Origin of the sequence: Piscibacillus salipiscarius (genome assembly GCF_042685285.1) — a bacterium.
GTDB classification, from domain to species: Bacteria; Bacillota; Bacilli; order Bacillales; family Alkalibacillaceae; genus Piscibacillus; species Piscibacillus salipiscarius.
Map to the genome: position 1 here is coordinate 1 of NZ_JBHUMZ010000023.1, position 57,671 is coordinate 57,671.

Annotated in this window: 53 protein-coding genes and 1 pseudogene (1 of these 54 running past the window's edge); 13 read left to right on the plus strand and 41 right to left on the minus strand. The window is 35.3% G+C overall.

What is annotated here, in order from left to right:
• Positions 1-204 precede the first annotated feature (204 nt).
• From ACFSW4_RS10370 to ACFSW4_RS10380, 3 genes are all read left to right on the plus strand, one after another.
• The gene (locus ACFSW4_RS10370) at positions 205-732 is read left to right on the plus strand and encodes an HTH-type transcriptional regulator Hpr (protein WP_377329119.1); all 528 of its coding nucleotides are present in this window, start codon (positions 205-207) and stop codon (positions 730-732) included.
• Positions 733-903: 171 nt separating this feature from the next.
• Positions 904-1,446, plus strand: coding sequence for a DUF3267 domain-containing protein (locus tag ACFSW4_RS10375; RefSeq protein WP_054754941.1), 543 nt, complete (start codon positions 904-906; stop codon positions 1,444-1,446).
• 20 nt (positions 1,447-1,466) lie between these two features.
• Entirely contained in the window at positions 1,467-1,649 is a 183-nt protein-coding gene (locus tag ACFSW4_RS10380; RefSeq protein ID WP_054754942.1) for a hypothetical protein, read from the plus strand.
• 77 nt (positions 1,650-1,726) lie between these two features.
• On the opposite strand, the gene ACFSW4_RS10385 is transcribed toward ACFSW4_RS10380, so the two are convergent.
• Positions 1,727-1,813, minus strand: coding sequence for a YjcZ family sporulation protein (locus ACFSW4_RS10385; RefSeq protein ID WP_279402016.1), 87 nt, complete (start codon positions 1,811-1,813; stop codon positions 1,727-1,729).
• 153 nt (positions 1,814-1,966) lie between these two features.
• Between ACFSW4_RS10385 and ACFSW4_RS10390 the strand changes: the two genes are divergently transcribed.
• The gene (locus ACFSW4_RS10390) at positions 1,967-2,845 is read left to right on the plus strand and encodes a peptidylprolyl isomerase (protein WP_377329121.1); all 879 of its coding nucleotides are present in this window, start codon (positions 1,967-1,969) and stop codon (positions 2,843-2,845) included.
• A 27-nt stretch (positions 2,846-2,872) separates the two neighbouring features.
• Here the strand turns inward: ACFSW4_RS10390 and ACFSW4_RS10395 are convergent, their stop codons facing one another.
• Genes ACFSW4_RS10395 through ACFSW4_RS10420 form a run of 6 tightly spaced genes read right to left on the minus strand, consistent with a single transcriptional unit; the run spans position 2,873 to position 11,428 of the window.
• A complete protein-coding gene (locus ACFSW4_RS10395; protein WP_377329123.1) occupies positions 2,873-4,117 on the minus strand; it encodes a hypothetical protein in 1,245 nt (414 codons plus the stop codon).
• On the minus strand, positions 4,101-5,315 hold the full coding sequence (locus tag ACFSW4_RS10400) for a DUF58 domain-containing protein (RefSeq protein WP_377329125.1): 1,215 nt from the start codon (positions 5,313-5,315) through the stop codon (positions 4,101-4,103). Before ACFSW4_RS10400 ends, ACFSW4_RS10395 begins: the two co-directional genes overlap by 17 nt.
• Positions 5,315-6,265, minus strand: a complete 951-nt coding sequence (locus ACFSW4_RS10405) for an AAA family ATPase (RefSeq protein ID WP_377329127.1) — start codon at positions 6,263-6,265, stop codon at positions 5,315-5,317. Before ACFSW4_RS10405 ends, ACFSW4_RS10400 begins: the two co-directional genes overlap by 1 nt.
• Before the next feature lie 21 nt (positions 6,266-6,286).
• The gene (yhaM, locus tag ACFSW4_RS10410) at positions 6,287-7,228 is read right to left on the minus strand and encodes a 3'-5' exoribonuclease YhaM (protein ID WP_377329129.1); all 942 of its coding nucleotides are present in this window, start codon (positions 7,226-7,228) and stop codon (positions 6,287-6,289) included.
• 28 nt (positions 7,229-7,256) lie between these two features.
• Entirely contained in the window at positions 7,257-10,205 is a 2,949-nt protein-coding gene (locus ACFSW4_RS10415; protein ID WP_377329131.1) for an ATP-binding protein, read from the minus strand.
• A gap of 8 nt (positions 10,206-10,213) precedes the next feature.
• On the minus strand, positions 10,214-11,428 hold the full coding sequence (locus ACFSW4_RS10420; protein ID WP_377329133.1) for a metallophosphoesterase family protein: 1,215 nt from the start codon (positions 11,426-11,428) through the stop codon (positions 10,214-10,216).
• A 152-nt stretch (positions 11,429-11,580) separates the two neighbouring features.
• Between ACFSW4_RS10420 and ACFSW4_RS10425 the strand changes: the two genes are divergently transcribed.
• Entirely contained in the window at positions 11,581-11,766 is a 186-nt protein-coding gene (locus ACFSW4_RS10425; protein WP_377329135.1) for a YhzD family protein, read from the plus strand.
• Between the two features lie 70 nt (positions 11,767-11,836).
• Here the strand turns inward: ACFSW4_RS10425 and ACFSW4_RS10430 are convergent, their stop codons facing one another.
• Positions 11,837-12,187, minus strand: coding sequence for a YlbF family regulator (locus ACFSW4_RS10430; RefSeq protein ID WP_054754957.1), 351 nt, complete (start codon positions 12,185-12,187; stop codon positions 11,837-11,839).
• A gap of 78 nt (positions 12,188-12,265) precedes the next feature.
• Complete coding sequence (locus ACFSW4_RS10435; protein ID WP_054754958.1) at positions 12,266-13,402, minus strand: DUF445 family protein; 1,137 nt, start codon at positions 13,400-13,402, stop codon at positions 12,266-12,268.
• A 121-nt stretch (positions 13,403-13,523) separates the two neighbouring features.
• Here ACFSW4_RS10435 and ACFSW4_RS10440 point away from each other — a divergent pair, with 121 nt between their 5' ends.
• The gene (locus ACFSW4_RS10440; RefSeq protein WP_054754959.1) at positions 13,524-13,715 is read left to right on the plus strand and encodes a hypothetical protein; all 192 of its coding nucleotides are present in this window, start codon (positions 13,524-13,526) and stop codon (positions 13,713-13,715) included.
• A gap of 183 nt (positions 13,716-13,898) precedes the next feature.
• On the opposite strand, the gene ACFSW4_RS10445 is transcribed toward ACFSW4_RS10440, so the two are convergent.
• The 12 genes from ACFSW4_RS10445 to ACFSW4_RS10500 form a co-directional block, all read right to left on the minus strand.
• Positions 13,899-14,099, minus strand: coding sequence for an alpha/beta-type small acid-soluble spore protein (locus tag ACFSW4_RS10445; protein WP_054754960.1), 201 nt, complete (start codon positions 14,097-14,099; stop codon positions 13,899-13,901).
• Between the two features lie 78 nt (positions 14,100-14,177).
• The gene (fumC, locus tag ACFSW4_RS10450; RefSeq protein ID WP_054754961.1) at positions 14,178-15,572 is read right to left on the minus strand and encodes a class II fumarate hydratase; all 1,395 of its coding nucleotides are present in this window, start codon (positions 15,570-15,572) and stop codon (positions 14,178-14,180) included.
• A gap of 115 nt (positions 15,573-15,687) precedes the next feature.
• Positions 15,688-16,452 carry a M15 family metallopeptidase gene (locus ACFSW4_RS10455; protein WP_377329137.1) on the minus strand — a complete coding sequence of 255 codons (765 nt, stop codon included), beginning with the start codon at positions 16,450-16,452 and terminating at the stop codon, positions 15,688-15,690.
• Between the two features lie 122 nt (positions 16,453-16,574).
• Positions 16,575-16,811, minus strand: coding sequence for an IDEAL domain-containing protein (locus tag ACFSW4_RS10460; protein WP_377329139.1), 237 nt, complete (start codon positions 16,809-16,811; stop codon positions 16,575-16,577).
• Between the two features lie 248 nt (positions 16,812-17,059).
• Entirely contained in the window at positions 17,060-18,085 is a 1,026-nt protein-coding gene (locus tag ACFSW4_RS10465; RefSeq protein WP_054754964.1) for a hypothetical protein, read from the minus strand.
• Between the two features lie 177 nt (positions 18,086-18,262).
• Positions 18,263-18,859 (minus strand): NAD(P)H:quinone oxidoreductase, encoded by a 597-nt coding sequence (wrbA, locus tag ACFSW4_RS10470; protein WP_377329141.1) that lies wholly within the window; start codon positions 18,857-18,859, stop codon positions 18,263-18,265.
• Positions 18,860-19,287: 428 nt separating this feature from the next.
• Positions 19,288-19,833, minus strand: coding sequence for a GNAT family N-acetyltransferase (locus tag ACFSW4_RS10475; protein WP_054754965.1), 546 nt, complete (start codon positions 19,831-19,833; stop codon positions 19,288-19,290).
• Positions 19,834-19,849: 16 nt separating this feature from the next.
• On the minus strand, positions 19,850-20,143 hold the full coding sequence (locus tag ACFSW4_RS10480) for an AzlD domain-containing protein (RefSeq protein WP_054754966.1): 294 nt from the start codon (positions 20,141-20,143) through the stop codon (positions 19,850-19,852).
• A complete protein-coding gene (locus ACFSW4_RS10485; protein WP_377329143.1) occupies positions 20,140-20,871 on the minus strand; it encodes an AzlC family ABC transporter permease in 732 nt (243 codons plus the stop codon). Before ACFSW4_RS10485 ends, ACFSW4_RS10480 begins: the two co-directional genes overlap by 4 nt.
• Positions 20,872-20,891: 20 nt before the next feature.
• On the minus strand, positions 20,892-21,671 hold the full coding sequence (locus ACFSW4_RS10490) for a cobalamin-binding protein (protein WP_054754967.1): 780 nt from the start codon (positions 21,669-21,671) through the stop codon (positions 20,892-20,894).
• A gap of 13 nt (positions 21,672-21,684) precedes the next feature.
• Positions 21,685-22,863, minus strand: a complete 1,179-nt coding sequence (gene chrA, locus ACFSW4_RS10495) for a chromate efflux transporter (RefSeq protein WP_377329145.1) — start codon at positions 22,861-22,863, stop codon at positions 21,685-21,687.
• Between the two features lie 69 nt (positions 22,864-22,932).
• Positions 22,933-24,705 (minus strand): methyl-accepting chemotaxis protein, encoded by a 1,773-nt coding sequence (locus ACFSW4_RS10500; protein ID WP_377329147.1) that lies wholly within the window; start codon positions 24,703-24,705, stop codon positions 22,933-22,935.
• Between the two features lie 233 nt (positions 24,706-24,938).
• Here ACFSW4_RS10500 and ACFSW4_RS10505 point away from each other — a divergent pair, with 233 nt between their 5' ends.
• Both ACFSW4_RS10505 and ACFSW4_RS10510 read left to right on the plus strand, forming a co-directional pair.
• Positions 24,939-25,121 (plus strand): aspartyl-phosphate phosphatase Spo0E family protein, encoded by a 183-nt coding sequence (locus tag ACFSW4_RS10505; protein WP_054754970.1) that lies wholly within the window; start codon positions 24,939-24,941, stop codon positions 25,119-25,121.
• Between the two features lie 314 nt (positions 25,122-25,435).
• Entirely contained in the window at positions 25,436-25,825 is a 390-nt protein-coding gene (locus ACFSW4_RS10510) for an LAGLIDADG family homing endonuclease (RefSeq protein WP_377329149.1), read from the plus strand.
• Between the two features lie 37 nt (positions 25,826-25,862).
• Here ACFSW4_RS10510 and ACFSW4_RS10515 read toward each other — a convergent pair whose 3' ends face one another.
• On the minus strand, positions 25,863-26,267 hold the full coding sequence (locus ACFSW4_RS10515; RefSeq protein WP_377329151.1) for an Lrp/AsnC family transcriptional regulator: 405 nt from the start codon (positions 26,265-26,267) through the stop codon (positions 25,863-25,865).
• A 118-nt stretch (positions 26,268-26,385) separates the two neighbouring features.
• Between ACFSW4_RS10515 and ACFSW4_RS10520 the strand changes: the two genes are divergently transcribed.
• Positions 26,386-27,147: an MBL fold metallo-hydrolase gene (locus ACFSW4_RS10520; protein WP_377329153.1), complete on the plus strand. Its 762-nt coding sequence runs from the start codon at positions 26,386-26,388 to the stop codon at positions 27,145-27,147.
• Positions 27,148-27,178: 31 nt separating this feature from the next.
• Here ACFSW4_RS10520 and ACFSW4_RS10525 read toward each other — a convergent pair whose 3' ends face one another.
• The 12 genes from ACFSW4_RS10525 to ACFSW4_RS10580 form a co-directional block, all read right to left on the minus strand.
• Positions 27,179-28,174, minus strand: a complete 996-nt coding sequence (locus ACFSW4_RS10525) for a SpoVR family protein (RefSeq protein ID WP_377329155.1) — start codon at positions 28,172-28,174, stop codon at positions 27,179-27,181.
• Positions 28,175-28,265: 91 nt separating this feature from the next.
• Positions 28,266-28,883 (minus strand): YhcN/YlaJ family sporulation lipoprotein, encoded by a 618-nt coding sequence (locus ACFSW4_RS10530; protein ID WP_377329157.1) that lies wholly within the window; start codon positions 28,881-28,883, stop codon positions 28,266-28,268.
• Between the two features lie 100 nt (positions 28,884-28,983).
• Entirely contained in the window at positions 28,984-29,682 is a 699-nt protein-coding gene (locus ACFSW4_RS10535) for an ABC transporter ATP-binding protein (RefSeq protein WP_377329159.1), read from the minus strand.
• Positions 29,683-29,695: 13 nt separating this feature from the next.
• Positions 29,696-30,700: an ABC transporter permease gene (locus tag ACFSW4_RS10540; protein ID WP_377329161.1), complete on the minus strand. Its 1,005-nt coding sequence runs from the start codon at positions 30,698-30,700 to the stop codon at positions 29,696-29,698.
• The gene (locus ACFSW4_RS10545) at positions 30,697-31,875 is read right to left on the minus strand and encodes an ABC transporter permease (RefSeq protein WP_377329163.1); all 1,179 of its coding nucleotides are present in this window, start codon (positions 31,873-31,875) and stop codon (positions 30,697-30,699) included. The genes ACFSW4_RS10540 and ACFSW4_RS10545 overlap by 4 nt, the downstream gene beginning before the upstream one ends.
• A 21-nt stretch (positions 31,876-31,896) precedes the next feature.
• Positions 31,897-33,297, minus strand: a complete 1,401-nt coding sequence (locus tag ACFSW4_RS10550) for a hypothetical protein (RefSeq protein ID WP_377329165.1) — start codon at positions 33,295-33,297, stop codon at positions 31,897-31,899.
• A 344-nt stretch (positions 33,298-33,641) separates the two neighbouring features.
• Complete coding sequence (locus tag ACFSW4_RS10555) at positions 33,642-34,874, minus strand: anti-sigma factor domain-containing protein (protein ID WP_377329167.1); 1,233 nt, start codon at positions 34,872-34,874, stop codon at positions 33,642-33,644.
• Positions 34,875-34,876: 2 nt separating this feature from the next.
• Positions 34,877-35,608, minus strand: a complete 732-nt coding sequence (sigI, locus tag ACFSW4_RS10560) for an RNA polymerase sigma-I factor (RefSeq protein WP_377329169.1) — start codon at positions 35,606-35,608, stop codon at positions 34,877-34,879.
• Between the two features lie 61 nt (positions 35,609-35,669).
• Complete coding sequence (locus tag ACFSW4_RS10565; RefSeq protein ID WP_377329171.1) at positions 35,670-36,473, minus strand: S1C family serine protease; 804 nt, start codon at positions 36,471-36,473, stop codon at positions 35,670-35,672.
• A 13-nt stretch (positions 36,474-36,486) separates the two neighbouring features.
• Entirely contained in the window at positions 36,487-38,508 is a 2,022-nt protein-coding gene (locus tag ACFSW4_RS10570; RefSeq protein WP_377329173.1) for an ABC transporter ATP-binding protein, read from the minus strand.
• A 1-nt stretch (position 38,509) separates the two neighbouring features.
• Positions 38,510-40,252 carry an ABC transporter ATP-binding protein gene (locus ACFSW4_RS10575; protein WP_377329175.1) on the minus strand — a complete coding sequence of 581 codons (1,743 nt, stop codon included), beginning with the start codon at positions 40,250-40,252 and terminating at the stop codon, positions 38,510-38,512.
• Positions 40,253-41,042: 790 nt separating this feature from the next.
• On the minus strand, positions 41,043-42,086 hold the full coding sequence (locus ACFSW4_RS10580) for a TIGR00341 family protein (RefSeq protein ID WP_279401650.1): 1,044 nt from the start codon (positions 42,084-42,086) through the stop codon (positions 41,043-41,045).
• A gap of 82 nt (positions 42,087-42,168) precedes the next feature.
• Between ACFSW4_RS10580 and ACFSW4_RS10585 the strand changes: the two genes are divergently transcribed.
• The 3 genes from ACFSW4_RS10585 to ACFSW4_RS10595 are packed head-to-tail and all read left to right on the plus strand — an operon-like array spanning position 42,169 to position 45,933.
• On the plus strand, positions 42,169-43,680 hold the full coding sequence (locus tag ACFSW4_RS10585) for a spore germination protein (RefSeq protein WP_377329177.1): 1,512 nt from the start codon (positions 42,169-42,171) through the stop codon (positions 43,678-43,680).
• A gap of 14 nt (positions 43,681-43,694) precedes the next feature.
• Positions 43,695-44,807 carry a GerAB/ArcD/ProY family transporter gene (locus ACFSW4_RS10590; RefSeq protein WP_377329179.1) on the plus strand — a complete coding sequence of 371 codons (1,113 nt, stop codon included), beginning with the start codon at positions 43,695-43,697 and terminating at the stop codon, positions 44,805-44,807.
• Positions 44,791-45,933 (plus strand): Ger(x)C family spore germination protein, encoded by a 1,143-nt coding sequence (locus tag ACFSW4_RS10595; protein ID WP_377329181.1) that lies wholly within the window; start codon positions 44,791-44,793, stop codon positions 45,931-45,933. The genes ACFSW4_RS10590 and ACFSW4_RS10595 overlap by 17 nt, the downstream gene beginning before the upstream one ends.
• A gap of 39 nt (positions 45,934-45,972) precedes the next feature.
• On the opposite strand, the gene ACFSW4_RS10600 is transcribed toward ACFSW4_RS10595, so the two are convergent.
• Positions 45,973-47,043: an undecaprenyldiphospho-muramoylpentapeptide beta-N-acetylglucosaminyltransferase gene (locus ACFSW4_RS10600; RefSeq protein WP_377329183.1), complete on the minus strand. Its 1,071-nt coding sequence runs from the start codon at positions 47,041-47,043 to the stop codon at positions 45,973-45,975.
• A gap of 93 nt (positions 47,044-47,136) precedes the next feature.
• Here ACFSW4_RS10600 and ACFSW4_RS10605 point away from each other — a divergent pair, with 93 nt between their 5' ends.
• Complete coding sequence (locus tag ACFSW4_RS10605) at positions 47,137-48,483, plus strand: MATE family efflux transporter (protein ID WP_377329185.1); 1,347 nt, start codon at positions 47,137-47,139, stop codon at positions 48,481-48,483.
• Positions 48,484-48,780: 297 nt separating this feature from the next.
• Here the strand turns inward: ACFSW4_RS10605 and ACFSW4_RS10610 are convergent, their stop codons facing one another.
• The 6 genes and pseudogenes from ACFSW4_RS10610 to ACFSW4_RS10635 form a co-directional block, all read right to left on the minus strand.
• Positions 48,781-50,202: an aldehyde dehydrogenase family protein gene (locus ACFSW4_RS10610; RefSeq protein WP_054753729.1), complete on the minus strand. Its 1,422-nt coding sequence runs from the start codon at positions 50,200-50,202 to the stop codon at positions 48,781-48,783.
• 101 nt (positions 50,203-50,303) lie between these two features.
• Positions 50,304-51,497, minus strand: a complete 1,194-nt coding sequence (locus tag ACFSW4_RS10615) for a NupC/NupG family nucleoside CNT transporter (RefSeq protein ID WP_279401678.1) — start codon at positions 51,495-51,497, stop codon at positions 50,304-50,306.
• 173 nt (positions 51,498-51,670) lie between these two features.
• The gene (locus tag ACFSW4_RS10620) at positions 51,671-52,276 is read right to left on the minus strand and encodes a hypothetical protein (protein ID WP_377329187.1); all 606 of its coding nucleotides are present in this window, start codon (positions 52,274-52,276) and stop codon (positions 51,671-51,673) included.
• Positions 52,277-52,369: 93 nt separating this feature from the next.
• Positions 52,370-53,641, minus strand: a complete 1,272-nt coding sequence (gene odhB / locus ACFSW4_RS10625) for a 2-oxoglutarate dehydrogenase complex dihydrolipoyllysine-residue succinyltransferase (protein WP_054753733.1) — start codon at positions 53,639-53,641, stop codon at positions 52,370-52,372.
• A pseudogene (locus tag ACFSW4_RS10630) lies at positions 53,619-56,433 on the minus strand (2-oxoglutarate dehydrogenase E1 component). Before ACFSW4_RS10630 ends, odhB begins: the two are co-directional and overlap by 23 nt.
• 277 nt (positions 56,434-56,710) lie before the next feature.
• Positions 56,711-57,671 carry the 3' portion of a hypothetical protein gene (locus tag ACFSW4_RS10635; RefSeq protein ID WP_377329189.1) on the minus strand. It continues 662 nt past the right edge of the window, so the window shows 961 of its 1,623 coding nt (coding positions 663-1,623); the start codon falls outside the window, past its right edge; its stop codon occupies positions 56,711-56,713.

A 57,671-nucleotide genomic window follows, 5' to 3' on the forward strand; every position in this document is an offset into this window, starting at 1 on the left:
GTTTGACGGCCAATGTTCATTATAACCGAGAGGAGATCTTTTTTGTTACCACTCTAAAAGTTTCATTGTCACACACGCAGAGCGTGTGGTTTTTAAAGACGTAATCAATAGAGTTGGCAATAACAATAAATGCCAACTCTATTTTTTTCTGATGTTATGTTAAAATAAAGTAGCGGAGAATGTCATAACCAAGGAGTCGATAAGGTGAATGATCAAGAGTATTCATTACAAGAAGCAATCCTTTATTCACATAAAATGGCTCAATTAACTAAAGGAATTTGGAAAGCCATTGAGAAGGATTGGCAAGACTGGGTCAAGCCGTTTAACCTTAATTTAAATGAACATCATATATTATGGATTGCGTATTATTTACGAGGAGCAACCATTTCAGAGATCTCAAAATTCGGGGTTATGCATGTATCAACAGCTTTTAATTTTTCAAAAAAACTAGAACAAAGAGGATTATTAACCTTTTCAAAAAAAGAAGAAGATAAGCGTAACACTTACGTAAAACTTACTAATGAAGGTATTAGTTTATTTGAAGAAACTATAGATGATCACGATCCTGAACGTAATAGTGTCATGAACGCTTCATTGCCATTAAAAAATCTCTATGGTAAATTTCCTGAATTTCAAGAATTGGAATCCATTGTAAGGCAATTATATGGTGACGAATACATTGAAATACTAGATCGCTCACTAAAAAGTTTAAGCGAAGAAACCAAGCCATAACTCTTGGCTTATAGGCGGTTATCATGGTACTTTGAGCCCTTTTTTTAAAAGGTATAAAAAATTATAAAAAAAGGGTTGAAATTTTCCTCTAATCAGCGTATTATTCCTTGAGAGCTATTAAATTAAAACAGTTAATGAACTGAATATTACAGCTGAGAAGGAGGCCCTATTATGACATGCTGGAAATCTATCAATGTAACTAAAGAGCTTGGTTATAATAGGTTAGTCATTTTGTCTACCTTACTAGGTCTCGTTACCTTTTTAATTATGTATGTACCATTTTCAATTATTTATTCAGGTGTTACAATTAAAGCGCCTAGCATATATATTGTGTTAAGTAGTCTTATATTAATACCAATTTTGCATAAATTAACGCATGCTATACCAATCATGTTTACAGATAAAGAGTTTCATTTTAGATGGATTATTAAGTATAAATATATTCCTTTCTTAAAGATTCAAATGAAATCAAATCTATCTAAGAGAACTTCAATTATTACGATGCTAGCTCCTACATTAATGATTACATTACCATTAATGTTGGCTCTGATAGGGTTTCCTGTATATTTCCCTATTATTATATTATGCCTAGCATTAAACATTGGTATTTCTTTAAGAGACTGGATTGCTTTAGGGTATTTTGCTAAAGCCCCACGTCATAGTGTGATAGAGAAATCTAAAGAAAACTATGATATTCTCATAAAGTCACCGTAATTAACCGAGGAGGAGATACTTTGCTATTTGTTTATGTACCGTTTGCATTGTTTATACTTTATGCATTTAACTCATTAGCGCAGCGTTTCTGCGAAAAATCTGAACTATCATCAGAAAAAAGCAGCAAAGTATTTAGAACAATTAACGTATCAATGCTAATATTACTCATTGCATCTTATTATGAAGTGAATTATCTATATTAAAGATTAAGGTTGTTCCGAATTCGGAACAACCTTTTTTAATCTCTAAATTTAATGTTGGGCACACCAACATACTTATTCTAGTACCAAGACGCACCTACGATGATTAATAGGATGAACAAAACAACAATTAACGCGAAACCTTCACCATAACCTTTGCTTCCCATAATTCTCACCTCCCTAGTCATTTAACTACAGTATCTTATGTTGTGATGTCTACTTTCGTTTAGGCAGTTTTAAAAAAAGATAGTTCAAGTATAACTTTGTATGGTATATTATTAGTTATAAAGACAACACAATTTTTAGGGGTGAATGCAGAAATGAAGAAAGTATTATTACTCGGGTTCGCTGCACTTTTAATGATTCTTGCTGCATGTAGCGATGATGAAGGACAAGACTCTGAAGTTGTTGCCGAAACAACTGCCGGTAACGTTACTCAAGAAGAATTTTACAATGAATTGAATGAACTTTACGGTGAAGAGGTATTAAAAAATATGGTCACGCGTAAAGTCTTAAACGAACAGCTTAAAGAAGAAAATAAAGTAACTATGGAAGATATCGATAAGGAAATCGAAGAAATTAAAGGAAATATGAACGAACAACAATTTAACATGGCTATGCAGCAACAAGGATTTAAGAGTGAGAATGAATTCCGATATGCGTTACTATTAAGTAAGATCCAATATCAAATTGCCGCTCAGGACATTGAAGTTACTGAAGAACAAATTAAACAGCAATATGATCGTATGAAAACGGAACTAAAAGCTAGTCATATTTTAGTTGATGAGGAAAAAACAGCTAAAGAAGTGTTAACAAAATTAGAAAACGGCGAGGAATTCGCTAATCTAGCTAAAGAATATTCGAAAGATGGCAGTGCCCAAAATGGTGGTGATTTAGGTTACTTCTCAGCAGGTAAAATGGTAAAAGAATTTGAAGATGCTGCTTATTCATTAGAAGTTGGAGAAGTTAGTGAACCCGTAAAATCACAATTTGGATGGCATGTTATTAAATTAACGGATAAGCGTGAAAGCGAACAAGAACTAGAACCATACGAAGATATGAAAGATCAGCTTAAAGAACAACTAACGATGAAGCAAGTTGATAATGAAGCTCTAAAAGAAGAAGTTCAAAAACTATTAGATGAAGCTAAAATTGATGTAAAAATTGAGGATTATCAAAATTTATTTAGTGAAGAATAATAAACACCCAATAAGATGAAATTCATCTTATTGGGTGTCTTTTTTGCTTTCGGTAATATATCGATCTTTCAAAACGCTTTTTAATTGGTTTATTTGATCAAAGTAACGCTTTTTATAATCAGGTTTGACTTCTCGCTCACCGTACCTCACATCACGATAAATATTAATGGCTTTCTCATCAATCATTTCTGTTAACTCATATCTTCTAAGCCAGTCTTCAATTGATTCATCGAGATAACGCCCCAACTCATGATCAGTTGCCCACTTTTCCAACTTATAAAAAGCCTTCCGAATATCATTATTCGGCGCTTTAGTAATCGTTTGCCTTCTCCATAACCTTCGATCATCTGTTCTACTCGAATTAGACACTAAGTCACCTTGATCTTTATTAAAGTTTATCTTACTCAGTAGCTGCTCCCTATTTTTAAAAACGACTATTAAAATAATAATCGCTACCAACATAAGGAATACTACCAATATATGTTCACTAGTAATAACAGGCTCGCTGTCTAAAGTAGTATATTCTTGTTTCTCTTGTCCACGATCTTCCCAATCCTGTTGCTCTATTTCGCCATCTTTTTGTTCAGGTTCAATCGTTTCTACCCAGTTAAAAAAAGGGGCTAGAAGAAATGTAAAAAGTGAGATAATACCATTAATAATTAAATAAAACACCTTCCTAATTAGTGGAAATAATACCAATAACAAGCTCGATAAACCGAATGTCAGTGCAATCACGCCAGTCACTGTTATGCCGTTCTTCTTAACGTTTTGGTCGTTGTTAAAGGCGTTTAAATTATGTAATAAATTTCCCACAACCAAAATGAATATTTGAATAATTAACATCCAAATAATCTGATCTCCATTATCTAACTCACCATAATGTGCTGTCATATAGGTTATAAATACAACTAAAACAGAAATGCCTATAAAAAATGTTTCCGTCTCACTATCAGGGTCCTTCTCGTGTTTTACCATACGCCAAGCTATTATGCCGCTTAATGCAGCCGACTGAATAAGCGTGAACCCAAGCAAGACTCCAAAAAACGCTAATGGAAACGCTAAAAATAATAAATAAATATACTTCAGTTGATGCTTGAAGTAAATACGGACCATTGCGTAAATACCTATCGCAATGCCTAGCCAAATAAAGAAACCAACAATATTTGGTTCTGTTCGACTAAATATACTGCTGGCAACCATCACAATCCATACTGTCATGATCTCTACTAAAATTTTTTGCCACTTAAGGATGGCACTATCCTGATTTTTCATTAATAGCCCGCCCTCCTTTCATATGGAGAGGCGCTAACTCAGAAGCACCTTTTTTGGTATCTAAGTAATAAACTGAGTGACCATTTTGCTCCCAACGTTTAAAAAACGGATGATGCTGTTGACTCATTTCACCGATTTGAATGATATAAGGTGGTTTAGGTTGCTGATTTAAATGATTTAGGGTATGAAGTAGTGGTGCGGTTAAACCTAATGGATTCACTCTAGCCAATAATTCTAAAGCATTCATTAAATGATGATGACCTTCTCCTAAAGTTAGATGAACATATGGCGCTCCACCTCTACCACGTACATTCATATAAATCTCAAATGGAATTTGTCGTTCCGTTGCAAAACGACACATATATGCTGTCTGTTCCAATAATTGTTCTGTTTGTTCGACCATAGATGTCCCATATTCTGTCTTAACATTTATGATAAAGCACCATGACAGCTGATTAACCTTCTCAACAATTTTAGTTTGTAATTCATTACGTTTAGCCGTTGCCTTCCAATGAATTCGGTTAAATGGATCACCTCTATCATAGGCTCTTGTTCCATACTGTAATAACGGTTCTTCATATATAGAGTGCTTTGCTTGATGATCTCCATTACTCCTTGGATCAAGTAGATTTAGTCCTTTTACTTCAGATAATGATGGATAGATGACGACTTCTTCTTTATGATAACGATTATATAATAAATCGATTTCACTAAATCCAAGAATATTTGGTACAACTAATCTGATCACCCTTATTCTCCCAACACCTCGGCGTTTTGCTAATACCGGCAGTAACAATTCTTTCTTTTCAAAACTTAATAATGTGATGGGAACTTCAAGAGTATTAGTCATTTTTTCTTCAGAAAATTTATAAGATGATTCTAATACAATATCGTACTTTACAACTAGCTTGGCATTTAATATTGGGAGAATTCCCTTCTGCATGATGGATAATTGAAGATTTTCTTCGTCACCAGGATAGCACCTTATCTTTCGGTTCGGGTAGTCAATCGCCAAATAATCATCTAAATGGTTTTCATAAAAACGACTCCCAAAATATAATACAAAAAATAATAAACCGATAAAAGCCAATATGGGAAATGTTCCTAATCTCGGAAAAAAGCTTAATATGATAAAAATTCCACCTGGAATCGTTAACCAACGGTATAAATTCGAACTGCGAATAGTTTTTCTAAACATTACCTTTCAGCCCCGATTTCAACCGGCACTTCGACTGATTGAAGTATTGCCTCCATTACATCTTGTTGTGATTTCTTTGTTGAACCTTCTAACGTTAAAACGAGGCGGTGTGGTAACACATGTAAAGCCATTTCTTTAATATCTTCAGGTGTTACATACTCTCTGCCTTTTATGGCCGCACGGGCCTGGACTGCACGCATAAGTGCTAGCGTACCACGAGGGCTAACCCCTACTTCAGTCCATGCACTATCTCTTGTGGCTCTAACAACTGATAATAAATATTCTTCAACTTCTTTTGTTAGGTAAACCTCTTTAACTTCTTCCTGATATTGAACTAATTGCTCCTTAGTAATAGATGAAGTAAGGTCTTCTATCGGATCAGAGTAACGATATGTTTTCATAATGTTGTGTTCCTCTTCAAACGAAGGGTAACCCATATTAATTTTCATAAAAAAACGATCCATTTGGGCTTCTGGTAATTCAAATGTACCTTGCTGTGACTCAATTGGATTTTGAGTTGCTAACACAATAAAAGGTTGTTCAATTTTTACTGTAGTTCCATCAATCGTTACCTGTTTTTCTTCCATTACTTCTAATAAAGCAGACTGAGTCCTTGGTGTCGCACGGTTAATTTCATCAGCTAATAATACATTAGTTACAACAGGGCCAACCCTTAACTCAAACGATTGCTCTTTCGGATTAAAAAAGTGGATACCTGTTATATCTGACGGAAGGACATCTGGGGTGAATTGAATACGTTTAAAGTCACCTTCAATAGATTTAGCGATACTTTTAGCTAGCATAGTTTTCCCAGTACCTGGTACGCTTTCTAAGAGCACGTGACCTTTATTTACCATGGCATTTGTTATTAATTCAACAGTTTCTGCTTGTCCTATAATGACTTTTCCAATATGGTTCTTTAGATTGTTCGCAAAATCCTTTAAACTCATCGTCCAAACTCCCCCTATAAGTTAGTCCATAACTGGTTTATAAAAAGCACGGTTCTCTAATGGATATATACGTTCAGTAAACTCTCCTGGTTTCACTTTATCTAATGCTCGGTTCATCATATTCATTTTGGCATCTATTAAATCGATTAGATGTAAAACTTCCGCTTCTCTAATTTGTGGAGGCTTAGGACTCCCCCATTCAGCTTTACCATGATGGGATAAAATCATATGTTGTAATAACATCACTTCTTCACCTTCAATTCCTAGCTCGTTAGCGGCTTGTTGCACTTCATCAACCATAATTGTGATATGTCCTAGTAATTTACCTTCAAGAGTGTAGGAAGGTGACATCGGGCTTGAAAGTTCTTTCACTTTACCGATATCGTGTAAAATAATTCCTGAATATAACAAATCAGGATTAAGATCTGGATAGAGTTCGGTTAGTTGTTTACCAAGTTTCAGCATCGAAACTACATGATGTGCTAGTCCACCAGCATATTCATGATGATTTTTAGTCGCAGCTGGGTATGTGAATAATTCGTGTTCGTACTTCTTAATAAAATAACGAATAATCCTTTGAATATTAGGGTTTCGCATATCAAATATAATTTTTGTCATGTATTCTTGCATCTCTTCCACAGGAATCGGTGCCTTTTCCATGAAGTCCTCTGGGTGTATACCATCTGCCGCTGTCGCAAGCCTAATCTGTCTAACGTTTAATTGAGCTTTACCCCTAAACTGTCTAATATCCCCTTGAACATGCACAACACTCTCAGGTGTAAAAACCTCTTCATCATCCTTTGTGATCTCCCATAACTTTGCATCAATTTCACCTGAACGATCTCTAAAAATAATCGTTAAAAAGGGCTTACCATTACTGGCTACCCCTTTCTCAGCTGATTTAATTAATAAGAAACCTTCAAATTGTTCCCCAACAGACACATTAGCTATACCTTGAGTCATTCTCACTTCTCTCCTTTTCTCTCCCTATTTAGCCAACCTGTAATGGTGATGGCTTAATATTTAATATTTGGCTATCCTGATCTTCACAAGTTAAGTAAATGATTTGTTGATCATTAGATTTTTTACGAATTAGTTTGAGTACTTGTTCTTTTCTACTTTGATCAAAATGTACAAATGCATCATCCAAAATAAATGGAAGATGTACATAGGTACTTAATGAATCATTTAAAGCAAATCTGAGAGCGATATACAGTTGGTCGGCAGTCCCTTCAGAAAGTTGCGAGACATCAAACCATAAACCTGATGTTGACTTAACCATTATAGACTCATCTTTATTAAATTGAATCGTATCATATCGTTCATCTGTGATAGCATAAAAATATTCACTAGTTTTTTCCATGATATCAGGTAAATAGACATTTTGGTACCTGTTTTTAGTTTCTTTTAAAGTACTATAAGCAACTTTCTTAACAGCCCACTCTTTGGCAAGCTTGACTACTTCAGATTCAATCATTGCTTTTTGGTGGACTAAATCTGACAAAACACCGCTAGACTCTAAATGATTAATTTCAACCTGTACTTGAGCTTTTAATTTTTGTTGATTGTCTATCTCAGCCCTATTACGTTCTATAGTTTGTTTATGGTCATTAAATTGACTTTCAACTTCTAACCAATTTATATTTTTTTGAAGGATATATTCTGTCTCTGAATTAAATACTTCGTATACCATTTCATAGAGATCGTTTCTTTGCTGCGATTTATTTTTAAGTTGTTTATATTCCCTGGCTTTTTCTAGGAAGTCGTCCTTCGATTTTGCATTCACTTTGCTTAAGAGACTATTAAGATCATCTTGAAGTTGTTTAGTTGATTCAGTTAATCTTGATTTTACGTCTTCTTGTTCTTTAAGCCATTCCCGTTTTTGTTCTAAATTTTGTAACCAGGACTTCTCTTTATCAATATAATTCAACGCAAGATCACAAACCAATCTGGGCTCAGTTAGGATTCTATCCTTTTCGTAAAGCTGAATGATTGTGTGAAGAATACTTAATTCATGTTCCATTTCTCTTTTTGTTTTCGTTATATTCTCCTCTATATCAGTTTGCGCTAATGCCGTCTGCTTACCTTTTTTAAGCCAGTCATACACACTTGGCCAGTGGAATAAATCAAAGCGCTTCAAAAAAGGATACTTATAAATGTGTTCTTCGATTTCTTGTTCAAGCTCTTTTTGACTTTGTTGAACATATTCTTGCTCTTTTTTCAATTCATCTATGGAACTAATAGTACTCTGGGTGTAGTGCTGAATCTGATTTAATTGCTTTTCTAATTCTTCCTGATCGTTAAGCTGCCGTTTTAGTTCTGACATTTCTGCTTCATAGCTACTTGATCGTGAACCTGTCGACTTAAGTCTCTTTAGCGTCCTCTTAATGTGTTGATCAATTTTATTAAGCGTATAAAAAATTGTAATAGCTAAGATCAACCCGACAGCAAGCCCTCCGTAAATCGTTAACAGCTCTACATTCACTCTCATCAATAACATAGATGTTAAAAGTAAAACCATAAAAGGTAATAACCATTTACTCGTCGCGACAAACCCCTTAACTTTATTAATTGTGGTCCTTTGATATTCCATTTGCTGTTGGTACTGTTTTTCTAACTGTTGTTTTTGCTCATCTAGTTTTATTTGGTCATATCTTTCTTGAATTGATTGTAGATCAGATGAGCTCATCTTCCATTTGTCAATTTCATTTCTTTGTCGCTCCAAATCATTCAGTTCTTCATACTTATGATAGAGTTTTAATTTGTTAGATTGAATTTGTGACTTAAGTTGATCCCACTTAGCAGATAAACGTTTCCAGTTCTCATTCGTGTAATGATGAATATCAACTGATTTAATTGAGTTTAGGTCAATTTGAAATCCTAACTCTTCTTCAATTTTTTTGTAGTCATACTTTAATTGTTTTAATTGTTCTTCACTTCTCTCGATGTCTGTATGAAATTGCTCCACCTTTTGAACAATGTGTTGTGCTTCAGTAATTGTAACTGGCCATTTATCAACTTGGCTTGCTTCTGTCAAGTCATCGATGTCTTTTTTCACTCTTTGTACTGAATCTGTTATTTGATTCAGTTGCTCTCCCTGTGCTTTTATTTGCTCTGTTAAATGATTTAATTGGTTCTGTCCATCTTCAGGAAATGATTCTGCGTCTTTAAATTGATTCATTTCGTCAGTTAAAATCTGATGCTTTACAACAGGCGATTTCACTTGATTTAACTTTTCATAATAATTTAAATCAGCTATGATCTCATGTTCTTGTACTTTTAATGATTCAATTGTTTGATCAATGTCCTCTAATTGTTTATATAAGTGCTGGTGCTCGCGTTCTTTTCTTTCAGTTTCATAAATCTCTTGTTGAATCTTTTGAAGTTCAGTTAATTTCTCATTCAATGGTGGCCTTTTACCTTGTTTCTTAAAAAGTTCATCAGACTCTTTAATTAATTCCTTTTCAAGTTGAGTAATTTGATCAGACCCTGTTAGACCTAAGTTAAAGAGAACCGTTCCAATATCTTCTTTTTTATGTTGTCTGATTGACTGTAAATCTCGATCCTCGAAAGAGAAGATGGATTCAAATAAGGGCCGGTTAATTCCTTTTAAAACTTTATTAACCTCGTGTTCAGACAATTTGATTCCGTTTTTTGACACAACAAGATGACCACGATTCTTATGTAAAAAGCGTTCTAAGGTATATGTTACATAGTTTACCTCTATTAAAAGCCTTCCTCCTAATTGACCATCAACCTTTGATAAGTATTGCTCGCGTTCATCAGACTTTAATCCAAATAGGATGTATATTATAAACATTCTAATAGATGATTTACCTGCTTCATTTGGGCCATAGAAATAAGAAAGTTCATCTGAAATAGGGATTTTTTTATGACTCCACTTTCCAAATGAAACTACATCTAATTCAAGAATTTTCATCTTTCCACCTACTTATTAATTTTGCTTAAGATTAATTTTTCCGCTTCTGTCTTAATCTCACTCTGAAGTTCATCCAAATTCAGATCAACATTTTTTCTGTATAACGGGTGTCGTTTTAAGTCTAATAAAAAAGAAGACAAGTCATCTGTTTCTTCTATTGTTTTAAGCACTTCTTTGATAAACGGATTAGACTCAATTATTTCATCCCAGCTTATTTGTTCCTGTCTTAATTTCAACTCACTAAACCAAATCCAGTTCTCTTCATCTTCTTCTGATTCATTTAAAGTATCTAAAAGATCTTCGACTCGATCCTCACTAAAATCATTTTCTCTAATATTTAGAATCAACCTAACCATCATCTTTGAATGCCTTTTTCTCAAAGAATCTTTAAACTTTAGTAGAAATTCAACGAGCTCAGATGGTTTTTGTATGTCTTCTACTGCAACTTCTTCTTCACTAAAAACTATATTCTGAAGAGGATAGAATTGATAAGTTGGTTTACTTCCATTTAATTCGACGATATAACAGCCTTTTTCTCCTCTTTCTTTCATATGTCTACCCTGGATATTCCCAGGATAAATAGCTAAAGGTTCATGACTAATAATTTCGCGTTGATGTATATGACCTAGTGCCCAGTAGTCAGTTTCTATCTTCTTCAAGTCCTCTATAAGAAACGGTGCATAATGGTCATGTATTTGATCGGTCTTCAAACTACCATGTAATGTTGCAATATGATACGAGGCATCTGTTACTCTTTGATAGGAAGCCACCATATTTTCCTTAATAGCCTGTTTACGATAGCTGAAGCCGCTTATTTCAGCAAGAGGTTGTCCGTGTTTATGATAAGTAGTGCTGTTAACACCATCTGATGGAAAAATATATGTATTTTGAGGGAATATTAGTTTAGCTTTTTCCTGCATCATATAATCGTGGTTTCCGTAACTGATATAAGCATTTATGCCATTAGAATTAAGTTTCTCTAATCCTTTTTTTAACTCTAGTGATGACTTAATTGAAGAAGATTCCTGGTCGAATAAATCACCGACAATTAATACAAAGTCAACATTTTCTTTTATAGCTAAATCAATTAATCGCTTAAATGCTACAATTGTACTGTTTAAGACATCTTTATAAATGGGTTCAGGTAAATGACTGAGACCTTTAAATGGACTATCTAAATGTAAGTCCGCACTATGTAAAAAACGTAAATTAGGTTTGAACATACAATTCCTCCATTAAACCTTGTTACTTATATTTTATCAAAAACTAAACACGAACGCACGTTCTATATTAAGTTTTTTCAATTTCTTTTCTATTTACAAAAATCAAATAAAACTCTATAGTAAAATTAGAGAACAAACGGGAGGATTGCGACATGAAAACATATTTTTTAACAGTATATTCTAACAAAGGAGAAGCTCTTTTAGACGAGCAAATTGAAGCAGCTAATGATCAGGAAGCAAAAGAGATTGGATTTCAAAAGCTTAAAGAGAACAATTATGAAGATACAACTCACAGGCTCGTATCACCCGATGCTCGATTAGTGTTATTTCATCGTTAATTCAACCTTTTAATGAAACAAACCCCGAGTCGGAATACACCGAACTCGGGGTTATTTAAATGGCTAGAGCTTATTGCTGCTCTTCACCGTATAAGTCTTCTAATGGTTTTGTGATAATTTTACTAACGTCTGTGATTAATGTATTTAAACGTTGCTCTTCTTCCATTAGTTTTGCAATGTCTTCTTGCTGCTGAACAAGTTCAACCACTTGTTTTGCTTTGTTAACTTCTTCTTCAGTGATCTCTTGACCTTGCATTTGCTTTTGTTGTAAAGTCATTTGAGTTTCACGGAAATCATCAAACATTTTCTTCGTTTGAGGATCATTCATTACTTTTTCATATGCTTGTTTTAAATCTTGAAATTCATCGCTATTGCGTAAACCTTTCTCAAGATCATAAGCTAAATCATAAATGTTAGCCACGATATACCTCCTAAAATTTCATTACTTTCTTACTGTAACAAAGATTAAACTCACTGTATAGTGATATAACTACTATCACTATGTCAAAAACATCACAATCAAACCTTGCAGTAATCCGATTAACCCACCTAATAAAGCGCCTAAATATGTAATCATATTCATTTCACGCTTTGTTATTTCTAAAACAAGCTGTTCAATCCTTGACACGTCAAACTTCTCAACTTCTTGTTTTACTAAATCGAATAAATTTAGTTGCTCAAGTAGACTTGTCATATTTGTTGATAATGCTTCAAATGAAACTTCAATCATCTTGGGGATCCATGTAGTTTTAAGCTTAGACAAATAATTATCAAATAATTCATTAACAGGTTGATTTAAATAAAATTCAATATTGATTTCCTTTGTAACGAGGGATGCAAAACGTTCTTTAATTTGAATTTCACCAAACATGTCTCGTACCTCTTTAAGATCTTTTTCTTTAAACTGCTCCCACTCTTTTCGTAATAACTCTTCAATAGATTCTTTCGTTTCGTCTGAATTTAAAAACATACGAACAGCTGGTGTGACTTTATCAGATAGACCTTCTTCTCCTAAGTATGATGATACCATGTTACCTAAGAACCCTTGCGTCTTTAAAAAGTTAGATGCGCTTTCAGATATTTTGCGCTGCCCTTCTTCACTCGTTAAAAATAGCTCAATTTTTACAATAAGATAGTTCGTAAAGTCAGGTAGCTTTGATTCAAGATTTTCATTAAGATCATTTGGTAATATTTCACGAACTTTTAGATACTGATGTTCCGTATATAAATCATTTAGCTTTCTTTGAATGGATCGTTCCATATTAGCATTTAAATTTCCTATACTAAATTCAGGATTGACTTTCAATATTAAATCATGAATAGAATAACCTTCATTAACTACTCGATCAACTTGTTGGTTAATCATACCTGCCATCTTCCCTTGAAAATCAGGCTCAAGCACTTTTTGCTCAAGTGCATCACTTGTCACCAAATAATCGGTTACAACGCGACCTAATTGTCCGGCTAACTCATTTCTCCTTTTAGGTATTAAACCAGGCGTAAAGGGTAGTTTGAATTTCCCAATATAAACCGCTTCATATGGCCTAAAAAGCATTTTAATGGCTAAAAAATTCGTCATTCCACCTATCAGTGCGCCGATCATGATCATGAAAATTATTAGAAATGCCCAGTTCATCTTCTCACCCTTTTGCAGTAAATGTTAACACTATATTTTTAGCATTAATATCGATATATTACCAGTATTGACCTTAAAAAAGTTACACAAACTAATTGATAAAGTGAAGGGAGGTTTTAAGTTGGCTAAACCAGGACGCCGTGAAGAAGATAGCAGAAGTAAATATGATTTAGATGTAGATAGGATGCTAAATGAAGGTTTAGCAGGTGGTTATGTACGTCCGACGTATAATAAGGTTCAAATAGATGAAGCACATGAAATTAGAAAAAATGACGAGCCTTTCAGCCCAGCAGAAGAAACTCGTGATGAGTAAAAAATAGATTAAGGCCTTCCTATAAGGAAGGTCTTTTTAACTATAGGATGGTTAAATAAAGAAAAGAGGGCCTAAAGACCCTCTTTAATTTTATGATGCAGGCAAGAGTTTTTTTGATTTGCTCTTACCTGCTTTTGAATTTTCGTCTTTGATTGTTTTTAGAGGTTATCAAATGACGCTGTGTTACTTAGCTCCACCTAATTGTTGTTCTGCCATTTGTACTAGACGTTTAGTGATTTCACCACCAACAGAACCGTTAGCGCGTGAAGTTGTGTCTGGGCCAAGCTGAACACCAAATTCTTGTGCAATCTCAGTTTTCATTTGGTCTAAAGCTTGAGCAACACCTGGTACTACTAATTGGTTTGAGTTGTTGTTCTGTGCCATTGTATCTCACCTCCTGTGTATCCATATTTTCTACAGGAGGTGAAATCTTATTTACGGTAATTTTTGCTACTTTTTTGGTTATTTTTTGGCATTTGGTTTAGTCATTTCTTTTGGTACGACTAATTTGTCAAATTCTTCACCAGATAGAATGCCAGTCTCTTCAGCTGCTTCACGTAAAGTAAGGTTATTTTCATGAGCATATTTAGCAATTTTGGCTGCATTTTCATATCCAATGTGAGGATTTAATGCTGTAACTAGCATTAATGAATCATTTAAGTATTGTTCAATTTTACCCTCATCTGGCTCTAAGCCAACTAAACAACGATCTGTGAAGGATTCCATACTGTCGCCTAACAGCTGGCAGGATTGTAGGAAGTTATAAGCAATCATTGGTTTAAATACATTCAATTCAAAGTTACCTTGACTTGCCGCAAACCCAATTGCTGCATCATTTCCCATGACGTGTGCAGCAGCCATTGTAATGGCTTCACTTTGTGTTGGATTAACTTTTCCTGGCATGATTGAGCTTCCTGGTTCATTGGCTGGAATTGTAATTTCACCAATTCCACAACGAGGACCACTTGCTAACCAGCGAACGTCATTGGCTATTTTCATTAGATCAGCCGCTAATCCTTTTATAGCTCCATGTGTATGAACTAATTCATCATGGCTTGTCAAAGCATGGAATTTGTTTTCAGCTGAAACAAATGCACCGTTCGTCTCTTTATTAATTTTTTTAGCGACAACTTCTGCAAAATCAGGATGTGCATTAATCCCTGTACCTACTGCAGTTCCGCCTAATGCAATTTCACGCACATACTTAAGTGAATCCTTAATCATGGATTCAGTTTTAACTAGCATACGATGCCACCCGCTAATTTCTTGACCCAATGTTAGTGGTGTTGCATCTTGTAAATGTGTTCGACCGATTTTAACAATCTCACTGTAAGCCTCCGATTTTTCTTTTAGCGTTTGTTTCATTTTTGCAAGTGATGGCAATAAATGTTCCTCAACTTTTTTCACTGATGCAATATGTAAAGCCGTTGGGAACGTGTCGTTAGAGCTTTGGGATTTGTTCACGTCATCATTAGGATGTAAACGTGTTTCTTTACCTTGCTCTTCTAACCACTTGTTACCTACAAATGCAATAACTTCATTCACGTTCATATTAGACTGAGTTCCACTTCCTGTTTGCCATACAACTAATGGGAAGTGTTCATGTAACTCACCTGCTAAAACTTGATCTGCTGCATGCGCAATAGCATCTGCCTTATCGGATTCTAAAAGACCTAACTCTTCATTGGCACGAGCAGCACTTTTCTTAAGGATTGCAAACCCTTCAACAATTTCTTTTGGCATCTCTTCGTTACCAATTGGGAAGTTCTGTTTACTACGCTGCGTCTGTGCACCCCAATATTTATCACTAGGAACTTTAACTTCACCTAGCGTATCTCTTTCAATACGAAAATCCATGTAATAATCCTCCTTCTAAGCTTGTATATCATCCAATATTATAATATCAAAAAACGCTCGCGAAAACGAATAAGTCTACAGAAACAAATAAAAAATGCAGCCTATAGACTGCATTTTAATTCACATATCCAAAATATTCTTCAACTGTTAAACCAGATTCGTAAATTTTTGTTGCTAATTCTTTGCCAAAATATCTAAGGTGCCATGGTTCGTAATTATAACCTGTAATATCACTTTTACCTTCAGGATAACGAATCACAAATCCATATTTGTGAGCATTCTCAGCTACCCATTGACCGGGTTCCGTATCCCCTAATGCTTCTTCTAGCCCTAAGAATCCACCAGCTTCTAATGGAATTGTAATATCCATAGCCAAGCCTGTATTATGTTCACTATGACCCGGTGCAGCTGAATATTGATCTGTCCATTCTTGTCCCTTAGTTGCAATATTGTTGTTATAGATCGAAGCCTGCCTTTCAACTGAACGATAACCTGATTGAGCTACTAATGTGTAACCTGAGTTTTCAGCGGCTTGGAATAACTCTTCTAGTGCTTGAGCAGCTTCTTCTCTCATATTTCTTTTTTGATGACCTTCAGGGGCTCTAAATGGCACATTAGGCTCAATTAAATTTTTGGGTTCATATCCTTCAGGTAATCTTCTTTCTTTATTTACTACTACATCGATTGCATGTGGATTATGAACAATGACTTTACCATCTTCAGTCACTTTCTCTTTTTCTTTAATTTCAATTTGTTCTTTTGACTTCATTCCACTTTCAACACCTTTAGAAGTAGATGCTTCGTATGTTTCTTCTTGTCCATCTTGCATACAACCAGTCATTATTAATAAAACACTAATTCCAATGATTATTTTTCTCATATTATCCCCTTATCTCTCTAGTTGTCTCTTTATATATATTAACACGAAGATTACGTAAGCAAAATGCCATTTCTATAAAAACAAAAAAAGCTACCTCCTTATGAGGCAGCTTCTTGCTCATATTATAAATACTTTGCATATTTTTTACTCAACTCATCGAAAGCGCGTTGATCTCCTTGATCAATGGCTGTATTAATTTGCTCTTCTAGAGCATTCTTGTTCCACATAAAAACTAACTCATCTAAAACTAATCGTGCTGCTAATTTGATTTCATATGGAACTTCTCTTTTCGCTTTTATCGCTACCCGTTTTGGAAATTGATATTTAATGAGCACATAAGAGGTCACTTGTTTTTTCATCTTTTCTCCCCCTTACTCCCTTTTTTCTATTATAATAAAAATTACCGAAAAATTGCAACAATATTCAGAAAATATGCGGAATTTTTTGTGTTTGGGCTTGTGAGATTAGTATGATTCATACACTTGCCTATTTTTGATTATAATTGAGTAAAAAAAATCCCTGACCATTCTGTCAGGGAAAGCCTCTGTTGGGAGAGAGGTGTATATATGAACCTCGCCAAATATAGCGAAGAGTTCAACGAGTTTAATTAGTTATTAGGGCCTTTTCCATTTCCTTTTCCTTTGCCCTTACCTTTTCCTTTGTTTCCTTTTTCAGATGCTTTACTTTTTGCTTCTTTGGCTTTTTCTTTACCAAAGTTTGACTTACCTTTTGATTTTTGATCAGAAGATTTTACTTCATAATTCTCTTCACGATCTTCCTCAACTTTAACTTCATCAACTTCTTCTTCTACTACCTCATCTTCTTCAGTTGGTTCTTCTACTTCTTCAGGTTCTTCAGTAGGTTCTTCTGTTGATGAGTCTTCTTCTGTTTGCTCTTCATCAGATGTACCTTCTTCAGGTGTTTCCTCTGAATCTTCTTGAGCAAATTCATCTGTAATACCATTTAAACGCTCATATAGAGCGGACAATTCTTCTTCACCATATTTAGCTTGTAAACGATCAAGTGATCTTTCAATATTACGTTTTAAAGAAGCTTGAGCATTAGGGTTTTTAACTTTTTCCATAGCTAAAGCTAATGAAATAACGTTTTGACCTACTACTTCATTTTCCTCTTCTTCAGTTTCTTCTTCATCTTCATCATCTTCTTCAACTACGTCTTCTTCTTCAGAAGTTTCATCTTCACTAGCTTCATCTTCGTTCTCTTGTTCTTCTTCATTAGTTTCTTCATTTTCTTCTTCAGAAGACTCTTCTTCATCTGATTCTGCATTTTCTAGTATGTAAAGAGCTTCTTCTAGAAGAATGTTAGCATCTTCTTCAAGACCTTGTTGATAAAGCAATTCTGCTTCTTCAATTTGTTGTAAAGACCAGTCTAGAATAAGGCCAACTCGTTCAGTATCTTCCTCTTCTAAAGCTAGAGAAAGTTGGTCTGTTACTTTTCCATAATAACTAAATAACTTCTCTTCCAAAGTAGTTTCTTCTTTTACAACTACTTTAGTTTCGTCAGAATCTTTTGTAGATTCGTGATTGTCTGCCGAAATACTCATCGGTGCAAGGACCATTGATGCAGTTAATGTTGCTGCAGACACTGAATGGATTAATTTACGACGCTTCATTGAATCACCTCATCTTTTTGTATTCACTCATACCTTACGAATTACGGATCATGATTTTTGGGGGTTTTTATATTTTTTTGTTAAAAAATTTCGTAAGTTATTAAATTAAGTTAGTAATAACAATGAATTTAGCGTCTAAAATAAAAGACTGAGGTAACCTCACCTCAGCCTTAAATGTTAACTTGAAATTTTATTTGTAATGTCGTAAGTTCGTTTTGCTTGATGTTCTACCGCTTTTTGAATGTCATCTTGAATATTACCTTCGCCATCAACAGTTGCACTTGTACCGTAAGGGTTCCCACCAGATGCAAAAATCACATCATCTGTATAACCAGGACCTGCAATAATTACACCCCAATGGAACATAGACACATAAAAACTCGTTAATGTTTGTTCTTGACCACCGTGTGGATTTTGTGCCGTTGTCATGGCACTACAAACTTTATTAACTAACTTACCTTGTGCCCAAAGACCACCACATTGGTCCATGAAAAGTTTAACTTGTGAAGGAACATTACCAAAACGAGTTGGGATGCTAAAAATAAATCCATCCGCCCACTCTAAATCCTCCGGCGTTGCTTCTGGAACATCCTTTGTTGCTTCATAATGTTTTTGCCAAGCAGGATTTTGGGAAATTGCACTTTCTGGTGCTGTTTCCGGTATTTTTAATAATTTTACCTCAGCTCCAGAATCCTTTAACGCTGCTTCAGCCCATTGTGCCATCTGATAATTTGCACCTGTAGAACTATAATACAATATTGCCATTTTTGGCATATCATCACTCCTATTTCTTTAAACTTCAGTTAGAAGTTTTCCCAAATCGAATGAAAATATAATAAAGCCAGCTCGACCGTTTACCCACCCAATGAGCTGATCTAAGATGCTGGCATGCTCCGTATTTCTGAGTGAAGTGTTCGCATACGAGTATTTTCAAGCAGACTGTCTGTATTTTCGGAGAAACTGTTCGCATCCAGAAGAAAACTGTTCGTATTTTCAAGTGGACTGTCCGTGTTTTCGGGTGAAATGTTCGCACCTGAGTGAAAACTGTTCATATTCGGATGAGAACTGTCCGCGTTCACTTCAAAACACTGGGCCGTCAAAAGAAAATAAAAAACATGATAACCCCGGTTAATTGAACGGAGTCGTTGGGTGAATAGCGCTTTGCCTATATAAAAAAGCGCCGATGAACTCGGCGCTTAAAATTATAATGATGCTTGCATGAGCTCTTGTTGTAGCTCTTTTAGATTTTTCCAGCCAAATGCGGTTTCTTCATAGGTTCCTGAACCGATTGTGGTATTCTCTGCTTCCACTTTCCTTGCACCGTAGCGTACATAAAAGCGGCCAAAAGGATTTGCTGTTAAGATCCAAACTAATAGCGATTGATAACCATCTTCTACACACTTTTTAACAAAATGTTTTAACAACTCATGCCCAACCTTTTGACCTTGAGCTTTCTCTAAAACATAGATGTCGTAAATTTCAGCATCAAATTCAAATTGCTCAGCTCGTTGTTTACCGCCTGAAATAAATCCTAATAACTGACCATCTTGTTCCGCTACATAAACATATTGTTGTACTTTTTGAGATGACAAAGTGGTCTCCCACATTATTTTCCTCGTATCGTAAGTCATGACTTGCTCTAAATCTTCATCTGCAATGATTGGACCATATGTTAACTTCCATGTTTCATCATGGATTTTAGCAATCTGTTCCGCATCACTTAGTCTTGCTTCTCTTACGGTTAACATGGTATCCCTACTTTCTCTACATCGTTAATAAAAAGACTGTTAGAATAGCTCCTATCACAGCAAATATAACATTTACATTAAATGATGCAATCATCGCTGCAATGACTCCACCTGCTACACCAACTAGCGGGCGGTCTTCAATCACATTCATAACTCCTGGGAAAATTAGAGCACCTAATGCTGCGAAGGGAATGGCATTTAACCACCTATTCACCCAAGGCTTAAATGTTGTGTCACCCATAAAGAAAGCTGGAATAAATCGCGGTACGGCTGTTACTATAGCCATTCCAATAATGGTCATCATAATCATGAGGTCTCATCCTCCTTTAGCAAAAACACACCTAAGAAACTTCCAATTACGGTAGCTAGTACAATCGACCATCCACTTGAAATTTCTAGAACCATCGTGAATAAATAATTTAAGATCATACTAAATACAGCAATGATGCCTATTCGCCATTCTTTTTTTATAGATGGAACTAATAGCCCAATAAACATTGCATATAAAGCTATACCCATACTAGTACTCAGAGCCCTAGGTAGGACGTCGCCTAATAAGGCACCGGCCAAACTTCCGAATACCCAGCCACAATAGGCAACGACAATTAGACTTGTATAAAAATATGGACCGTACATTTTATTCGCTTCTTCTTTATGTAATGATGAAACAGCAAATGTTTCATCCGTTATCCCTAAAGATAAAGGAAATCGCCACTTTAGAGGGAACTCTTTTGTTGTATTCATAAATGACATGCTCATAATAAAATGCCTAAAGTTTAACACGAAAGTTGCAATAACTATTTCAATAAACATTGTTCCTGCCGCAAACATTCCTGCAGCCATTAGTTGCGCAGCTCCTGCAAATACAAGCACACTCATCATAGTTGTTTCAAAAGTTGTTAATCCGGATTCCTTGGCTAAAACACCATAGGCAATCGCAATAGGTAAATAACCTAAAAAAATCGGAAAACCAGCTAACATTCCATTCTTAATGACTGCATGTTTAGTTATTTGATTGGTTGAATGGACTTGCTCCAATGTCTCCCCTTCTTTCTTAATTATCTTAGAATAGATGGATGAAGAATCTTAAATATCTTTTCTAATCCTTCTATTAATCTTGGTGATGGTCGACAGTATAAATACTCTTCTAAAACGTGAATTCGATTGTTCTGTATGGCTTTAATTTGATATGAACCTGGCCGGTTTCGTACTAAATCAGGATTCATCTTCTTCTCTTGAACACCGACCCAAACCATACAGATCTCATCTGGATCCCGTTTAATCACATCTTCCCAATCCGTTTGAACGCTTGCTTGATTGATATCACCAAAGACATTAACTGCACCGGCTAATTCACTAATATAGCTTAACCAATTTAGTTTGCCTGGTGTAAATATGGGCTTTGGCCACCATTCCCAGTAAACTCGTTTCGGCTCACTAATTTGTTTTGATAGTTCTTTATAATGGGTTAATTGACGATAGTACCAATCATAAACTTCTTGAGCCTTATCCAATTGTCCTGCATATTTCCCTACTGTTAAAAGATCGTCTGCAATTTCATCTAATGAATTTGGATTAAGTATAATATATTCTAAACCCGCTTCATCTAATTTTTCAATATTCTTCTCCATTCCAGGAACACTTAAAGACGCTAATATTAAGTCAGGATCAAGCTCCTTAACCCGCTCTACATCAATGTTTAAGTCACGTCCTAACTTAGGAATGTTTTCTACCTCTTTCGGCCAATCTGAATCATCATCGACACCTACCACATGTTCCATTAACTCTAAATAAGCTAAAATTTCTGTATTACTGGGGCAAAGAGATACAATTCTCATCTTAAAAACTCCTTTATAGTAGAGTTTGAATAATGACGTATAAAACTACAATTATTATAACAACTAACCAAGCTGGTCTTTTCCAAAAATGGAGTAAACTAAACCCTACTAAAGCAACTGCGAAGTCAACGCCATCAGAGATCGCACTTGTGAAAATAGAATCATAAAATGCAGCTATTAGAATCCCAACAACTGAGGCATTAACACCAATTAAAGCTGATCTGACAGCCTTGAATTGACTAACAGATTTCCAAAACGGCAAAATTCCAATTAACAATAAGAATGATGGCAAAAAGATTCCTATTGTAGCAACTAGCGCACCCATTAATCCAGAAGAAGCTTGACCTAGAAAACTTGAAAACGTAAATAATGGTCCAGGAACAGCCTGTGCTGCTCCATATCCTGCTAGAAACATCTCTTCTGATAAGAAACCATTTGGCACCAACTCACGTTCTAATAATGGTAAAACAACGTGACCACCACCAAATACTAACGAACCTACACGGTAAAAAATATCAAACAGCTGTATATAAATATTATTGGCTGCTTGACTAATGAAAGGAAGTGCAATTAATAATAGAAAAAATACCGATAGACTAACGACACCTATTTTTTTAGGCAAGTCTATATTAAGACTAGTATGAGTATCTAGTTCCTTATTTTTAAATAAAACATACCCTGCAAATGCGGCTAAGCCAATTATAATTAATTGCATGGAAGCCAGTGGAAAAAGTAACAACAGCGATGCCGCCACAATAGCAAAAGCAATTCTAGGTAAATCGGGAGTTAACTTTTTCCCCATATTAACAATGGCATGGGCAACGACTGCGACTGCTACTACTTTTAGCGCAGCAATAAAAACCGAATCCATTAAATCAGCTTGGACCACATACATCGCAAACAAAATTAAAGCGATGACAGAAGGAATAGTGAAGCCAATCCAGGCTAATATCCCACCTAGAATGCCTCCTCGAACCATACCAATCGAAATCCCTACCTGAGAACTCGCTGGGCCAGGTAAAAATTGACATAAGGCAATTAAATCAGCATACGTTTTATCATCCAACCATTTTCTTCTCTTAATATACTCTTCTTGAAAATAAGCTAAATGCGCGACAGGTCCTCCAAACGATGTTAACCCTAATCTCGTAGCGACCAGTAAAATTTCTAAGTAATGTTTAAATGAGTACAATCATGACACCCCTAACTAACATAAATATAAGGAACCACTTATATAAGTGACCCCTTATATTTTAGCATATTACATACTAAATTGGTTGACCTGATTATTTAATTTTTTAGCTAGATTATTTAGTTCACTTGCAGAGCGTGATACCTCTTCCATTGAACTATTAGCTTCTTCTACTATTGCTGCTGTTTCTTCCACTCCTGCAGCTGATTCTTCCGAGATGGACGCAATCTCTTCAACAGCTTGATTCATTTGAACACTATCACCCAAGACATCTCGTAAGCTTGATGAAATCTCTTGCACTTTACTAGTCACTTGGTTGATGGACTGGTTAATGTTTTCAAAAGTTTGCCTAGTATGTTCCATTTGCGCTGTACCTTGTTCAACTTCTTCATAGCCAGACTCTAACTGCACTGTCACATTAGAAGATTCTTCTTGAATGTTATGTACAATTTTAGTTATATCTCCTACTGAATTAGCCACTTGTTCCGCTAATTTTCTTACTTCATCAGCTACAACGGCAAATCCTTTACCATGCTCTCCTGCACGCGCAGCTTCAATTGCCGCATTTAAAGCAAGTAAATTCGTTTGCTCTGCAATTGATTGGATTACTTCAACTAATTTAGATATTTCTTGTGACTGCTCGTCTAAGCCTTTTACTTTTTGAACAGCCCCCTCTACAATATGGTGAATTTGCTTCATTTGATGAGTAGTTGCAACCATTTGTTTTCGACCTTCTTCGGTTAAGGACAATACCGAATCAGATTGCTCAGCTACGTTCTCACCATTTTGATAGGACTGTTGAACCTTTTGTAAGAAAGACTCCATCATTTCATTAATACTTGAAGCACTTTGTGCCTGACTTTCCGCACCAGAAGATAATTCTTGCATGGTTGATGCGATTTGCTCACTGCCTTCTTGGACTTCATTTGAAGCCTGAGTCAACTGTTGACTTTGTGCTGATACGGATTCTGAAGCCTCAGATACATTCGAAATCATTTGTATTAAATTAGATTTCATACTGTTTAAAGATTGAGATAGCTGACCAATTTCATCTTTTCCGCGATAGTCAAGATCGTGAATGTTTAAATGACCTTTCGATATTTCATCTGCCATTTCAACCGCCCTATTAATATTCTTACGTACAGGACGACTGATTAAGAATAAAAGTATGCTAGCTAAAATAATAACCACAATCAACCCAATCACTAAAGCTGATAAAACAGATGCAAAAGCTGTTTTTGTATTTTGGTACGCTCTGTTATAATCAGACACAACTGTTTCCCTTAAATTACTCGAAACCTCCTGTGTCTCAGTTCTTAATGCCGCAAATTGTGAACGGGCAGAAGTAGCTTCTCCTTCTTCTCTTGCTGAAACAGCTGGAACTACTTCGTCATAGAAAATAGAGTCCATTTCTTCATTGTTTGCTTCAATTTGACTCATTAATTCAAGTTGAGAAGAATCAAGCCTAGGTTTAACTTGACTTACTAATTCACTATAGCGATTCATTAAAGCATTGTAATCTTCTCGATATGAGTTAGATTTGTATTCAACATAATCGACAACCGTTAAATCCTTCTCAAGTAAAATGGCATTAATTTCATCAATTAGAATAGCACGCTCACTTCTTCGATCTTGCGCATCTAATTGACCATCAGCAGTCTGTAAACTCATATACACAACACCAGAAGCTATTAAAAATAATAGAATTGTTATAACTGATACAAGTCCGTATTTCTTAGCAATTCCAATGTTGCGCCAGAAAGGTGATTTATTCTGTTCCCTTTCAACTTCAGAATGCTTTCGTTTGGTACGTTTATTTTTTTGTCTAAAAAAACTTCTCACTCTCTCCCCCACCTTTTTCCAATAACTCATAGATAAAAAGTATCACTAAATCGGGTAATTCGCAATACGAATAATTTAAATTTTGACACAATTTTAATTATTGCTCATATTTTAGGGTCAGATATTGTCGAGTTTTTAGAACCTTTGTCTAATCTATTAACATTCATAGAAAAGTCGTTTATGATAATCCTTGTGTGTTTGAGAAAAATAATAAAAAGGAAGGACGACTTAAGATGGAGAATGTTGAATTACCTAATACTAAGAAACTAGAGGTCAGGATTAAAGCGTTGAAACAATACATGATCTCTACAGCTTACGAAAAAGGCTTTAATCATCCGCATACGGTTAAAATCAGTCAGGAATTAGATACCGTATTAAATAAATATCAAACAGCGAAATCAAAACTCTGTTCATAATATAGATAAAATAAGCGTCTGACCCAAAAAAGACAGGTCTTTTAAAAATAAGACCTGTCTTTCTTACATTTTAATAATTTATATCATTCCTTATATTAATTCTTATAAAGAACCATTACTTCTTATAGACCTCTTCCAATAACGAAATAATTTTCTCATTTTGTTCAATCAATTCATCATTCTGCTTTCTGAACTTCGTCATATCAAATAAANTGTCCCTTAAAATTTATTAAAAAAGTATCACCGAACACTTGTTCTGTTGATAGAAATTGTGTATACTTCTATTAGAACGTAAAAAAAGGGAGACGATTTTAATGTTAAAATCTTGGGAAGCTGCATATATCGCAGGCATGATTGATAGTGAAGGGACCATCTCATTAAAGAATACTAAGGCTGACAATGGAAGTGCTCCTGTCATTACCATTTCTTCTCTCGACTTAAACATGCTCGTATTTATTCAATCGATACTACCTGGTAGTTTATACAGCAACAAACAGACAATAAACGGTAAAGAGATTTATAGATATACAATAGAAATAAAACAAAGAGAAAATGTCTACCATGCATTACAACAAATTCAACCATTTTTAAGAGTAACATATAAAAAACAACAAATAACTCAAGTCTTGAAAAAACTTAGATCAAGCAGATTATTTCAACCTAGCCGTAAGCCTAATCACTTATATGTATTAGAACAGGCTTAATAAAAAATACGAACCTAGTTAGGTACTAGGTTCGTAATTAATTAATCACTAGTTGCAATTTGTAATTAGCAAATTCATTCAAAGCCACTAAAAACTGATCCAACTCATCATAAGAATTGAACTTACTCTCTAATAAATAACAGCCATCACCGCTAATTTTGTAATGACTAATAATATGCTCTTCTCTTGCTTTTATAAAAGTCAAATATGGCTTGTGATTTAGGTCTTGAGTTATTACCGTAATAAAAGCATGAATGTCATATCCCAGCTTTACATCATCTGTTTCTATCGTATAACTTTTAACTACACCTTGCTCCTCAAGTTTAGTCACTCTTTCAGAGGTAGCCTGACCAGTTAAATGAACCCTTTCCCCTAGTTCTTTCATTGTGATACGACTGTTCTTCCTTAACTCATTTATAATTTTTAAGTCAGTTCGATCCAACTTTAATCAAACCTTTCATTATTCAAGTAAAGCCGTCTATATCCTTGATTCTATCTATGTAAGTTAAAGCTTCTCATAGTATAAACTATACATATACAAATGAAAAGGAGTTGAGATTATGAACATCCAACAAATAAGAAATGCCACCTTAGTAATAAAATATGCAGATAAGCAGTTTTTAATTGATCCGTTTTTAGCTAAAAAAGGGACATATCCTCCGTTTCCAAATTCAAAAAGACAAGACCAAAAAAACCCTTTAGTTGATCTTCCTATTTCAGTTGAAGAAGTAGTAGCGGATATAGATGCTGTCATAGTAACTCATCTTCACTTAGATCACTGGGATGATGAAGCAAAGAAAATATTACCCAAAAACATTAAAATTTATACTCAAAATGAAGATGATCAAGCCGAAATTCAAAAAGCTGGTTTTAGTAACGTAGAAGTACTTACTAATAACACAAAGTTTCAAGGTGTCGACTTAATCAAAACAAAAGGCGAACATGGTAGAGGAGAAATTTTAAAAATTGCAGGGGAAGTTTGTGGTGTTGTATTTAAACACCCGTCGGAGAAAACATTATATATAGCAGGGGACACAGTTTGGTACGAAGGAGTTCAAAAGGAACTTAGAACTCATTTACCTGAAATTATTATTGTCAATGCTGGAGACAATCAGTTCTTAGAAGGTGGCTCACTAGTGATGAGCAAAGACGATGTTTACAAAGTTCATCATGCTGCTCCAAATGCAACCATTATAGCTAGCCATATGGAAGCAGTTAACCATTGGACTTTATCAAGAGATGAATTAAAAAACTTTGTTGAGGAACAAGGGTTTGCTTCAAAGGTTCTAGTGCCTGAAGATGGAGAATCGTATTCCTTTTAATACTCTTACATGTAACTCGAACTATGATGCATTAGTTCGGGTTACACCTAAGAGGTTTTATATAGACTCTACGACAGAGTAGCTTTTCTAAACCCAACTTTAAATTCATTAACGTCTGAACATCAGTATAATATTTGCTTATATAATTTAACGTCAGCTTGTTAGTATTATTCGTCACATCAAGATTAACATATATACCTGAAAATGAATCGCTTAGTTGCTTGCGTAATAAATGTTTTACATTATAAAAATCTCTTATTACTTCTCCCTTAAAAACAACAGAAACATTCTCTTTTTCATGAACAGTTTCATTATAATAATGATCTAAAAATTGTACATCCGTGTATTCTTCTAACACTTTTGAAACATCTTGTTTTAAAACTTCTTCCCACATAGATCTGCCTAAAGAATAATAATTTAATCCTTGTTCTGGTTTATAATGTAGCCTCGCATCAATTTGTGCGATCTCAAGTTTTTCGGAAACTGATAAATTCAATAAATTTATGTATTCTGTTTGACGTAAAACGGCATATCCTTCATTCAGTAATGTAGTTTTTTTAATTGAGTTAAAGTAAAAGGCCTCATCATAAATCATTCGTAATAATTTTGTTTGCCAGTCACATAAATTTTGGTCTTGCATTAAAAAATAATTGATTGGGGCAACAAAGTTGGAATTTAGATCACTACATGTAGTTGCAAGCTGCCTAAATACATTTATAAATAAGCCAAAGCCTTCATGCTCCATATAAGGTATTAAATTTTCCTGTGTCATTTTAGGAATTCTTAATGCTTTTAGCCATGTATTATTTTTATTGAATTCCACATGTCCTAAACAGTGCGTTAAACAATATATATTTTCTAATTTATTATTTCGTTGATTTAAATAAATCGTAGGGATTTGGTCAATTTCAAAAACCTCAAGGACTCGGTTATGAGTTGCATTAGTAGAGATGTACCGTCTGCGATATCCAGCTTCATGAATGTATAATATTTCTTCATTAGAAACTGTTTGAATATCATAGTTCATGGTAACCACCTCACTTTAATAAATGTGTATGCAAATGAGGAAACAAAAAAACACCCAGGTAAGCAATTAACTTACCTGAGTGTTATAAACCTTATCTTTCCAAGTTAGGGAACATTCGATCAATCATAGAGTTAAATTCTTCAAAGAAACCTTCAACTGGATCACCATTACGTACATCATCGACGTAATTATTAACCATGTCAAAGAATTTAGGGTTAGCAGAAACATAAACGTTCTCAATATCGTTATTAGATTCTTTTACCTTATTCGCAACTTCTTCTTTAATTCTGTCGCTAACCTCGTTTTCAGTGTTGTTACCTTTTAGAGTAACTGCAACATATGCATTATTGTCACCTGCTAATACATATGCATCATCAATGTCATCAATACTTTTTGTGATATTGTCAGCCGCTTTATTAGCCACTTCATAGTTGTTTTGTCCATTTTGGTTATTTGGACTTTGATCTCGGTCTTCCTCTAAGTCAATCATGTCTAAACGATTTGTGCGTTCTTGCATATTATCATTATTGTTATTGCGATACAACTCGCGGTATTGTTGCTGATTACCTTCTCCGTCATCATTTACATCAATCATATCGACATTGTCGCCGTTATTGTCCATTCCATCATTTAAACCTTCATCTAGACCTTGACAAGCACCTAAAATAGTAAGCATACCTGCTAAAGTCATCCATAATAAAATACGCACTACTGACGCCTCCTTTCTTCATGTATTTAACCTTAGTATGAAAAAAGGAAGCGCCAAATATGCTTTATTAATAATGGAAAAATTAACTAATGTAAGTAGCCTAATTTACATGTGTTAAATTCACATCAAACATTTTTTGAAGTGCTTGAGATTGACGGGTCAAATTAATATATGGAACAGATTCCCACTCCACTTGATCTATCATATTACCTTTGTCCATAATCCACATTTGGGGCTTTAAATGTTGAATCACATACCAATCATGGGTAATAAATATTATAGTGATTCCATTTTCATTTAACCTTTTAAGCCAAGACAACATATCATGTTTAGCAGCAAGGTCAACTCCGACAAATGCTTCATCTAATAGTAGTAGCTCAGGTTGATGAATCATACCTACTGCCAAATTAACCTTTCGCTGCATACCTCCACTTAACTGATTAATTTTTTTATTGAGAATAGAGCTTAACCCCAATGAAAGTATCATTTCATCTATAAACTCGCTTGATTTGGGTTTTGTTAACTTTTCATAATATTTAAGCTGATCGCGAACTGTTAACCCTTTAAATAAAGCAATTTGTTGAGGAACATAACCAATCGGGTTTTTATCTGTAAAGTTTACCACCCTTTTACCTTTAGAAGATTTTAATAACCCTGCCATAATTTTAATTAAGGTGGATTTACCAGCACCATTCGGCCCAAAAAGAGAAATACAATCACCTTTATTAATTTGGCCATTTATTTCGGAAACAAGTGCTTGACGCCTTTTTTTATAAGTGATGTTTTCAAGTTTTAACATGTAAACGCTCCTCTTATAATAAAATCCATGAAGGAAGAAAAATGGCTAACCATTCTTGTCTAGTTAAAAATTCAAATTGAATTAAGAAAAAAACGATTGACGAAACCACTCCATAAGTAAAAGAAATCATCCAAAGGGTTTCTTTTGTTTTAATGAAGGTTGAGAGCAAGAAATAAATCACAATCGATAGTAAGACTAAAGACAAATCAGTTACAATGGCTAACTCTTGATACGTCTCTAGCCAAATATACTGTGTGATTGTTGATGTCACCAACGTTATAAAGAATAACAATAAGGCAACAAACAATAACCAATTATGATGCAAACTTTTTGAACGGCCTAAAGTCCTTAACCGTTCAAAAATTAGCTGTTCTCTCCAATTTAACAACATTTGAGTAAGACGTGCGATCATGCCCCAGATGATTAACCAATATAACCACCTCATAAAGACCCATTTATCGCTTGATACATTTTGCGTTTGTGCTTGCTCGTCAATCGTTTGGAACTGAATTTGAAAAATAGGGTCTGTTTCTAAATACTGTAAGCCAAATTTATAAACCTTATTCCAATTAGCATTTTCTTGATAATTCTTAACAATGTTAGCCGCTTCTGCTCGAACCGCTCGTTTAACAATTGATGAGGCTAATTGCTCTTTAAATAAACCATCAAACAAACTGCGTTCATGGCGGTACCAAGTTATTTCATTTTGCAACTTACCTGAAGAGATTTTTTCTTTTAAATTTTGAGGTAATACGAAAACAGCTTCAACCTCACCTCGCATTAAATGATCCTTTGGGATTTGCTTTGCCTTAGTGACAATAAATGAATCATTAATGGACATATCTTCTAATAAGTTGCCGGTTATTTCTTGATTAAACGGATCCACTAATACAACAGGAATTTTTAATTCCTCTGCTGATTTGTCTGACAAAACAATGCTAATGACACTAAACAAAATAGGTAAGATTAGAATAGAGATAATGGTCCACTTATATTGAGTAAAAACCTTTATCATCATCTCAATATCACTCCAATCTTTCGAAAGATAAGGAGTAACAACTGAGGTATAATCATAATTAAAGTAAATACAATGACATGATTTGTGGCAATCGTTTGCCGTAACCAGGCGGTCGTTAATCCATCATAAATAAATGTTAATTGACTTAGACTTTGAGGTATGTAAGCTGGTGGTATTAATAATCCACCAATTAAAAGAAACGCTAAACTTAAGATGGTGAACAGGGTTACACTTAACCAAAAATAAGGAATAAATAATTGAACCATAATCAAAATGACTGTTAAAGTAAGTGCGATCATAACCCAGTATAAAATTAACTGTAGTTCAGCTTGCAAACCTTGAAAAAGAACATAATATAATAAATAAATGAGTCCTAATGTGTAGACAACAAGAAGAGTAATATGAAAAAACCATTTAGCGAGAAGTTGAGTCACCCTCGTTACCCCAACTAATTTAAGTCGTTCATGAATTAATGATTGTTGCTTAGGCTGAAAAAGGACAACCTGTAGCCAATATGTAAAAAGAATAAGCAAGCTACAGATGATGACAAAAATTTGTTCAGTCCAGCTAAGTGTTTCATCTGAAGCAGATTTCTCATCAAAAAAAGAGTTACGTCCTAATGAAAATGTCGTGAAATGAATGATCGACTGCTGCAAAAATTGTTGTCGTTCCTTTGCATCTTCCATATTTTGAACATAAAAGTGATTGACTGTATTCACACCCGTTTGTGCAGCAGAGATATAATCTTGTCCACTTTCAAGAAGTAAATAAGCTAAGTTAGATGCAAGCGGCAATTTTTCATTTAAATAAACATGTATGGACTCATTAACTCCACTTCGTAGTTGTTTGGTAAACCCTTTTGGTATTTGAACTATAGCTGCATATGACTCTGGATGCTCTAAATAAAAGGATAAATCTTTTTGGCCTTCACTCAGTATGACGTCTCCTTCAATGGTTTCATCATCTTGTAGTTGTTTAATTAATGATTTAGTTTCAAAAGTCTGGTCATCATCTAATACCAAGATTTCTACTGTTTCCAATTCTTCGGTTGAAACACTATATATAAAAGCAGCTGTTAAACCGAGAACGATTATAGGAAATATGATGGTAAATAAAAAAAGGACTGGCCGTTTAAATACACGCTTCCACTCATACTTCCAAAGATGAAAAATCACAGCCAAGCCCCCTTTCAGTTATTAAAATGGATTGAATTGATTTATAATTTGATTGATATAGCTTTTAGCTTTTCTTTCAAACATATCATACCATTCTTGGTACTCTGGTACGGTCATTTGGTCAACGAATCTAATGTCTTGCGGATCCATTGAGTTTATTGTGATTTGTTCAGTAAACTCAATCTCTCTTGACAGTTCGAAGGTAGCTCTTACATTATTAAAGAACAATTGTCCATTGTACGAACGAACTCCTTCATCATTATTTATATTCGTTTTTACATCAACATTTCCTTCTATCCTTTGAAAAATGAACGGTATGTCTAGATCAAAATTGATCTTTTTTTCTTGATCACTATAGCGAGTTTCCCATTGGGCGTCCACGTTTTTCTGACCGTCAATCACAAACATTCTACTTACTTTGTAGTTTTCAGATTTTGGCTGACCAATTGCTTGATAGTGTACATTTAGTGGGTTTTCCTCGTGATCAACCTCTAAGTCCATTTCAACTTGAAATTCATCACCTTTAATTCTGGTTTCAAAATCTAAATTAAAATCTGTTTGTTGACCTTTATAGTTATAGTAACCTTCAACTTCCCTATACTTAACAGTCTCTTCCGTATAGTAAGCCTCATATGTAAAACCTTCTGGGAACCTCAAATCATTAAGATACTGAATTAACTTTTGACTATAGCTATTGTTATACTTCTTTAATTCCCCAATTAATAATTGGATTAAGTCTTGTGTTTGAGATGGTGAAACATTCATCGTAACTTTCTGATAAATTCCATCTTTATATGACACATTCGATTTCTTGGTGACATCTGTATCTTGAAGTAACCTGATTATTTTTGCATAATCTAATAAATTCAAATCAAATGATTGATTCACTTGTCTTGGTAATTCACTCATGACATCACGGTCATGCTGTGTGGCCATCCACTCACCAAAACGATCATTTTTGATTCCTATTGGCCTAGAATCAAATGGTAACTTAACCGCAGAATATAAGGCGTTTTGGTACACATCAGCTTTTAATAAATTAGTCCTTTGAAGCTGCAGTTTAACTTCGCCTGACATTTCATTGTTTTTCGGGTCATGCTTAGAATCAATCACAACTCTGGAATTTGCTAGTAATCCTCTTAAGAGCATAGAAGTCTGACTAAACTCATTTATTTTCATATTACCTGATAAGATCCAGGATTGATTGCTTGTTTCCTTGGACAACCGCTTAGATAAATCACGCTCATCCTCTGTATATTCAGCAGTCTGGCTTAAAATGGTTTCAATCGTCTTTTTCTCAATTTCTGCATAATTGAATATTGAATTTGTCATCACTCGATAAATAATAATACTAATGATGACAAAGAGCATAATGACAATGGTCATGAATGTTTTTTTATATTTTCTTAAAAACTCACCCATTTAATGACCCTCTTTTACAAAATATTAATATATTCTATGATACAGGTTGTCCTTTAAGAAGACCAATTTGATAATAAGATTAAAACATAAGAAAAGCGCGGGGTGCCCGTTTAACCACGCAGTGAGCCGACTAAACTGAGATAAAGGAAACACGATGAGCATCGCGAATCGATGTTGATTTATCGTAGGTTTAGACGGGAAGTCACCAGTGGTTGGGCATCTCGCGCTAGACAGTGCTTACAACATGATTTATTATATTTAAATTAAAATTTATACTATCTTATCTTTCCAAAAAACCCCTTTTAAAGTAGAATCATTAGCATCCTACTCTAAAAGGGGGCATATTAATGAGGGTTACCCTGACCGTTACCTGGGTGATCTTTAGCTTTCTTATCTAAACCAGGCGGATTAGAAAATCTATCATCTTGATGTTTTTTTCCTTTACTGCCTTGATTAGACTTGTCTCGATCCTTACCGGGAGGAGTCCAGTCACCCTCTTCATTCTTTTTTCCTGGAGGGGTCCCTTCGTCATCTTGTTCCTTTTTACCTGGAGGAGTCCAGTCATTCTCTTGTTTTTTCTGTCCAGGTGGTGTCCAATCATCGTCTTTTTTCTTCTTACCTGGAGGGGTCCATTCATCTTCCTTATCTTCTTGTTGTTTACCTTTATTATCTTTATTCTTTTGTGAAGGGTGATCGGCATCTTTTGGATTTTCTTTCTCTTTTTGTTGTGTTTCCTCAGTAACTTCTGATTCCTCTTCATTTTGTTTAGCTTCTTTTGCTTTTTCTAGTTTTTTCTTAAGCCCTGGTGGTAACTGTTTTGATTGTTCAACAAATTTTTCTATAACCTTCATGTTCTGTTCTTCAATTTTATTGTTAGAGGACTGTTTAGCGCTATCTTTTTCTATTTCTTTTAATTGTTCTTTCTTCTCAATTAACTCCGTTGCATAGACAAAATTCATTGAAACTTTCTGTTCATAGGCCTTTTCAAGCAATTCTTTTGGAACTTCAAACGCTGCAACTTCTATAGGTTTACTTGAAGTTTTCATTTCTTGAGATACACTTTGAAGAAGATCTTGATTGACATGTTCATTGACGTAACTAATACCTAATAGTACTTGATGACCTTCTTGAATAAACCCTAATTCATCACTTAAAGATAATATGTTCAATGAAACCTCTTTAACAGGTTCACCTTTCCAATCATCCAATTGCTTAATAATTGTATTTCCATCTTGATTTAATCCATGTAGATCTATGACTTCATAATCTTCATTTAGAGATAACTCAACGCTTGGGTTAATATCAATATTCATATATGCATGAACATCTTCTTCACCTAACCATGAATAAAATGGGAGAATAAATAAGAATGCGATAATTGCTGCAAATACTGGCTTGGCGTGAGCTAATGAATGAAACCACTGTGTTATCATTGGAAATATATTCTGTTCAACCGGCTCAAATGTGGTCTCTTCCCCAATTTCTCCGTTAATTTTTTTAGACTTATAGAATGACCCCTCTGAAGTCATCAATAAAGTTTTATTTCTTTTCTGTTCAACAATTAGTCCTTTTTTCACCCTTACACCCCCTTTATATAATCTTTTAAAAATGTAAAATCTTCATTTAATAAAATGAAAATAGCTAAAATATACTTTCGGTTTCGTTCAATCGTTTTCTTACTAACATCTACTAACGGTAATATTTTTTTAATGGGTAACCTTTTTTTCCTTAAAATATATTCTCTTATGTCTTCATCCTCATAAATAATCTTTGCGATTTCTTGAGAGGTTTCCTTGGCATCTTGGTGCTTAGGTGAAACACTGGCTAATTCTGAGAATGATAATTTATATTCTTTAAGTTTAAGGTTGTATTCCTTGATCTCAATTTGCCGAAACCAGGCTAACTCTTCTTCTTGAAATGCCTTCTTTGAAGCGATGGCTATATGTTTATCCTGCTGATTTCCTTCTTCATCTTCATTATTTTGGTCCAAAGAGATCATTGCAAGGTCCTTTTGTTCGACACGTATGTAATCAATTACTTTTCTTGTAATCACCAATTTGGCAAACGATAAGAAGGAACTGCCTTTCTCATGGGAAAAAGCATCGATCGCTTCATTAAATGCCATTAATCCAATGCTAAATTCATCATCTTGATTGGGATTGACATATCTTTTACAAACTTTTGAGACGCATGTTGCCACAAATGGTTGATAGTCCGTTAACAGATGATGACGGGTCTCCTCATCCCCTGATTGTACGGCCAAAACGTGTTCCTCGAGGGATACGTCTTCTTTATTTTGACGCTTTAACACCCCTCATCACCCCCAACGTAATATAATATTCGAGATTTGACAGTACTTTATGGGTGTTACTTTATTCTTTATATTGATGAAAAGCATCTATCGGAATGGCAAGTCCAACTTTTCCATGTTCGTCACTTTGACGCGTTGCATAAATGACCCCTATCACTTTTCCGGATTGATTGATCACAGGACTTCCGCTATTCCCTCTATAAACGGGTGCTTTAAGCATCATCACTTCTGTTTCTAAGGAAGCATCTGACCAGCCAATAATTTCACCTTCATTAGCAATTCCGCTGAAACTAAGTGGATTGCCAATAAAGTAAATGTGCTCATTTTGATCAAAACTAGCTTGATTTGCTAAATCTAGCTTAGGGAAATTTTCCCCCTCTATTTTAAGTACGGCTAAATCAATCTCTGGATACCTCTCTTCTACGGTTGCAGAGTAAGGACCGTCATCAGGTAAATAAACTAATATTTGTCCAGTTTTATCCACTACGTGGTGGTTCGTTAATATGTGACCATCTTCAGTATAAACAAAACCCGTTCCTTTACTGTCACCAATATTGATTAATGCAATAGATTTTTTATACTCTTTTACATCATCATTCACTAGAAGCTGCGCAGACGTTTTTACAAAATCGATGGCTGCTAGCGAGAAGAAATTCGGTATATATGCAATGATATTAATGAGCATAAAAACAGCAATAAGCCAAAATACCCATTTGGGAAATGGGCGTTTTGGCTTTTGTTTTTCCGTTTGTTCCTTATCACGGATTTTTTGTTTGTTTTCTTGGATAATTTCATACATTTCTTCTTCATCTATATCTTCAACAAGATCTTGATCAATGATATCACGGTGCTTATCGTCTGACATGCCAATCACCTACTTAAGAGACATTCATTCGTTTACGTCCTAACTGCATCTCATACATATTAAAATATTCCCCGCGTTCTTTCAAGAGACTTTCGTGAGTGCCTCTTTCTATCATTTTACCATGTTTTAAGACAAAAATTTGATCAGCTTGCTGAATCGTAGATAATCGATGAGCAATGACCAATGTAGTACGACCTTCTTTAAGCACTTTTAAAGCTTCCTGAATCAATCCCTCTGTTTCAGTATCAATATTAGCTGTTGCTTCATCTAAAATTAAAATTGCTGGATTAAAAGCAAGTGCTCTTGCAAATGACAATAATTGTCTCTGTCCTGTTGAGAATTCATTTCCCTTTTCTTTGACAGGTTCATCGTATTGGTTTGGAAGTTTTTCAATAAACTGATCCGCTCCAACTGCTTTGAGTGCGCTAATTGCCTGTTCTCTTGTAATTGAAGGGTCGTTCATCGTGATATTAGATATAATAGTTCCTGTAAAAATAAACGGATCTTGTAGCACAATTCCAATATGACTTCTCACTTGCTGTTTGGAAAAATCGATTGTATCTTTTCCATCAATTAAAATTTTACCTTTAATGGGATCATAAAACCTAAATAAAAGATTCATAATAGTACTTTTTCCAGAACCGGTATGACCGACAAAAGCTGCTGTCTGACCAGGTTTAATTTCAAAATTAATGTCGTTTAGCACGTAATCATCTTTTTCATAAGCAAATGATACGTGATCAAATGTCACTCGTCCTTCGTATCGTTTAATCGAATCATGATTTACTTCTTCACCAGGTTCATCCATTAATTCAAATACACGGCTTCCGGAAACTCTAGCTTGCTCTAGTTGAGCTAACTGACTAACAATTTGATCGACTGGTTCAAATAATCGTGTCAACAAATCGACTAAAGCATATAATAGTCCCGCTGATACCAATGTCGTACCGTTAAGAGCGGCTCCTCCAAAGTATAAGATAAAAACTACTAATGCTACATTTCGAAAGACATCCACTAGGTTAAATGATGTCCAAGCTGTAAATGTATTCATTTTTGTTTGGAATAACCTTTGTTTTTCATTTAACTCTTCAAACTCATTCATCATTCGATCTGTCTGTTGGTAGGATTGAATGACAGACATCCCTTGAATTGATTCGTTTATATTAGCATTAATTTGACTGTTCGTTTCTCGAATGACTTTGTTGTAACGTCCACCGACTGTTTTATAAGCTTTCATCCAAATAAACATGATTGGTAATAGGACTAAACAAATTCCTGCAAGCTTTGGATCTAAAATGAATAAGGCAACAAATATACCAAGAATGTAAATCGCACCAGATGCGAAAACCTCAAGCACCTTAACATAGAGCTCTCTAATAGCTTCCGTATCATTCGTCACCCTTGCTACAATTTTACCTGCCGGCTGATCGACGAAATACTTAATAGGCAAGCTTTGAATATGCTCAAATACATCGCGGCGCATTTTTTGAATAATCCGGTTCGATGCAAATTGAAGTAGGTACGTTTTAAAATAAAGGAAGTATGATGCAATTAATATTAGCCCAATATATAGAGCCAACAGCCACATAATTGAACTTATCTCACCTTTAAAAAACGTGTACACTTCTGGTGTAGAAAGTTCTCGACCAGTAGTTACATACGTTTCATCTTCAAATGATAGTGTAAATTCGTTAGAACCTGTATGATCAAGTGAAGCGTTAAGAGGTACTTTTTCATTAAACAGATAAAAGCTTAGTCCGTCTTGAAATAGTGTAACCTGTTCATCTGATTCGCTCTGAGTTCGGTCAATTCTTTCATATACATTTCCTTCAAATTTAATTCCACTTTCAGTTTCATTTACGACGTAGTGATTAGCAACGCCTACAATATGCTGGTCTATGAGGTGTTTAGCTATAAATGGACCAGACAGTTCTAATGCAACTGAGATCATTAAGCATACAAGACCGATAATGATACTCTTTTTAAAAAACAATGCATATTGAAAAAGTCGCTTTTCTGTTGATAGTTGATTCATGTTAGTTCCCCCCTTCCATTCTCTGGATGACAAATTGTGTGTAATACCATCCTTGTCGTTTCATTAATTCATCATGTGTACCGTGCTCAACTATTTCTCCGTTTTCTAACACGATAATTTGATCAGCATGCTGCACGGCAGATAATCTATGAGCAGAAATAAAAGTCGTTTTATTTGAGCGAACCTTTTTCAAGTGTTCTATAATTTTGGTTTCAGTTTTCCCATCAACTGCTGATAAGGAATCATCCAAAATTAAGATCTCTGGATGTTTAATTAAGGCGCGAGCTAATGACACACGCTGCTTCTGACCACCTGATAAGGTCACACCGCTTTCTCCGACTAATGTACCTAGTCCTTCAGGTAAGTTATCAATATCTTCACGGAGTGATGCCGTCTCTAAAATGTCATAGATTAGTTCATCCGAAGCGTTATGGTTTCCAAATAAAATATTTTCTCTAACTGTTTTCGAAAATAAAATATGATCTTGCGGAACATGACTAATCCATTCCCTTGTTTGGTCTAAACTTAGATCTTGTATTCTGACACCATTAATCTTTAGTTCACCGTGTTCAGCAATAGGATATTCTCTAAGTAATTGTCTAAACAGTGTTGTCTTTCCAGAACCTGTTATGCCTACGACGCCAACTGTTTCACCACGATTGATATTTAAATTAATATTTTTCAGATCAACCTGATTCGAATTTGGGTATCTAAATGATAAATTTTGAAATTGGATCGTTTCTGGTTTTTTAAGCAATTGGGGTTCATCAGGATCAGACACATCTGGCTTATGTGACAAAATTTGATCTATCCGATCTAACGATGCATTACCACGCTGCATAACGTTAATTAATTCACCAACCGCAAACATTGGCCAGATTAACATACCTAAATACACATTAAACGAGACTAATTTTCCAATGGTAATATCGCCTGTTATAACTAGATACGACCCATAACCTAATCCGATTGTGTAAGCTAACCCAACTAGAACCTTAATTGTAGGTTCAAATAATGCATCTAGTTTAGCTACTTCAATATTTTTTTGAAACACTTCTTCTGTTTTTTGATTAAAACGTTTTTCATCCTGCTTCTCTTGAACAAAAGCACGAATCACTCTAACGCCTTGAATGGATTCTAACGTATCGTTATTAAGCTCACTAAAAGATGCCTGTGCTTTCATAAACCGTTCGTGAATGGCCTTCCCATACTTTTGCATAATAAAGGCCATAATCGGCAGCGGTATTAAAGCAGCTAGCGTTAACTTTATATCAATCGTAAAAAACATAATAGCGATGATAAAAGCCATAAATACAGTTGAATCAACTAAAGTTAAGATTCCAAAACCAGCCGTCATCATAATGGCTTTGAGGTCATTTGTCGCCCTGGCCATTAGGTCGCCTGTACGATACTTACCAAAGAATGAAGGAGTCATCTTCATAAAGTGGCCCATAAGTAACGTTCTCATCTTTTTTTCTAATAAAATCGCTCTACCAAATAGTGTGTAATCCCAAAAGAATGAAATTAAATAGCTCGTTATAATCAACGCAATGAAAAATGCGACTAATTGTGTAAAACGTTCACTTGTTAACTGATTTCTTTGAATGGAATCGATCACCTCACCTAAGATGGTCGGTGGGATGACGACTAATACGTTTACGACGATTAAGGCTGAAATCGCTAATGTATACCGAACCCATTGTTCTTTGAAATACCAAGATAATTTTTTAAATACGCTAATCACTGTTATTCCCCCTTTTTCTCTTTAGTTGAGATTGGCTAACCGTCATCGAGCCTATGCGGTTTACTGAATAAATAAAATTCAATGTTAATACGTTTTCGAGTTCCATTTTTGTGAAACTCAAATGAAATTTTGAACATGTTTTCAACTCCCTAATAAAAAATTTTATTATTGGTCATGTTAATGTTTAATGTTAATTTTCAAGATGTTTAAAAGTGAATTGCTAAAATAAGATGAGCGTAGGTGGCGACTCCTGTGGGAAAAGCACGAGCTGAAGATCCACTTAGTTTGCACCTGCGTCTTCTAGTTTGGCTTCGTAGTAGGCTTCCTCGTTGCAAGACTGCAAAGAAGTATTCTCATTGAAGTTGTCTTGCTGAAGCCGTGCCCACGGAAAGCGTCCACCGAAAGCGAATCACAATATCAACACTTAGACCTAACATAACCATATAAATAAAGCACACTTGACCGTGGCCAAATGTGCTTATAAACACTAAAAAACGCCGCGATCTAGATTAATCGCGACGTTACCTACCTGATTTAATATTAAAAATAAAGACGACAATACACGCCTATTTAGAGCTACTACAGGTATCTATAGGTTTGGTCACGATTATATTATATTTAGCTGTTAAAGTTCCAACTGGATGAATCATCATTTGTACGTTAGTCATTTTCGTGACCTCCTTTACCTGTTTTTTCTAATTACTTTATAGATTATATACGGAACATTTCAAAAAAGCAACACAATTTTGAAAAATATTTAATTTTGAGTAAAATGACTTAATATAGCTTCTTAAAAGCCTACCAAAATAATGCTTAAAATGATTAAAGCTATTAACGAAATAATAACAACCGAAAACATTCTTGAAACGCTAATCGTGGATTCATCTTTCCATTTAACGGGTTGTACTCCGCTTACGAAAAATATAATAACAGCACTTAATACGATACACGTAATGTTAGTCATAACTAACAAAAAAGCTCCGTACGTATCATTCCACAACCCTTGCCCAATTGACATTCCTAACGTAATGACTGGTGGTAGTAACGCAACGGCTACCATAACCCCAACTAGGTTGCTCGACAAACGATTTAATATTGACATGGCACCTGCCGCACCAGCAGCTAGAGCTAAAAAGAAGTCAGCTAAGGTAACAGACGTCCGGTTAACATATTGTGAGGATTCGATACCTTCTTCGAAAAAGTAAGCAAATGATGCAGAAATGGCTACAATGATCAAAACTCCACCAAATAACGTTATCAATGCTTTCCCCAAGTGTGATAAATTCCCTAAAACCGATGCAAAACCCATTGAAATAGCTGGCCCAATTAAAGGGGCAATTGCCATAGCTCCGATGACTACAGCAGTGTCATCCTTCATAAAACCAGCAGTTGCTACAATGGCAGAGAACACGACTAATAAAAAGTAATTTAACGTAAAAGAACTTTTATCCTCAATCGTATGTTTTAATTCTTGGCGGCTTGCTCTAAGAAAACGATTCTTCTCTTGTTCTTGCTCCTCTTCTTGTTTGTTCTCTTCTTTGTTATCATTCTCTTTTTGAATCGTCTTATGGGAAAAATAAGTATGAACCGGGAATAAAATCGTTTCAAAACCTTCTGATGACCTTGATACGGTTTCAAGATAATTTAAGACCTCTTCAACATAATCAGTTGATATAATCATCCTTATTAGAACTCGTTCCTGACTGATTTCTTCCTCTTTCCATGTACCTTCTCTTGAGTAACTACGAAGCTTCTCTACAACAAAATGATAGTTTTTCTTTGGAACATAAACCTCCACTAACTGTAATCCCACGTGATTCTCACCAACTGTCATTCTTTATTTTATGACTCCTCGTATTACATATTTTTAATTAACCATCACATACTATTCATAAATAATTCTGAGGAGTTTCATCATGAGACGGAGAAATAAACGAAAGACATCTACTAGTTATTTTCCTTGTGAGGTTGAAAAGTTAGAAAAAGATTTAAAAGAAGGCTTCTTTAAATCTCTACCTGACTTTACAACTAAAAAGTTTGAGCATGAAGGACAAAAAGTGTTTATAGCGTTTATTAATTACATGGTAGAAAAAGAACAAATCTATAGATATGTAATAGAAGTTATTCAACAGTCTAACGAACCTTGGGGAATTGAAAAGCTCAAGAACGAGATTCCGATTTCAGACGGTGAACTTAGAACGTCTCTAAAAGATGTTGGAGAAGACCTAATTAAAGGTTCATTCGTCATTTACATTGAAGGACTAGATCAAAGTATTACATATGCAGTACCGCAACTAAAAGAAAGAGACCCAGACCGCGCAGAAACAGAATCTCTTATTTTTGGACCAAAGATTTCTTTTACTGAATCCATGCAAACTAACATGAACATTGTTCATTGGCGCCTTGACAATCCATCTTTAGTCTCCGAGAAATTTATTATCGGAAATGAAATCCCAACAGAGGTACGTTTAATCTATCTAAAGGATATTGCCGATGATGAGAATATTACTGAAATGCGAAGAAGACTTAATAAACTTAAAACAGATGATGTGTTAGAGAGTTCCGTTTTAACGCAGTATATCGAAGATAATTCTTACTCTATTTTTCCGCAGTTATATGTTACCGAATTACCAGACCGTTTTTGTTATGAACTTAAAGAAGGTAAGATAGGTGTTTTGGTCGATAAAAGTTCGAGCGCAGTCATTGCACCAACAAATTTCTTTAGTTTCTTTGAATCGACTGAGGACCTATATACCCGGTGGAATATGGGGTCTTTCATTCGAATTATGCGGTTAATCGCTATGTTCTTATCGATTACGTTAACTCCATTTTACGTAGCTGCATTAACATTTCATTATGAAATTATACCAACAGCGTTACTCGTATCACTTGGGCATTCGCGTTCCCGGGTACCCTTTCCACCACTGTTAGAAGCGCTAATTTTGGAATTCTTAATCGAGTTGATCCGTGAGGCCGGAGCACGTCTGCCGACAAAAGTCGGTCAGACGATGGGTATTGTTGGTGGTATTGTCATCGGGCAAGCTGTAGTACAAGCAGGTTTTACAAGTAATATTTTAATTATTATTGTTGCACTCAGTGCCCTTGCCTCATTTACAGTTCCTAGTTACTTAATGGGTTCCGCAATTCGAATCATGCGTTTCCCTTTGATTATTATGGCTGGTATGTGGGGATTCATAGGCATTTTCTATAGCTATTGCTTTATTTTAATTCATGTGATTAAACAGAAATCTTTAGGACGCCCTTACTTAGCGCCACTATATCCAATGAGACCTAGAGATTTTGACAATTCTGTAATCAGAATTCCTTTTCTTAAAAGTAATTATCGAGCATCATCAAATATGCCTAAAAAATCAAAGCGTTTTCAGGAGCCACCAAAAGATAAACCTTCAGATATTGAAGACATTTAAAATGGAGCTAAAATATGAAGCGACTATCAATTCCTAAAGAAAACCAAATAAAAGCTTCTTACTTAATCATAGCAATTCATACTATGCAAGTGGGTGTTGGTATAGCTGGTTACCCACGGCTAGTGTTTATGGAAGCCAGACAAGATAGCTGGATAGCTTTAATATTAACTGGAATGATATTAAATATCGTCATAGCTTGTATGGTGTTTATATTAAACACTTATAAGACTGAAGATCTTCCGGGTGTATTAACACAAGCTTTTGGCAACTTATTTGGTAAATTATTTAGCCATATATTTGTAATCTATTTCTTACTCTTATTTTTAAGTGTCATTGTGAATTATATTGAGTTTGTTCAAGTATTTATTTTTCCAAAGATGTCTTCGTGGTTTATTGGTCTATTGTTATTAACATTAGTTTGGTATGCCGTTAGTGGCGGCATCAGAGTAGCAGTCGGAGCGAGTTTAGTTTTCTTTTTATCTGCCATATGGATGGTTGGGCTATTATCTAAACCCATTTCTATGGTCGACTCTAGAAACTACTTTCCTATTTTTACTACGGGATGGGACGGTCTGTTTAACGGAGTACTCATGTCATCATTTACCTTTTTAGGATTTGAATTACTATGGATGATTTATCCCTTTGTGTATGACAAGAAAAAAGTCAATCGATATAGTCAGTTAGCCATTGTATTTACCGTGGCATTATATCTGCTAATAACTGTCGTCGCTATAGGTTTTTTCGCTCCCAGACAACTTGAAGAAAAGGTTTGGCCACTATTAACAATGTTTAAAGTGATTTCATTTCCAGCATTTGAACGTTTTGACCTAATCGCTGTTGCATTGTGGATGATTGTCGTGTTACCGAACTTAATTTTGTTAGGTTGGATGGTCACATTCGCATGTAAACGTACGATGGGTTTTAAACAAAAACATTGCTTAGTTGCACTCGTTATATTTTCATTAGTCTTTGTAATGTTTTTTAACGATCGCCAGTTCGTTAATACATTTACCGATTATACTGGAAAAATTGGTTTGGTATTTGGGTTTGGTTTTCCGTTTTTACTCTTACCATTTGCTATAAGACGTCGGATGAAGGAGAAAAAGCAGAATGCAAAGAGGACGTAAATTAATCATAATTAGTTTAATATCATGTCTATTTCTAACGGGATGTTTAGAAACACACATTCTTGAAGAACTTGGAATAGTGACCATCTATGGTTTTGATCAAGCTGAAGGTGAAGATAAGCTAAAATCAACTACGGTCTTATTCCAATTTAACCCTGATGTAACAGATGCTTCGCAAATTATTCATAGTACTGGAAGTACATTCAGGGAACTCAGAAATAATGCGAATAAAAAATCTGGCTATAAAATCGTGTCTGGACAGCTAAGAACGATTCTGTTCGGACCCAAATTGTCTAGAGCAGGTATCTTTCCACACATTGATACGCTGCAACGGGATGCGTCAATTTCTGATATGGTGTTTATTGCTGTTTCTAATCAGCCAACAGAACAAGTTCTAACAGCTTCTAACTATGAGCAATCTCCAAATATAGGTACTTATATTCAAAGACTAATTGAAACCTCCGTCAGGGATGAGAGAATAACGAGTAGTACTTTACACGAATTTTCAAAAAAGTTCTTCACAGTTGGGTATGATCCATTAGTGCCAATTATTGCAAATCATGACAACAAAGCTCAGTTAACAGGTTTAGCTATATTTCAAGATGATCATTATGTCGATGAATTGTCTATTGAAGATGTTTTTTATGTTAGATTAATTTCTGATAAGTTCAAACAAGGACAAGTGGACCTCAAATTACCCATAGAACCGTTTAAAAACATGATGGAGGATTTTGAAGAACCAAACTCAGATCAGGTTATTGTAGTGCTTGACCAGCTAAATAATAAGACAAATGTAGAGATTACAAACCCTGGAGGATACGATTTTAAAGTCGATGTTGATATTCAAGGGAGAATCGTAGAATTAACTGAACGAATTGATTTACAGAATAAAGAAGCGATAAAAAAATTAGAAGAGCACATGAGCGAAGAAATCAAAACAAATATTGAAAGAATAATTGAGAAATCGAAAGAAGTAAATTCTGACTTTTTTGGTTTTGGAAAGGAGTATGTGTCTAGGAATGGCAACAACCAAATGACCAAAGAAGAGTGGAGAGACATATATCCTAATATTAATGTTACAGTTAATGTCACTACAAAAATTAGAAGTTATGGAATCGTTGAATAAAGCTCAAGTGGGAGCTCGCCCCCCACCCTGAGCTATTTATTATTTCATCGTATTTTTTATTAGATTAACAACATCGCTTTTCACTTCTTTTGCTTGGTAACGGCTCATTGTTTGTTTGAAATGGTCGCGTTTCTCATAAAGTGTATTAATCTTTTGAATCAAGTGCTCTCTTGTTAAATCTTCCTCTTCAATAACTTCGGCATACCCTTGCTTCTTAAATGATTCAGCATTTAATATTTGGTCTCCTCTGCTTTGCTGCCTTGACAGCGGAATGAGGAGCATTGGAATATTGAGTGCTAAAAATTCAAAAATAGAGTTTGACCCTGCCCGCGAAACAATCACATCCGTAATAGAAAATAAATCTTTTAACTCATCAGAGATATATTCATACTGGACGTAACCTGGTTGGTTTATCGATTCATCGATCTTACCTTTTCCGCAAAGATGGATCACTTGGTACTCTTTTAAAAGTACTGGAAGCGCAAGTCTGACAGATTCATTAATTTTTTGTGCCCCTGAACTACCTCCCATAATTAAAATAATTGGTTTTTTATCGTTTAACCCCGTGAAGTTATAAGCTCTCTGCGGATCTCCTTCAAACAGTTCTTCTCGTATAATCGCACCCATATGTTTTACTTTTTCCTTTGGCAGGTGATCGCCTGTCTCTGGAAAAGTCGTTAATATATGTGGGCTAAACTTCGTCGCTATTTTATTAGCTAAACCAGGAGTATAATCAGACTCATGGATAATTGATGGAATTCCAACCATCTTTGATGCCATAACGACTGGGACTGACACAAACCCACCTTTAGAGAAAACAATAGATGGATTAATTTGTTTAAGTAGCAACCTTGCCTGAAAAATACCTTTTAACACTAGAAAAGGATCTTTCATATTTTGTATTGAAATATACCTTCTTAATTTTCCAGTAGCAATTCCGTGATAAGTGACTCCTTCTAAATCACTAATTAAGTCTTTTTCAATTCCGTTATATGAACCGATGTAATGAACATCATACCCTTCTTGTAAAAACTCAGGGATTAAGGCCAAGTTCACAACGACATGACCTGCTGTTCCTCCACCAGTAAAGACGATTGATTTTTGACCCATGCACCGTCTTCCCTTCTATTCTTATCTATAAAAATCAAGTATAATGACATATTAGCAAATGTCGTTCGTTTTGAATAGGAGCGCGATCAATTTATGTATGAAACACAAACCATTTCACAAAAACTAAAACTGTTTATTAAAATACTCATCCCTATCCTTGTAACGCAAGTTGGACTTTACCTAATGAATTTTTTCGATACCATTATGGCAGGTAGGGCTGGTGCCAATGATCTTGCAGGTGTCGCCATTGGATCGTCTATTTGGGTACCTATATTAACTGGGGTGACAGGTATACTGATGGCCATTCCACCAATCGTATCTCAATTATTGGGTGCACAAAAAAGCGAGCAAATTACATATGTTATAAGACAAGGAGTTTACCTCTCGGTTGCTATTTCTGGGTTGATTTTTGTACTAGGTGCGTTAGTTTTAACACCTCTATTAAATAATTTATCATTGGATCCCGAAGTTCGTCATATCTCTAAGTATTATTTAGTAAGTCTCGGTATTGGAATGGCGCCGCTATTTATTTTCAACTTACTTAGGTCGTTCATAGATGCACTTGGTCAGACGAAGACATCCATGATTATTATATTAATGGCATTGCCTTTAAATATACTTTTTAATTACATATTTATTTTTGGTAAATTTGGTATACCTGCATTGGGTGGAATCGGTGCAGGGATTGCATCTACTGTCACTTATTTTATTTCAGCGGGCGTGGCTGTCTTTATTACTCAAAGAAAAACTCCATTTAGTGATTATCAAATTTTTTCTGCCGTTGAAAAGCCATCATTAAACGCTTGGAAGGAACAACTTAAAATTGGCATACCGATCGGGATTACGATTTTCTTTGAAACAAGTATTTTTGCTGCGATTACTCTTCTAATGAGCGCCTATAATACTGAGACCATTGCTGCTCACCAAGCTGCAATTAACTTTGCGACTCTTTTTTATATGTTACCTTTAGCGATTGCTATGGCACTTACTATTGCAGTGGGATTTGAAGTTGGAGCGAGAAGACTACATGAAGCCGTCACTTATGCCAAAATCGGTATCAGTTCGGGGATTATCTTCTCAGCAATCAGCGGTGTGTTAATTTTCGTTTTCAGAGAACATGTTGCCATGCTTTATAGTAATGACCCAGTTGTCATGAGCCTCATGCAAACGTTCTTAATCTATGCGATCTTTTTCCAGTTATCCGACGGGATTGGCACACCCATTCAAGGGGCTCTACGTGGGTATAAAGATGTTAATACAGCCTCGGTCATAGCCCTTATTTCTTTTTGGATATTAGGTCTTCCATCAGGTTACTTAGTCGCAAACTTCACACCACTTGGACCATATGGTTATTGGATTGGTTTAATTACGGGATTAGGTTTTGGAGCGATTGCTTTGACGATCAGACTTGTATACGTTAGTAAAAACAGAGTTCGCTAGGTGCGAACTCTGTTTATGATGGCTAAAAAATTGCATGGCTACATGTAAAGGTACTTGTTCATGATACTTTCACGTGTCGTGATTTAGTATATAGATTAAACTTTTTCTATGAACGTAATTCTCTTTTCTATAAACGGTTTTCACTTTTCTATGAACGTAACTCTTCTCTCTATAAACGGTTATCGCCTTTCTATGAACGTAACTCTCGCATCTATTAACGGTACTTCACTCTTTATGAACGTAGGTACCGAAATTTCATTAAAAAACAAGCTGTGAATCATTCACAGCTTGTTATCCTTACTTCAAGTTCATAACGATCAATCGTTCTTCGGTCATCTCTTTAATACTGTACTTAGGTCCTTCTTTGCCCCAACCACTATCTTTCATACCACCATATGGCATGAGATCGACACGAAACTGAGTAGCATCGTTAATCATAATGCCACCAACCTCCATCTTACGTGCGGCTTTCATCGCCTTATTAATATTGTTAGTGAAAATGCCGCCTTGTAAGCCATAGTTAGATTGGTTTACCTCTTTTAGACAATCATCTAAATCACTGTATGTGATAAGTGAAAGAATTGGAGCAAACACTTCGTCACACACAACTTTCATCTCTTGAGTGACATTCGTTAACACAGTTGGCTCTAAGAAATTATCTTTTCGATTACCTCCAACTAAAACAGTTGCACCCTGTTCTTTTGCCTCCTGAACCCATTTTTCTGCACGTTCAGCTTCCTCTACAGAAATCATCGGGCCTAAGTCCGTATCGTCATTAAACGGATCACCTATATTGAGGTTATTAATGGCAGTTAATAACTCGCTTTCGAATTCATCTTTGACTTTTTCATCAACATAGACGCGCTGAACTGATATACATACTTGTCCTGCATAGGCATAGCTTTTCGCAGCAATGACTTGTGCAGCTTCTTTAACGTTTGTATCATAATCTACAATTACGGGTGAGTTATTTCCGAGTTCCATAACCAGTTTCTTCATTCCAGTGTTCTGTTTAATATTAAGACCAACTTCAGCGCTTCCTGTGAACGTGAACAACTGAATTCGTTCATCTTGTGTTAACCATTTACCAATTTCCGAGCCTTTCCCCGTAACCACATTTAATACACCAGCAGGAAGACCAGCTTCCTCAAACAATTTTGCTAAAATTAATGCTGTAGTAGGCGTGGCGCTTGCAGGCTTAAGCACGACCGTGTTTCCTGCTGCGAGTGCTGGTCCAATTTTGTGCATGACTAGATTTAAAGGAAAATTAAATGGACTAATTGCAGCAACGACTCCGACTGGTACACGAATGGTAAAGGCCATTCGGTTTTCACTACCTGGCGCACCTTCTATTGGAACACCTTCACCAGCTAATCGTTTCGCTTCTTCAGCAGATAAAAGGGTTGTCTCAACCGCACGATCGACTTCAGAACGAGCCTGTTTTATCGGCTTTCCTGCTTCATGAGTAATGTTTTTAGCAATTTCCTCTTTATGATCTTTAAGTAATTGAGCGACTTTCATTAAAATTTCATAACGTTCGTAAGGTGTCGTTAAATCATTTTGAAATGCCTGTTCTGCTGAATCGACGGCAGCAGTCACATCTTTTTCTTCAGCTTTTGATACTTTTGCATAGACTTCTTGATTTGTTTTATCTAATACATCAATCTTTTCATCTTTTTCTTGCCATTTTCCATCAGTAAGTAAACCAAATGTTTGCATCGTTAACACCCTTTCATTTGTGTCTAATATTCATATTTCACAAAACATATGGGTGTAAACATAAAAAAGCTTGGACCATCAAGATCCAAGCTTTACTTACATTAGATAAATAGTCCTGCAATTGTAGCAGACAAGATTGATGCTAAAGTCGCACCAATTAATAATTTCATCCCGAAACGAGAAACAACTTTACCTTTTTCACTACTAATACCAGCAACAGTACCTGCGATAATACCAATTGATGAGAAGTTAGCAAAGCTTGTTAAGAATACTGAGATGACACCAATAGATTTTTCAGACATGCCATCCATTGCAGCTTGTAATTCTAACATAGCAACGAATTCATTGGTAATAACTTTAAGACCCATGATACCACCAGCTTGAGCGATTTCACCAGCTGGTACACCCATTAAGAACGCAATTGGTGCTAAAATCCAACCTAAGATTTCTTGAAGTGTTAATCCACCTGCGATTGCACCTAATACAAAGTTAACTAGTTCTAATGAAGCTAAGAACGCAATTAACATAGTAGCAACGATTAGGGCGATTTTACCACCATCTAAGGCACCATTAGCCATTGCCTCGAATACACTTTTAGATTCTGATACATCTTTGATATCGACTGCATCATCTTCATCCTCAACACTTACAGGTGCAATAATAGAAGCTAAGATTAATGCACTGAACATGTTAAGTGGAATTGCCACTAAGACGTATTGCTCAGGTAACATTTGTAGGTAAGCACCAACGATTGAAGCTGATACTGATCCCATAGCAGAAGCGCTTACAATGTATAATCTGTTTTCAGTTACACGATGGAACTGAGATTTAATTGCAAGTAGTGCTTCAGATTGTCCGAAGAACATACTGTTAACCGCATTGAATGACTCAATTTTCGGTAAACCTGTAATTTTCGAAATAACCCCGCCTAAAAATTGAATTAACCAAGGCAAAATTCTTAAATAAGTTAAAACGGATAAAATAGTAGCAAAGAATACAATAATTAATAGTACGTCAAAGAAGAATACACTTGCCTCAGACTCAATTGAAATTCCACCTAAGACGAAGTCGACACCAACCTTACCAAACTCAATCAGTTTATTGAAAACATCTGATATGGTCGTAATAATCATTTTACCGATTGGTGTATTAAACATAAACCAAGTAATTAATAGCTGAGCGATCAGCATGAAAGCGATTCCTTTAAATGGTATGCTCTTTTTATCATTTGACATGAACCATGCAATCGCTAACACAATTGCTATCGCTGCTATTGCAAAGATAATATCTAATATTATACCCACGATCTTGTCCTCCCTTTAAGTCTAAAGAATCATATCACAATTTTAGATTGTAGCAACTTTTCTTAAACTTAACAACACTTTAATCTTATAAAAATATTGGTAAATAAAAGTTCGATAATTGCGAATAGTTCGATTTCAAGGGTTTTAGCTATATTTATCTTAACCTAATGATCTTCTTTTATAATTATTCGTTTATATGTAGATCCTTTTTGAGATAGTAGTTTAACGATTTGTTCTGTTTTGGTTTGGTCATTAGGAGAATTATCTCCGTCTGTTAAATGTAAGATTTCGGCCTTTATTTTAGTTTCTTTTATTTGCTTTAAAGGTGTATAAAAAGACGTTCCTCCTATAAATTTCGGAAGAGGAATTTCACTTTTATTATAATCGAAAATGCTTTGATCATGGAATAAGATGATGTCATAATTCCAGTTTTTAAGATAATAGCGAATGGTTTCTGTATGGGGATTCATTGAATAGGAGGTATCAACTAGTAAAAGTTTTACAGCAAGATGGTTAGTAAGTTTAATCCTATTGAAGTTAATACTTTCTTCTAAATTTTTTTGATAGGCTAAGTGAGTTAATAGTGTTCTTTTTATATTTATTTTTTGTGTATGAATATAATTTGATGGTTTGTGCTGTAATAATAATCTTTTAAGTTGTTCATCGCTAATTGGTATACGGCTTTTCGTCTTTGCTTGTTTTTGAACTTTTTGAGTTATAATCGGCGGCCTCTTATGAAAAAAAGTTGGTGGCTGTTGTTCATAATGCATTATATACGCTCCTTAACTTTTTTAAATTTATATGATTAGAAACCGCTAATTATAAATAAAGCCCGCTCTTAAAACAGAACGGGCTTCAATTATTTAACCTTCTAGTAATAGATCATAAGGATCTTCAATCATTTGTTTTACTCGATCAAGGAATTGTACGGCTTCACGGCCATCAATGATTCTGTGGTCGTAAGACATCGCGATGTACATCATAGGACGAACCTCGATTGAATCATCTGGCATTACTTTAGGGCGTTTTTCGATCTTGTGCATTCCTAAAATACCTACTTGAGGAGTGTTTAGGATTGGTGTTGATAATAATGAACCGAAAATACCACCGTTAGTAATGGTGAATGATCCGCCTTGTAAATCTTTTAATCCTAATTTACCATCACGAGCTTTCTTCGCAAGTTCACCAATTTCGCTTTCAATTCCTGCAAAGCTTAGACGATCTGCATCACGAACAACTGGTACAACTAGACCTTCTTCAGTTGATACCGCAACTCCGATGTCGTAGAATTGCTTCTTAACAACTTCATCGCCTTGAATTTCCGCATTGACTAATGGGAATTCTTTAAGTGCTCCAACTACAGCTTTAGTGAAGAATGACATGAAACCAAGTTTAACACCATGTTTTTCTTGGAATGCTTCTTTACGCTCAGAACGAACTTTCATCATATTTGTCATGTCTACTTCGTTAAATGTAGTTAGCATAGCAGCTGTATGCTGCGCTTCAACTAGACGTTTCGCAATGGTTTGACGACGACGTGACATTTTCTCACGTACAACCGGCTTATCAAACTCTGTTTTCTCAGCAGATTTTTCTTCTTTCTTAGAAGATTTCTTACCTGAGTCAGCTTTAGCACTCGCAGCAGCTTCAACATCTTCTTTAGAGATGCGTCCTACTGGATCTTTAGGTTTGATTTCGCTTAAATCAATACCTAATTCACGAGCCCTTTTACGTGTCGCAGGCGATGCTACTGGTTGATCAGCTTGATTATCACTTTCGCCTTCTTCATCAGTTTGAGGCGACTCTTCTTTAGCTTCAGATTTTTCTTCTTTCTTCGGCTCTTCTTTCTTCTCTTCTTTGTCGCTAGAATCATCGGAGTCATCTGATCCTGATGCTTCACCGTTTTCATCTACTTTAGCAATGACATCGCCTACTTCTACATCATCACCTTCTTCAACTAAAACCTCTGCGATCACACCAGAGAAGTCTGAGTTTACTTCAACATTAACTTTGTCTGTTTCTAATTCTACAACTGGGTCACCTTTTTCAACTTTATCGCCTTTTGAGACAAGCCATTCAGCAACCGTACCTTCTGTAATCGATTCGGCTAATTCAGGAACTACAATTTCCTTCACTTTCATTTCCTCCTTTAATCGAGCGTTAATGCTTCATTAATAATTCGATTTTGTTCTGACTTATGAATGTTCGGACTACCAACAGCTGGTGAAGAACGATAAGGGCGTCCAACATATTCAAGCTTCTGTTTAACCTTTTTGATGGACTGAATTCTTTCTTTAACAAAATCCCAACTACCCATATTCTTAGGTTCTTCTTGTACCCAAACAATCTCTTCTACATTTTTATATTTTTTCAATATCTTTTGTAGCTCTTTATCAGGGAAAGGATAAATTTGTTCTAAACGAACAATGTGAATCTCTTCATTAGGATCTCGATCCTCTAACTCTTCTTCAATATCAACCATGATTTTTCCGCTACCTATAACAAGTCGTTTGACGTTATCTGGCTTTTCTCCAATTCCTTCTTGTTCAAGAATGCTTAAGAATTTGCCATTTGATAATTTTTCAGCTTCAACGGCTACTCGTTGGTTACGAATTAGACTCTTCGGTGTCATAAGTACAAGCGGACGAGCAGCTTCTGTTCCTACAATCGCAGCTTGACGACGTAATAAATGGAAGTACTGAGCTGAAGTTGTCACATTAGCAACTGTCCAGTTATTTTCAGCTGATAACTGTAAGAAACGCTCTAGGCGTGCACTTGAGTGCTCTGGGCCTTGACCTTCATAACCATGAGGCAATAGCATAACCATACTTGCAATTTGGCCCCATTTTGCACGGCCAGCTGCAATGAACTGATCAAAAATGACTTGAGCCGCATTCGCAAAGTCACCATACTGTGCTTCCCAAAGTACTAAAGTATCATCTGACTGAACACTGTAGCCATATTCAAACCCAAGAACACCAGCTTCAGATAACGGACTGTTGTAAATGCTGAATGATGAATTAGCATCTTCCAGACCATGGAAAGGGCTGTATTTTTCTTGAGTATTGACATCATTTAATACGGCATGACGATGCGCAAACGTACCACGTTCAGAATCCTGGCCTGTCATACGAATTGGCGTTCCGTCTTTTAAAATTGAAGCAAATGCTAAGGCTTCACCTAAAGCCCAATCAATTTTCTCGCCATCATCGAATGCTTTTTCACGGCGCTTAAGGATTTTTTCAAGTTTCTTAAACCCTTCAAATCCTTCTGGACGTTTTAACATATCTTGATTAAGCTTCTTCAATGCATCTAGTTCAACGGCTGTTTCAATTTGATCCAATCCATTTACAACTTCATCAGGTAAATCAGGAACTGAAGGATCTTTAAATTCGCTTTCCTTCATGTTGTCGTAAATTTCACGAAGCTGTTTCTTTACGTCTTCTTTATATGTTTTAGACTCTTCTTCAGATAATACTTTTTCTTCAACAAGACGATTAGCATAAACTTCATATGCAGTTGGATGATTATCGATATCTTGATAAAGCTGAGGCTGCGTACCTCTTGGTTCATCCATTTCATTGTGCCCATAACGTCTATAACCAACTAAATCAATTAATACATCTTTTTTGAATTGTTTACGGTACTGATATGAAAATTCAACTGCAGTTAAACATGCAATTGGGTCATCTGCATTGACATGAATAACAGGAATTTCAAATCCTTTTGCTAAATCACTTGCATACTTAGTTGAGCGTCCATCTTGGTGGTTAGTTGTGAAACCTACTAAGTTATTCGCAATTAGATGGATGGATCCACCCGTTTCATATCCTCGTAATTGGGATAGGTTTAACGTCTCCGCAACAACACCTTCACCGATGAATGCTGCATCTCCGTGAATTTGAATGTTAAATGCTTTATTAACATCATTCTTTGCATAGCCACTCTCATCACGCTGATCTTGTACCGCACGTGTATACCCACCTACAACGGGATTAACAAACTCTAGGTGAGATGGGTTGTGTGCTAGTGTAATCCTTGTTTTACTTTCATCGCCTTCAACATACTCACGGTTTGCACCAAAGTGATATTTTACATCACCTGTCCAACCATAGTTAATACCTGTTGAACCTTCTGATGGTACTAAAGTTTTATCCGGTGCATGAGCAAACTCAGAGAAAATCATTTCATAAGGTTTACCTAATACATGAGCTAATACATTTAAGCGACCACGGTGAGCCATTCCCATCATAATATGATCTACATCATCTTTATGAGCATTCATCACCATACGATCTAGCATCGGCACCATGACATCTAAACCTTCTATAGAGAAACGCTTCTGGGCCACGAACGTCTTAGCTAAGAACTGTTCAAAGCCTTCAACATCGCCTAAACGCTTTAAAATCTGTTTCTTTTGTTCATTATCTACAGAAACATCAAAAGCGCCAGTTTCTACTTTCGTGTAGAGCCACTCGCGTTCATCATCGTCAGGAATATGATTAAATTCGTATGAAATCGTTCCTGAATATTTCTTTTTTAGATGCTGCACAAAATCCCAAGCATTTCTAACGTTGCTTGGTACTTTTGGTGTTAATAGTTTAGCATCAAGTTGTTTAAGGTCACCTTCAGTTAAATCATATTTTTTAGGATCAACTAAAGCTGAATACCTATCATCCTGCTTTCCAACTGGAAAAATATCCGCTTCTAGATGTCCGTGTCTACGGATTGCCTCAACTAATTTCATCGCGGATGTTAGCTTTTGTAAATCAGCTGTTGATGTCGCTGACTGACTAGTTGATGATTCACCAGTTGATTGAGACACCCAAGTAGGTGCTCCGTGTTCGTCAAACATATGACGCAGTGTTTCATCAACTGCATCAGGGTCATCTAGGTATAGATCATACTGCTCTTCTACATAGCCCATATTCGGACCATGAAAAGCATCCCAAACATTGTCATTAGACCCTTTGATTGCCACTGTTTACTACCCCCATCAGTTTTCGAATAAGTAATTATTTCTACTTGTTTTATTAGCAGTTTTTTAAGTTATCTCTATCGAATTGTTTACCCTTTCTAGAGTATTCACAAACAATTATAAAATCATAACTTAAAAAACATCATAATCATCACAATTAGTATATATGAAAATTTACCAATAGAAAAGGTAAACACAACAAAAATTGTCGGATTAACGCATATAATTAAAAATAGCTTCTTACTCCTTCAGACAAGAGGTTTAATAACTGGTCTTGCTGAGTTTGGTCAATATAGTGCCCTTGACGCTTCAAAGCAGGCAGAATAGTTACCTTAAACCACTCTTCCAGTTGAGCTTTTTTACTTAAAATATATGAATCAATAATCACCTCTTTAGCATCTGAGGGGAGCTCCTCTAACGTGATTCTAGTTAAATCCACATTTAAATATTCTAAAGAAGATTTCAGTTCGGTTTGGTTGCTATCATCCATTCCTAGTGCATTATGTATTTGCTTTTGGTCATGTTGTATAAAGTGATGGATGGCTTCTGAATCTGTTCTTTCTATTATGGATCTAAGTAGCTTCAGCCATTCAAAATCATAGTACTTATAAGCTATTTGAATGTTATACATCACTCCATCTTTTAATTCATGGGGTAAGCGATAATCCTCTTGAATAATCCTTTTCAATTCATCTAGTAAATCATGAGCACCGATTTGTTTCAAGTTTTTTGCACAAACAATAGACAAAACCTGAAACGCATAGCGTGGATCAAGTCCTATCATAGATGATTCAAACTGTTTCTGCTTATTAAAATGTTCTAGTGTTTCAATCTTCGTAAGTCCTTTAAGGGGCTTTTTCATTCTGGTGAATATAAGAGCAGCAGCCAAGGCTTCTAAGGCCTGATACCCCAAACGTTTGCAGTCTTGCTTTAATATTTTTTGTTTGTAAATATTAACCTCATGATTAATAGATAGCGTGTAGCCAACTTTTATAAACACCATTCGATTTAAAACAGGAGATGGTTCATCTGTTGTGACTCGTAGTAGATCGGGTTCATTTGTATGTCCAACCACAACCTCATCAGCTGACAACATCGATTGTCTAGATATTTTATACTGATTTTCTTCTGCTAGTGATAAAAAAGGGTATAGTAATTTGGGTTCTGCCTTGAATATTTCCTGTAAT

Excerpts from the sequence above, each read along its gene's own strand:
- ACFSW4_RS10375 (WP_054754941.1), top strand. The coding sequence starts at position 904 with ATGACATGCTGGAAATCTATCAATGTAACTAAAGAGCTTGGTTATAAT.
- ACFSW4_RS10385 (WP_279402016.1), bottom strand. The coding sequence starts at position 1,813 with ATGGGAAGCAAAGGTTATGGTGAAGGTTTCGCGTTAATTGTTGTTTTG.
- ACFSW4_RS10390 (WP_377329121.1), top strand. The coding sequence starts at position 1,967 with ATGAAGAAAGTATTATTACTCGGGTTCGCTGCACTTTTAATGATTCTT.
- ACFSW4_RS10395 (WP_377329123.1), bottom strand. The coding sequence starts at position 4,117 with ATGAAAAATCAGGATAGTGCCATCCTTAAGTGGCAAAAAATTTTAGTA.
- ACFSW4_RS10400 (WP_377329125.1), bottom strand. The coding sequence starts at position 5,315 with ATGTTTAGAAAAACTATTCGCAGTTCGAATTTATACCGTTGGTTAACG.
- ACFSW4_RS10405 (WP_377329127.1), bottom strand. The coding sequence starts at position 6,265 with ATGAGTTTAAAGGATTTTGCGAACAATCTAAAGAACCATATTGGAAAA.
- yhaM (WP_377329129.1), bottom strand. The coding sequence starts at position 7,228 with ATGACTCAAGGTATAGCTAATGTGTCTGTTGGGGAACAATTTGAAGGT.
- ACFSW4_RS10415 (WP_377329131.1), bottom strand. The coding sequence starts at position 10,205 with ATGAAAATTCTTGAATTAGATGTAGTTTCATTTGGAAAGTGGAGTCAT.
- ACFSW4_RS10420 (WP_377329133.1), bottom strand. The coding sequence starts at position 11,428 with ATGTTCAAACCTAATTTACGTTTTTTACATAGTGCGGACTTACATTTA.
- ACFSW4_RS10425 (WP_377329135.1), top strand. The coding sequence starts at position 11,581 with ATGAAAACATATTTTTTAACAGTATATTCTAACAAAGGAGAAGCTCTT.
- ACFSW4_RS10435 (WP_054754958.1), bottom strand. The coding sequence starts at position 13,402 with ATGAACTGGGCATTTCTAATAATTTTCATGATCATGATCGGCGCACTG.
- ACFSW4_RS10445 (WP_054754960.1), bottom strand. The coding sequence starts at position 14,099 with ATGGCACAGAACAACAACTCAAACCAATTAGTAGTACCAGGTGTTGCT.
- fumC (WP_054754961.1), bottom strand. The coding sequence starts at position 15,572 with ATGGATTTTCGTATTGAAAGAGATACGCTAGGTGAAGTTAAAGTTCCT.
- ACFSW4_RS10455 (WP_377329137.1), bottom strand. The coding sequence starts at position 16,452 with ATGAGAAAAATAATCATTGGAATTAGTGTTTTATTAATAATGACTGGT.
- ACFSW4_RS10460 (WP_377329139.1), bottom strand. The coding sequence starts at position 16,811 with ATGAAAAAACAAGTGACCTCTTATGTGCTCATTAAATATCAATTTCCA.
- ACFSW4_RS10465 (WP_054754964.1), bottom strand. The coding sequence starts at position 18,085 with ATGAAGCGTCGTAAATTAATCCATTCAGTGTCTGCAGCAACATTAACT.
- wrbA (WP_377329141.1), bottom strand. The coding sequence starts at position 18,859 with ATGCCAAAAATGGCAATATTGTATTATAGTTCTACAGGTGCAAATTAT.
- ACFSW4_RS10475 (WP_054754965.1), bottom strand. The coding sequence starts at position 19,833 with ATGTTAACCGTAAGAGAAGCAAGACTAAGTGATGCGGAACAGATTGCT.
- ACFSW4_RS10480 (WP_054754966.1), bottom strand. The coding sequence starts at position 20,143 with ATGATTATGATGACCATTATTGGAATGGCTATAGTAACAGCCGTACCG.
- ACFSW4_RS10490 (WP_054754967.1), bottom strand. The coding sequence starts at position 21,671 with ATGAGAATTGTATCTCTTTGCCCCAGTAATACAGAAATTTTAGCTTAT.
- ACFSW4_RS10505 (WP_054754970.1), top strand. The coding sequence starts at position 24,939 with ATGGAGAATGTTGAATTACCTAATACTAAGAAACTAGAGGTCAGGATT.
- ACFSW4_RS10510 (WP_377329149.1), top strand. The coding sequence starts at position 25,436 with ATGTTAAAATCTTGGGAAGCTGCATATATCGCAGGCATGATTGATAGT.
- ACFSW4_RS10520 (WP_377329153.1), top strand. The coding sequence starts at position 26,386 with ATGAACATCCAACAAATAAGAAATGCCACCTTAGTAATAAAATATGCA.
- ACFSW4_RS10525 (WP_377329155.1), bottom strand. The coding sequence starts at position 28,174 with ATGAACTATGATATTCAAACAGTTTCTAATGAAGAAATATTATACATT.
- ACFSW4_RS10535 (WP_377329159.1), bottom strand. The coding sequence starts at position 29,682 with ATGTTAAAACTTGAAAACATCACTTATAAAAAAAGGCGTCAAGCACTT.
- ACFSW4_RS10540 (WP_377329161.1), bottom strand. The coding sequence starts at position 30,700 with ATGATGATAAAGGTTTTTACTCAATATAAGTGGACCATTATCTCTATT.
- ACFSW4_RS10550 (WP_377329165.1), bottom strand. The coding sequence starts at position 33,297 with ATGGGTGAGTTTTTAAGAAAATATAAAAAAACATTCATGACCATTGTC.
- ACFSW4_RS10565 (WP_377329171.1), bottom strand. The coding sequence starts at position 36,473 with ATGTCAGACGATAAGCACCGTGATATCATTGATCAAGATCTTGTTGAA.
- ACFSW4_RS10570 (WP_377329173.1), bottom strand. The coding sequence starts at position 38,508 with ATGAATCAACTATCAACAGAAAAGCGACTTTTTCAATATGCATTGTTT.
- ACFSW4_RS10580 (WP_279401650.1), bottom strand. The coding sequence starts at position 42,086 with ATGACAGTTGGTGAGAATCACGTGGGATTACAGTTAGTGGAGGTTTAT.
- ACFSW4_RS10585 (WP_377329177.1), top strand. The coding sequence starts at position 42,169 with ATGAGACGGAGAAATAAACGAAAGACATCTACTAGTTATTTTCCTTGT.
- ACFSW4_RS10590 (WP_377329179.1), top strand. The coding sequence starts at position 43,695 with ATGAAGCGACTATCAATTCCTAAAGAAAACCAAATAAAAGCTTCTTAC.
- ACFSW4_RS10595 (WP_377329181.1), top strand. The coding sequence starts at position 44,791 with ATGCAAAGAGGACGTAAATTAATCATAATTAGTTTAATATCATGTCTA.
- ACFSW4_RS10600 (WP_377329183.1), bottom strand. The coding sequence starts at position 47,043 with ATGGGTCAAAAATCAATCGTCTTTACTGGTGGAGGAACAGCAGGTCAT.
- ACFSW4_RS10605 (WP_377329185.1), top strand. The coding sequence starts at position 47,137 with ATGTATGAAACACAAACCATTTCACAAAAACTAAAACTGTTTATTAAA.
- ACFSW4_RS10610 (WP_054753729.1), bottom strand. The coding sequence starts at position 50,202 with ATGCAAACATTTGGTTTACTTACTGATGGAAAATGGCAAGAAAAAGAT.
- ACFSW4_RS10620 (WP_377329187.1), bottom strand. The coding sequence starts at position 52,276 with ATGCATTATGAACAACAGCCACCAACTTTTTTTCATAAGAGGCCGCCG.